The sequence below is a fragment of the Pseudomonas sp. RGB genome (assembly GCF_007713445.1).
Lineage (GTDB): Bacteria > Pseudomonadota > Gammaproteobacteria > Pseudomonadales > Pseudomonadaceae > Aquipseudomonas.
This window is the reverse complement of the sequence record NZ_VMSH01000003.1, coordinates 230,279-287,949: the sequence shown is the minus strand read 5'-3', so window position 1 is coordinate 287,949 and position 57,671 is coordinate 230,279. Positions and strand designations below refer to the sequence as shown.

The 57,671-nt window shown below is 61.0% G+C and carries 50 protein-coding genes and 2 pseudogenes (2 of these 52 running past the window's edge); 19 read left to right on the top strand and 33 right to left on the bottom strand.

What is annotated here, in order from left to right:
- The 3 genes from FPT15_RS08390 to FPT15_RS08380 form a co-directional block, all read right to left on the bottom strand.
- Positions 1-191, bottom strand: the start of a protein-coding gene (locus FPT15_RS08390; RefSeq protein ID WP_145159965.1) for a phasin family protein. 793 nt of this gene lie to the left of the window's left edge; only the first 191 of its 984 coding nucleotides appear in the window; its start codon is at positions 189-191; the stop codon falls past the left edge of the window.
- A 12-nt stretch (positions 192-203) separates the two neighbouring features.
- Positions 204-626, bottom strand: a complete 423-nt coding sequence (locus FPT15_RS08385; protein ID WP_145159963.1) for a phasin family protein — start codon at positions 624-626, stop codon at positions 204-206.
- A 105-nt stretch (positions 627-731) separates the two neighbouring features.
- On the bottom strand, positions 732-1,007 hold the full coding sequence (locus FPT15_RS08380) for a polyhydroxyalkanoic acid system family protein (RefSeq protein WP_145159961.1): 276 nt from the start codon (positions 1,005-1,007) through the stop codon (positions 732-734).
- A 145-nt stretch (positions 1,008-1,152) separates the two neighbouring features.
- On the opposite strand from FPT15_RS08380, the gene ubiE reads away from it, so the two are divergent.
- The 11 genes and pseudogenes from ubiE (at position 1,153) to FPT15_RS30310 (ending at position 9,359) form a co-directional block, all read left to right on the top strand.
- Positions 1,153-1,923, top strand: a complete 771-nt coding sequence (gene ubiE / locus FPT15_RS08375; protein WP_106577513.1) for a bifunctional demethylmenaquinone methyltransferase/2-methoxy-6-polyprenyl-1,4-benzoquinol methylase UbiE — start codon at positions 1,153-1,155, stop codon at positions 1,921-1,923.
- Complete coding sequence (locus FPT15_RS08370; protein ID WP_145159959.1) at positions 1,923-2,546, top strand: SCP2 domain-containing protein; 624 nt, start codon at positions 1,923-1,925, stop codon at positions 2,544-2,546. Before ubiE ends, FPT15_RS08370 begins: the two co-directional genes overlap by 1 nt.
- Complete coding sequence (gene ubiB, locus FPT15_RS08365; RefSeq protein ID WP_145159957.1) at positions 2,543-4,147, top strand: ubiquinone biosynthesis regulatory protein kinase UbiB; 1,605 nt, start codon at positions 2,543-2,545, stop codon at positions 4,145-4,147. The genes FPT15_RS08370 and ubiB overlap by 4 nt, the downstream gene beginning before the upstream one ends.
- Before the next feature lie 41 nt (positions 4,148-4,188).
- Complete coding sequence (hisI, locus tag FPT15_RS08360; RefSeq protein ID WP_012721796.1) at positions 4,189-4,581, top strand: phosphoribosyl-AMP cyclohydrolase; 393 nt, start codon at positions 4,189-4,191, stop codon at positions 4,579-4,581.
- Between the two features lie 2 nt (positions 4,582-4,583).
- A complete protein-coding gene (locus FPT15_RS08355; protein ID WP_099602007.1) occupies positions 4,584-4,916 on the top strand; it encodes a phosphoribosyl-ATP diphosphatase in 333 nt (110 codons plus the stop codon).
- A gap of 25 nt (positions 4,917-4,941) precedes the next feature.
- Positions 4,942-5,232 (top strand): twin-arginine translocase TatA/TatE family subunit, encoded by a 291-nt coding sequence (locus FPT15_RS08350; RefSeq protein WP_106577509.1) that lies wholly within the window; start codon positions 4,942-4,944, stop codon positions 5,230-5,232.
- A gap of 10 nt (positions 5,233-5,242) precedes the next feature.
- Positions 5,243-5,674, top strand: a complete 432-nt coding sequence (gene tatB / locus FPT15_RS08345) for a Sec-independent protein translocase protein TatB (RefSeq protein WP_145159955.1) — start codon at positions 5,243-5,245, stop codon at positions 5,672-5,674.
- Complete coding sequence (gene tatC / locus FPT15_RS08340) at positions 5,671-6,462, top strand: twin-arginine translocase subunit TatC (RefSeq protein WP_106577507.1); 792 nt, start codon at positions 5,671-5,673, stop codon at positions 6,460-6,462. Before tatB ends, tatC begins: the two co-directional genes overlap by 4 nt.
- Entirely contained in the window at positions 6,459-7,166 is a 708-nt protein-coding gene (locus FPT15_RS08335; protein WP_145159953.1) for a 16S rRNA (uracil(1498)-N(3))-methyltransferase, read from the top strand. Before tatC ends, FPT15_RS08335 begins: the two co-directional genes overlap by 4 nt.
- Positions 7,167-7,442: 276 nt before the next feature.
- Positions 7,443-8,474, top strand: a pseudogene (locus tag FPT15_RS30315) (methyl-accepting chemotaxis protein); the annotation flags it as partial.
- Positions 8,475-8,495: 21 nt separating this feature from the next.
- Positions 8,496-9,359, top strand: a complete 864-nt coding sequence (locus FPT15_RS30310) for a methyl-accepting chemotaxis protein (protein ID WP_370004708.1) — start codon at positions 8,496-8,498, stop codon at positions 9,357-9,359.
- Positions 9,360-9,552: 193 nt separating this feature from the next.
- On the opposite strand, the gene FPT15_RS08325 is transcribed toward FPT15_RS30310, so the two are convergent.
- From FPT15_RS08325 to hutC, 22 genes and pseudogenes are all read right to left on the bottom strand, one after another.
- Complete coding sequence (locus tag FPT15_RS08325; protein ID WP_145159949.1) at positions 9,553-10,287, bottom strand: amino acid ABC transporter ATP-binding protein; 735 nt, start codon at positions 10,285-10,287, stop codon at positions 9,553-9,555.
- Positions 10,280-11,239: an amino acid ABC transporter permease gene (locus FPT15_RS08320; protein ID WP_145159947.1), complete on the bottom strand. Its 960-nt coding sequence runs from the start codon at positions 11,237-11,239 to the stop codon at positions 10,280-10,282. Before FPT15_RS08320 ends, FPT15_RS08325 begins: the two co-directional genes overlap by 8 nt.
- 123 nt (positions 11,240-11,362) lie before the next feature.
- A complete protein-coding gene (locus tag FPT15_RS08315) occupies positions 11,363-12,160 on the bottom strand; it encodes a transporter substrate-binding domain-containing protein (RefSeq protein WP_145159945.1) in 798 nt (265 codons plus the stop codon).
- Positions 12,161-12,381: 221 nt separating this feature from the next.
- Positions 12,382-13,182 (bottom strand): transporter substrate-binding domain-containing protein, encoded by an 801-nt coding sequence (locus tag FPT15_RS08310; RefSeq protein WP_145159943.1) that lies wholly within the window; start codon positions 13,180-13,182, stop codon positions 12,382-12,384.
- Between the two features lie 149 nt (positions 13,183-13,331).
- Positions 13,332-15,940 (bottom strand): annotated as a pseudogene (gene mdoH, locus FPT15_RS08305) (glucans biosynthesis glucosyltransferase MdoH).
- Complete coding sequence (locus tag FPT15_RS08300; RefSeq protein ID WP_145159939.1) at positions 15,933-17,708, bottom strand: glucan biosynthesis protein; 1,776 nt, start codon at positions 17,706-17,708, stop codon at positions 15,933-15,935. The pseudogene mdoH and the gene FPT15_RS08300 overlap by 8 nt, the downstream one beginning before the upstream one ends.
- 267 nt (positions 17,709-17,975) lie before the next feature.
- Positions 17,976-18,413, bottom strand: a complete 438-nt coding sequence (gene dtd, locus FPT15_RS08295) for a D-aminoacyl-tRNA deacylase (RefSeq protein WP_145159937.1) — start codon at positions 18,411-18,413, stop codon at positions 17,976-17,978.
- The gene (gene pip / locus FPT15_RS08290) at positions 18,410-19,381 is read right to left on the bottom strand and encodes a prolyl aminopeptidase (protein WP_119738084.1); all 972 of its coding nucleotides are present in this window, start codon (positions 19,379-19,381) and stop codon (positions 18,410-18,412) included. The genes dtd and pip overlap by 4 nt, the downstream gene beginning before the upstream one ends.
- A gap of 104 nt (positions 19,382-19,485) precedes the next feature.
- On the bottom strand, positions 19,486-20,427 hold the full coding sequence (locus FPT15_RS08285) for an alpha/beta hydrolase (RefSeq protein WP_145159935.1): 942 nt from the start codon (positions 20,425-20,427) through the stop codon (positions 19,486-19,488).
- A 155-nt stretch (positions 20,428-20,582) separates the two neighbouring features.
- On the bottom strand, positions 20,583-21,518 hold the full coding sequence (gene choX / locus FPT15_RS08280; RefSeq protein ID WP_145159933.1) for a choline ABC transporter substrate-binding protein: 936 nt from the start codon (positions 21,516-21,518) through the stop codon (positions 20,583-20,585).
- A 241-nt stretch (positions 21,519-21,759) separates the two neighbouring features.
- Positions 21,760-22,560 carry an N-formylglutamate deformylase gene (gene hutG, locus FPT15_RS08275; protein ID WP_145159931.1) on the bottom strand — a complete coding sequence of 267 codons (801 nt, stop codon included), beginning with the start codon at positions 22,558-22,560 and terminating at the stop codon, positions 21,760-21,762.
- An 11-nt stretch (positions 22,561-22,571) separates the two neighbouring features.
- On the bottom strand, positions 22,572-23,777 hold the full coding sequence (hutI, locus tag FPT15_RS08270; protein ID WP_145159929.1) for an imidazolonepropionase: 1,206 nt from the start codon (positions 23,775-23,777) through the stop codon (positions 22,572-22,574).
- 15 nt (positions 23,778-23,792) lie between these two features.
- On the bottom strand, positions 23,793-25,202 hold the full coding sequence (locus FPT15_RS08265; RefSeq protein WP_145159927.1) for an amino acid permease: 1,410 nt from the start codon (positions 25,200-25,202) through the stop codon (positions 23,793-23,795).
- A gap of 161 nt (positions 25,203-25,363) precedes the next feature.
- Positions 25,364-26,902, bottom strand: a complete 1,539-nt coding sequence (gene hutH, locus FPT15_RS08260; protein WP_145159925.1) for a histidine ammonia-lyase — start codon at positions 26,900-26,902, stop codon at positions 25,364-25,366.
- Between the two features lie 40 nt (positions 26,903-26,942).
- Positions 26,943-28,466 (bottom strand): histidine ammonia-lyase, encoded by a 1,524-nt coding sequence (gene hutH / locus FPT15_RS08255; RefSeq protein WP_145159923.1) that lies wholly within the window; start codon positions 28,464-28,466, stop codon positions 26,943-26,945.
- 143 nt (positions 28,467-28,609) lie between these two features.
- On the bottom strand, positions 28,610-29,434 hold the full coding sequence (locus tag FPT15_RS08250) for a glycine betaine/L-proline ABC transporter ATP-binding protein (protein ID WP_106577492.1): 825 nt from the start codon (positions 29,432-29,434) through the stop codon (positions 28,610-28,612).
- Positions 29,431-30,282 (bottom strand): proline/glycine betaine ABC transporter permease, encoded by an 852-nt coding sequence (locus FPT15_RS08245; RefSeq protein ID WP_145159921.1) that lies wholly within the window; start codon positions 30,280-30,282, stop codon positions 29,431-29,433. Before FPT15_RS08245 ends, FPT15_RS08250 begins: the two co-directional genes overlap by 4 nt.
- A gap of 72 nt (positions 30,283-30,354) precedes the next feature.
- Positions 30,355-31,320 carry an ABC transporter substrate-binding protein gene (locus FPT15_RS08240; RefSeq protein ID WP_145159920.1) on the bottom strand — a complete coding sequence of 322 codons (966 nt, stop codon included), beginning with the start codon at positions 31,318-31,320 and terminating at the stop codon, positions 30,355-30,357.
- A 69-nt stretch (positions 31,321-31,389) separates the two neighbouring features.
- Positions 31,390-32,847: a cytosine permease gene (locus FPT15_RS08235; RefSeq protein WP_145159918.1), complete on the bottom strand. Its 1,458-nt coding sequence runs from the start codon at positions 32,845-32,847 to the stop codon at positions 31,390-31,392.
- Positions 32,848-32,990: 143 nt separating this feature from the next.
- On the bottom strand, positions 32,991-34,661 hold the full coding sequence (hutU, locus tag FPT15_RS08230) for a urocanate hydratase (protein ID WP_094949334.1): 1,671 nt from the start codon (positions 34,659-34,661) through the stop codon (positions 32,991-32,993).
- A gap of 403 nt (positions 34,662-35,064) precedes the next feature.
- Positions 35,065-35,625, bottom strand: a complete 561-nt coding sequence (locus FPT15_RS08225; protein WP_145159916.1) for a HutD family protein — start codon at positions 35,623-35,625, stop codon at positions 35,065-35,067.
- Positions 35,622-36,332, bottom strand: coding sequence for a histidine utilization repressor (gene hutC, locus FPT15_RS08220; protein WP_232000148.1), 711 nt, complete (start codon positions 36,330-36,332; stop codon positions 35,622-35,624). Before hutC ends, FPT15_RS08225 begins: the two co-directional genes overlap by 4 nt.
- 147 nt (positions 36,333-36,479) lie before the next feature.
- On the opposite strand from hutC, the gene FPT15_RS08215 reads away from it, so the two are divergent.
- Complete coding sequence (locus FPT15_RS08215) at positions 36,480-37,844, top strand: formimidoylglutamate deiminase (protein ID WP_145159914.1); 1,365 nt, start codon at positions 36,480-36,482, stop codon at positions 37,842-37,844.
- 127 nt (positions 37,845-37,971) lie between these two features.
- Here the strand turns inward: FPT15_RS08215 and FPT15_RS08210 are convergent, their stop codons facing one another.
- From FPT15_RS08210 to FPT15_RS08185, 6 genes are all read right to left on the bottom strand, one after another.
- On the bottom strand, positions 37,972-38,541 hold the full coding sequence (locus FPT15_RS08210; RefSeq protein ID WP_145159912.1) for a lipocalin family protein: 570 nt from the start codon (positions 38,539-38,541) through the stop codon (positions 37,972-37,974).
- A gap of 30 nt (positions 38,542-38,571) precedes the next feature.
- Positions 38,572-38,826, bottom strand: a complete 255-nt coding sequence (locus FPT15_RS08205; RefSeq protein ID WP_017849914.1) for a hypothetical protein — start codon at positions 38,824-38,826, stop codon at positions 38,572-38,574.
- A gap of 176 nt (positions 38,827-39,002) precedes the next feature.
- Complete coding sequence (locus tag FPT15_RS08200; RefSeq protein WP_053253909.1) at positions 39,003-40,013, bottom strand: class 1 fructose-bisphosphatase; 1,011 nt, start codon at positions 40,011-40,013, stop codon at positions 39,003-39,005.
- Between the two features lie 96 nt (positions 40,014-40,109).
- A complete protein-coding gene (locus tag FPT15_RS08195) occupies positions 40,110-41,453 on the bottom strand; it encodes a DUF3999 domain-containing protein (RefSeq protein WP_145160399.1) in 1,344 nt (447 codons plus the stop codon).
- Positions 41,453-44,971 (bottom strand): DUF2339 domain-containing protein, encoded by a 3,519-nt coding sequence (locus FPT15_RS08190; RefSeq protein WP_145159910.1) that lies wholly within the window; start codon positions 44,969-44,971, stop codon positions 41,453-41,455. Before FPT15_RS08190 ends, FPT15_RS08195 begins: the two co-directional genes overlap by 1 nt.
- A 170-nt stretch (positions 44,972-45,141) precedes the next feature.
- Complete coding sequence (locus FPT15_RS08185) at positions 45,142-47,592, bottom strand: glycogen/starch/alpha-glucan phosphorylase (protein WP_145159908.1); 2,451 nt, start codon at positions 47,590-47,592, stop codon at positions 45,142-45,144.
- Positions 47,593-47,828: 236 nt separating this feature from the next.
- On the opposite strand from FPT15_RS08185, the gene FPT15_RS08180 reads away from it, so the two are divergent.
- Positions 47,829-48,263, top strand: coding sequence for a YkgJ family cysteine cluster protein (locus FPT15_RS08180; protein ID WP_017529542.1), 435 nt, complete (start codon positions 47,829-47,831; stop codon positions 48,261-48,263).
- 186 nt (positions 48,264-48,449) lie between these two features.
- Here the strand turns inward: FPT15_RS08180 and typA are convergent, their stop codons facing one another.
- Positions 48,450-50,270 (bottom strand): translational GTPase TypA, encoded by a 1,821-nt coding sequence (typA, locus tag FPT15_RS08175; RefSeq protein WP_032890153.1) that lies wholly within the window; start codon positions 50,268-50,270, stop codon positions 48,450-48,452.
- A gap of 139 nt (positions 50,271-50,409) precedes the next feature.
- Positions 50,410-51,864 carry a tRNA uracil 4-sulfurtransferase ThiI gene (gene thiI, locus FPT15_RS08170; protein WP_145159906.1) on the bottom strand — a complete coding sequence of 485 codons (1,455 nt, stop codon included), beginning with the start codon at positions 51,862-51,864 and terminating at the stop codon, positions 50,410-50,412.
- Between the two features lie 334 nt (positions 51,865-52,198).
- Between thiI and glnA the strand changes: the two genes are divergently transcribed.
- From glnA to ntrC, 6 genes are all read left to right on the top strand, one after another.
- A complete protein-coding gene (gene glnA, locus FPT15_RS08160; protein ID WP_034117297.1) occupies positions 52,199-53,605 on the top strand; it encodes a glutamate--ammonia ligase in 1,407 nt (468 codons plus the stop codon).
- A 275-nt stretch (positions 53,606-53,880) separates the two neighbouring features.
- Positions 53,881-54,300: a cupin domain-containing protein gene (locus FPT15_RS08155; RefSeq protein ID WP_145159904.1), complete on the top strand. Its 420-nt coding sequence runs from the start codon at positions 53,881-53,883 to the stop codon at positions 54,298-54,300.
- Positions 54,301-54,429: 129 nt separating this feature from the next.
- A complete protein-coding gene (locus tag FPT15_RS08150; RefSeq protein WP_145159903.1) occupies positions 54,430-54,966 on the top strand; it encodes a chorismate mutase in 537 nt (178 codons plus the stop codon).
- A 129-nt stretch (positions 54,967-55,095) separates the two neighbouring features.
- Positions 55,096-55,722, top strand: coding sequence for a hypothetical protein (locus FPT15_RS08145; RefSeq protein WP_145159901.1), 627 nt, complete (start codon positions 55,096-55,098; stop codon positions 55,720-55,722).
- A gap of 232 nt (positions 55,723-55,954) precedes the next feature.
- Positions 55,955-57,040 (top strand): nitrogen regulation protein NR(II), encoded by a 1,086-nt coding sequence (gene glnL, locus FPT15_RS08140; RefSeq protein WP_016979130.1) that lies wholly within the window; start codon positions 55,955-55,957, stop codon positions 57,038-57,040.
- Positions 57,037-57,671, top strand: the start of a protein-coding gene (gene ntrC / locus FPT15_RS08135) for a nitrogen regulation protein NR(I) (RefSeq protein WP_003218003.1). It continues 802 nt past the right edge of the window; the window shows 635 of its 1,437 coding nt (coding positions 1-635); its start codon is at positions 57,037-57,039; the stop codon falls past the right edge of the window. The genes glnL and ntrC overlap by 4 nt, the downstream gene beginning before the upstream one ends.

Sequence of the window (57,671 nt, the reverse complement as noted above, 5' to 3'; positions counted from 1 at the left end):
TTACCGACTGTAGTCTTGGTCAACTTCTCGGCCTTTTCGCCGTCCTTGACCAAAGTCTCGAAGTACTTACCGCCGTCACTGCTAACCTTCGAGTACACGCCTAAACCAGCAAGCCAGATCTTACGGGAATATTTTTCAACTTCCCCGATCCACGAGCTGCCTTCTTTCTGAGTAGTCTTTTTAACAGCCATCCCGATGTCTCCTTAGTGTTTACGCGCGACACGTTCTAGCAATGCCGTCAGCTCTTCGAGCTTAGCAGAGAGTGTCTCAACGTCATGTTTAGACGCAATGCCGATCCGATTCAAGGCACTTGCAACACGCGTGTCAAAAGCTTTTTCAACTTTATCCAGTTGAACTTCAACCAAACCTTTGACGCTTGAGACATTACTCTTTACTTGATCAATCTGACTGTTGGCAGCATCAAGTTGTTCAACGACAACTTTTTTGCCTTTACTTTCAACATGTTGACCAGTCTTAACCAGCTCTTTGAAATAGTCGCTGCCTTCACTGCCGACCTTGGCGTAGGCACCAAGACCTGCCAGCCAGATCTTGCGGGCGTAGCTTTTAACGTCACTCAGGGCGGTGGTCTGAATGTCGATTTTTTTCTTCAAAATAACTTTGGCCATGGTGCACCTCACGCAAATCAGGGTCGAGGAACGGCCCACAGGAGTTGGGGGCTTGGGCACAAAGTAGGGTGAAAAATTAGAATCGGCACCCTAAGCGCACTCGAATCAGGCCAACGCCTTATCCACGGCTTTCTCGATTTCGGATTTGATAGTGCCACTCATGGCCGACATCAACAGGCCGAGTTCCACATCAATGCGCAGCGAATCATCCGCCACAAGTACCGTGCCTTTAACCCCCGACCGTTTGAGCATCAGGGTGTCGCCGGACCACGTGGGCTCAAGGCCATATTGCTCTTTGAGTTTGTGCGCCAACTTCTCGGCCTTCGCCCGCGCGCCTTCTTTACCCAGGGAATGTGCGCGCTCGATGGTAATACGGGCCATTGCAATGACTCCTCTTTATAACGACTCAGAACACCTGCCATGCGGCAAAAGGTCTCGGTGACCGTCTATCTTACCTTCAGCCTTGCCAAGACAAAGCAAGCCTTGGGGATTATCATGTCCCGCATTCTCTTTTGGTGACAGCGATATGACTGATCAGCGCAAAGGCAGCGATGCCGAACCCACCACTCACTTCGGCTTCAAGAACGTTCCGGAAAGCCAGAAAGCGGAAAAAGTCGCTGAGGTGTTCCACTCCGTAGCCGCCAAGTACGACCTGATGAACGACGTGCTGTCGGGCGGCATGCACCGCCTGTGGAAGCGCTTCACTATTGAGTTGTCGGGTGTACGCACCGGCAACCGCGTGCTGGACATCGCCGGCGGCACGGGCGACCTGGCCGCCAAGTTCTCCAAGCTCGTCGGCCCGACCGGCCAGGTGGTGCTGGCGGATATCAACGGTTCGATGCTCAAGGTTGGCCGCGATCGCCTGCTGGATAAAGGCGTGGCCGGCAACATCGAATTCGTCCAGGCCGACGCTGAAAAGCTGCCGTTCCCGGACAACCATTTCGACTGCGTGACCATCGCTTTCGGCCTGCGCAACGTGACCCACAAAGAAGACGCCATCCGCTCGATGCTGCGTGTGCTCAAGCCAGGTGGCCGCCTGCTGGTGCTGGAGTTCTCCAAGCCGACCAACGCGCTGATGTCCAAGGTCTACGACACCTACTCGTTCGCCTTCATGCCGTTGATGGGCAAGCTGATCACCAATGACGCCGAGAGCTACCGCTACCTGGCCGAATCGATCCGCATGCACCCCGACCAGGAAACGCTGAAGTCGATGATGGTAGACGCCGGTTTCGACCGCGTGACCTACCACAATATGACCTCGGGCATCGTCGCCCTGCACCGCGGCATCAAACCCTGATGCTGTTCGCAGGCCTTCTCGCCAGCGTTGAACACGGCCTCAACCGTGTGCTGCGCCTGGACAGTACCGCCCTGGCGCGGCTCGCGCACTTGAACGGCAAAATCATTGCCGTCGACTGCACGAGCCCCGCCTTGCAGCTGTTTATCCTGCCCAGCGATGAAGGCGTGCTGCTCGCGACCCAATGGGCCGCCGAAGCCGACTGCACCCTGCGTGCGCCCGCCTCGAGCCTGTTGCACCTGGCGCTGAGCCGCAACAAAACCGCCATCCTCCACGGCCCCGACGTGGAACTGGAAGGCGACAGCGCGGTGCTGATGGACCTGGCCGCCGTGCTGCAAGACCTGGAACTGGATTGGGAATACGAGCTGTCACGCTGGATCGGCCCCGTGGCCACTCAGTTGATCAGCGGGCACCTGCGCAGCCGCTCGCGCTGGTACCAGCAAGGGTTCGCCGCCCTCAACCAGAACCTTGCCGAATACCTGAGCGAAGAATCGCGCACCCTGGTCGGAGAACGGGAAGCGCAAGCGCGCTTTCGCGAACTCGACAAGGCCAAAATCGACCTGGAACGCCTCGAAGCGCGCGTTGAGCGCCTGAGCCGTTCCCTTGATCCAAGCGATAACGCATGAAGCTGCTCGCCGTCCGCCGTCTGTTTCGTATCCAGCGCGTCGTAATCCGCTACCGCCTCGATGACCTGCTGTTCGCCCTGCCCTTGCCGTGGTTTCTGCTGGCGGTGCGCTATGTGCTGCCGTGGCGCTGGTTCCCGCGCAGACCGCTGGAGCTGAGTCGTGGCGCGCGCCTGCGCCTGGCGTTGCAGGATTTGGGGCCGATTTTTATCAAGTTCGGGCAGATCCTCTCCACCCGCCGCGACCTGTTGCCCGAAGACATCGCCGACGAGTTGATGCTGCTGCAGGACCGCGTGCCGCCGTTTGATTCCCAACAGTCGATGAAGCTGATCGAAGAGCAGTTGGGCAAAAAGATCAGCGAAGTATTCAGCCGTTTCGACGTCGACCCGCTGGCCTCGGCCTCGGTCGCACAAGTGCACGCCGCGCAGCTCAAGACTGGCGAAGAAGTGGTGGTGAAGGTGATTCGCCCCGGCCTCAAGCCGATCATTGGCCAGGACCTGGCGTGGCTGTTCATTCTTGCGCGCGCCGCCGAGCGCTTCTCCGCCGACGCACGCCTGCTGCACCCGGTGGACGTGGTCGCCGACTACGAAAAAACCATCTACGACGAACTCGACCTGCTGCGCGAGGCCGCCAACGCCAGCCAGCTCAAGCGCAACTTCGAAGGCTCGCAGCTGCTGTACGTGCCGCAAGTGTATTGGGACTGGTGCCGCCCCAAAGTGCTGGTGATGGAGCGCATCTACGGCGTGCAAGTCACCGACCTCGCCACCCTGGCCGACCAGCGCACCGACATGAAAATGCTCGCCGAGCGCGGCGTGGAGATCTTCTTCACCCAGGTGTTCCGCGACAGTTTCTTCCACGCCGACATGCACCCGGGCAACATCTTCGTCAGCACCGTCAACCCGTGGAGCCCGCAGTACATTGCGATCGACTGCGGCATCGTCGGCAGCCTGACCCCGGAAGACCAGGATTACCTGGCGCGCAACCTGTTCGCCTTCTTCAAGCGTGACTACCGCCGCGTGGCGCAACTGCACATCGATTCGGGCTGGGTGCCGGCAGAAACCAAGCTCAACGAATTCGAAGCGGCCATCCGCACCGTGTGCGAACCGATCTTTGAAAAACCGTTAAAAGATATTTCATTCGGCCAGGTACTGATGCGCCTGTTCCAGACCGCGCGGCGCTTCAATATGGAAGTGCAGCCGCAACTGGTGCTGCTGCAGAAAACCCTGCTCAACATCGAAGGCCTGGGCCGTCAGCTGTACCCGGACCTCGACCTGTGGAACACCGCGCAGCCGTTCCTGGAGCGCTGGATGCGTGAGCGGGTCAGCCCGAAAACCTTGCTGGGCAACCTGCAAAGCCAGGTCGAGCAACTGCCGCACCTGGCCAACATGACGCGCGACCTGCTCGAGCGCATGTCCCAGCCCCACGCCAAAGACCCCGCGCCGCCCTGGCAGAAGCGCAAGGACGATTGGTTCCTGCGCCTGCTGGGCGCCGCGCACCTGGTCGGCGGTGTGATGCTGGCCATCGGTGGGCCGCTGAACCAACTGGGCCACTGGCCGGCCGGCATCATGGTCGCCGTGGGTGTTTATCTGATCGTGCGTCGATAGCCGATCCGGTTATACACTGTCGCAAATTGCCGGAGCGGAACATGAAAGACTGGCTGGACGAGATCAAATGGGACAGTGACGGCCTGGTGCCGGCCATTGCCCAGGACTACAAGACCGGGCGCGTGCTGATGATGGCCTGGATGAACCGTGAGGCCCTGAGCCTCACTGCCACTGAGCAGCGCGCCATTTACTGGTCACGTTCGCGTGGCAAACTGTGGCGCAAGGGCGAAGAGTCCGGGCACGTGCAAACCCTGCACGAGATGCGCATCGACTGCGACGCCGACGTGGTAATCCTCAAAGTCGAGCAGATCGGCGACATCGCCTGCCACACCGGCCGTCACAGCTGCTTCTATCGCGTGTTCGAGAATGGCGAATGGAAGGTGGTCGAACCGGTGCTCAAAGACCCGCACGCCATTTACTCGGCAGGACACTAGACATGAGCGATACCCTCAACCGCGTGGCCCAGGTGCTGGAAGACCGCAAAGGCGCGGACGCCGACAGCTCCTATGTCGCCAGCCTGTACCACAAGGGTTTGAACAAGATTCTGGAAAAACTCGGCGAGGAATCCGTCGAAACCATCATTGCTGCCAAAGACGCACAGATCAGCGGCGACTGCAGCGATGTCATCTACGAAACCGCTGACCTATGGTTCCATAGCATGGTCATGCTCGCCCAACTGGGGCAGCATCCGCAGGCAGTGCTGGATGAACTGGACCGTCGCTTCGGCTTGTCCGGGCATGCCGAAAAGGCCTCGCGCCCGTCCGCCTGAATAACTTTTACAGAGGAATTGCAGCATGGGCATTTTTGACTGGAAACACTGGATCGTCATTCTGGTGGTGGTGGTACTGGTGTTCGGCACCAAGAAACTCAAAAACCTGGGCACTGACGTGGGCGAGTCGATCAAGGGCTTTCGCAAAGCCATGAACGATGACGAAAAGCCAGCCGACCCAGTGGTCAACCCTGTCGTTAACCCAGCGCCGCCGGTCCAGCCTGTGCACCCGCAGGCCACCCAGCCCATCACCGAGCGTCGTACCTTCGACGTGCAGGCTGAAAAAGTCCAAGAGCCGACCCGCAAAGACTCGTGAGCACTGACTAATGTTTGGTATCAGCTTCTCTGAACTGCTCCTCGTCGGCCTCGTCGCCCTGCTGGTATTGGGGCCGGAACGCCTGCCCGGTGCCGCGCGCACGGCCGGCCTATGGATCGGGCGCCTGAAACGCAGTTTCAACGCCATCAAACAGGAAGTTGAACGGGAAATCGGCGCCGACGAGATTCGCCGCCAGCTGCACAACGAACATATCCTGTCGTTGGAGCAGGAAGCGCGCAAGATTCTGTCGCCGGTCAATGAGCCGAGCAAACCGACAGAGCCCGTGGCCGAGCACAGCATCGCGCCGCCGGCTGCGGCTGATGCTGCCCCCGTGGTGGAACACACCCCGGCACCCACCGCACCTGCCCCGACAGCGCCAGCGCCGACGCCCGTTGCGTCGCCCGCTCCCCATGACCCTACATTGCCGCCGCGAGCCCCATGAGCGCTGATAAACCGGAAAACGACCAGCACATGCCGCTGGTCTCGCACCTCACCGAGCTGCGTACCCGCCTGCTGCGTTGCGTAGCGGCGATCTTCATCATCTTTGCCGGGCTGTTCGCCTTCACCCAGCAGATCTACACCTTCGTTTCGACACCGCTGCGCCAGTACCTGCCGGCCGGCGCGACGATGATCGCCACCGACGTGTCGTCACCGTTCCTGACGCCGTTGAAGCTGACCATGATGGTTTCGCTGTTCCTGGCGATCCCGGTGATCCTGCACCAGATCTGGGGCTTTATCGCGCCGGGCCTGTACAAGCATGAGAAACGCATCGCGGTGCCATTGCTGGTGTCGAGCATCCTGCTGTTCTACACCGGCATGGCCTTCGCCTATTTCCTGGTGTTCCCGCTGATCTTCAAGTTCTTCGCCGCCGCCACCCCGGCCGGTGTGGAAATGATGACCGACATCACCAGTTACCTCGACTTCGTTATGACGCTGTTCTTCGCCTTTGGCGTGGCCTTTGAAATCCCGGTGGCCGTGGTGCTGCTGGTATGGATCGGCGTGGTTGACGTCAAGTACCTGAAGAAAGTGCGCCCGTACGTGATCATCGGTTGCTTTGTGGTCGGCATGATCCTGACGCCACCGGACATCTTCTCGCAGACCCTGTTGGCTGTGCCGATGTGGATGCTGTTCGAGATCGGCATCCTGTTTGGCAGTTTGATCAGCAAACGTGGCGAGCACCCGGATGACCAACCCGCCGACGACGATCAGCCGCCAGCGACCCAGCCGTGAACCTGCTGCTGCTTGAGGAGGCCGACTTTATCGCGGCCGACCGGGTGATCCTGCGTGATCGGCGCCTGGTGCATATGCAGGACGTCCACCGCGCAGTGGTGGGTGACAACCTGCGTGTGGGCCGCATTGGCGGGCTGATGGGCAACGCCCAACTGCTGCGCCTGGAGCCCGGCGAAGCCGAGTTGCAAGTCAGCTTCGACCTGCAGCCGCCGGCCAAACTGCCGCTGACCCTGCTGCTGGCCCTGCCGCGCCCGAAGATGCTGCGCCGAGTGCTGCAAACCGTCGCAGCCATGGGCGTGCCCAAGGTGGTGCTGGTCAACAGCTACCGCGTGGAGAAGAGCTTTTGGCAAACCCCGTTCCTTGAGCCCGAGGCGATTCGCGAGCAGTTGGTTCTGGGTCTGGAGCAGGCGCGCGATACGGTGCTGCCCGAGATCGTAATCGAAAAGCGCTTTAAGCCGTTCGTCGAAGATCGCCTGCCAGCCATGACCGCAGGCACCCTCGGCCTGATCGGCCACCCCGGCGACTACCCAGCCTGCCCGCGTGCGCTGGATGAACCGGTAACGCTGGCCATCGGCCCGGAAGGTGGCTGGATACCCTACGAAGTGGACCTGCTGACCAAAGCCGGCTTGCAACCCGTGCAGCTCGGCGCACGAATCCTGCGCGTAGAAACCGCCGTGACCGCCCTGCTCGCCCGCCTGTTCTAAACCTCGCCGTTTGCTGCCCAGCGGGCTTTTTGTGGCGAGCGGGCGTGCCCCGCGTTGGGGCGCGAAGCAGCCCAAAAACGGTCAACTGGGTATGCCTGACATACGGCGTTGCTCTGACTGGGGCTGCTGCGCAGCCCAACGCGGGGCAAGCCCGCTCGCCACAAAAAACCTGCCCACCTCAAAACGCGCAACATGATCCGTCGCGCCTACAGAATAATCCTGCGCAGCCGATAGCCTCTGAATAAGTCCAAGCCTTGTTCAAAGGGAGTTCGCAGTATGTATCGTTGGTTAGCCGAAAAACTGGGGAATGTGAGCGTCAACCGCAAGCTGAGCATTGGCTTTGGCTTGGTGTTAGTCCTGACGTTGTTGACCACCTTCACCGGCTGGACCGGCCTGGGCGATGTGATCAGTCGCGGTGACAAACTGGGCTTTATCTCCAGCCTCAACGGCCTGACCAAAGACCTGCGCCTGGCACGCCTGGACTTCGAAATGCGTCGCGGCGAACAAGGCACGGATGCGGTCAACAGCCTACTTACCCAGCTGGACAACGGCCTTAAAACCGCACAAACCCTGATCGAGCAACCCGACGACAAGGCCCTGGTGGAGCAACAACAGGAGGCCTTGAACCAATACAGAAAAGCCTTCGCCACCATGGTCCAGGCCGGTTTGAAGCGCGAAGGCGCGCGCAGCAAGCTCGGCGACACCGCCGACAACGCCGTGGCCAAGACCAATGAGGTCGAGAAGGCGCTGCTGCAAGGTGACAGCGTCACCCAGTTCAACAGCGTGGTCGACTTGAGCAAGCTGATCCAGCAATCGCGCTTCCAGGTGCGCGGCTACACCTACAGCGCCAAGACAGAGGCCGAGCAGCCGGCCCTGGATGCCATCGACAACGCCCTGAAGAAAATCACCGAGCTGGAAGGCCAATTGCCTGCCCAGTACCAGGCCAACCTGCAAGAAGCCGGCGTGTCGCTGCAAGCCTATCGCACCGCCGTCAGCCAGTACCGCGACTCCCAGGTCGCCAGCGCTGCGGCCCTGAAAATCATGACCGAGCAAGGCGATATCCTGCTGGGCCACAGCGAAAAACTCACCGTCTCGCAAACCGCAGTACGCGATGCCGACGCGGCGCATGCCAAGCAGCTGTTGCTGCTGGCCACCGTACTGGCGCTGATCTTCGGCGTGGTCGCCGCCTGGGCCATCACGCGTCAAATCGTCATTCCGCTGAACCAGACGCTCAAAGTCGCTGAGCACGTCGCCTCCGGCGACCTGAGCCACAACCTCAACTCTGCGCGCCAGGATGAGTTGGGGCAGCTGCAACGCGCCACGCAAAGCATGACCGTCGGCCTGCGCGAGCTGATCGGCGGCATCAGCGATGGCGTCACTCAGATCGCCAGCGCCGCCGAGCAACTGTCGGCCGTCACCGAGCAGACCAGCGCGGGGGTCAATAGCCAAAAGGTCGAGACCGACCAGGTGGCCACTGCCATGAATGAAATGGCGGCCACCGTGCAGGAAGTGGCGCGTAACGCCGAAGAAGCCTCTGAAGCCGCCGTGGCCGCTGACCAGCAAGCCCGCGAAGGCGACAAGGTCGTGGGTGAGGCCATCGCCCAGATCGAGCGCCTGGCCACTGAGGTGGGCAATTCCACCGAAGCCATGGGCCATCTGAAGCGCGAAAGCGACAAGATCGGCAGCGTGCTCGACGTGATCAAGTCGGTCGCCCAGCAAACCAACCTGCTGGCGCTTAACGCCGCGATCGAGGCCGCGCGTGCCGGTGAAGCCGGACGTGGCTTTGCCGTGGTCGCCGATGAGGTGCGCAGCCTGGCCCAGCGTACGCAGAAGTCCACTGAAGAGATCGAAGAGCTGATCGTCGGCCTGCAAAGCGGCACCCAGCAGGTGGCCACCATCCTGGACAACAGCCGTGGCCTCACCGACAGCAGCGTCGAGCTGACCCGTCGGGCCGGCAATGCGCTGGGCAATATCACCCGCACGGTCTCGACCATTCAGGCGATGAACTCGCAGATCGCCACCGCCGCAGAGCAGCAGAGTGCCGTGGCCGAAGAGATCAACCGCAGTGTGCTGAATGTGCGCGATGTATCTGAACAGACCTCTTCGGCCAGTGAGGAAACCGCCGCCTCCAGTGCCGAACTGGCGCGCCTGGGGATTTACTTGCAAACCCTGGTAGGCCGCTTTCGCATCTGAGCTGCCTTGCACGGCGGCCGACCCGAGCCGCCGAATCCATTGAGCGTTTGAGCCTGTTTCGGCTCACCCGCTTGCAGGCACCGCACAATGCAGTGCCGGAGAAGATTAATCGCGGTGTGATGAGGGGGCGGTGTGTCGCCACACACCGCGGCCGCCGGTGCTCAATTGACCCAGTCGAGCCTGGCGTTGAGGTTTACAGGACCTGGCGCAGGAAGGCCTGGGCCCGCGGGTCTTTCGGCGCGTCAAAGAACGCGGCAGGGGAAGCGTCTTCCAGCAATTTGCCATGGTCAAAAAACAGCACCCGGTCGGCCACTTCGCGGGCAAAACCCATCTCGTGGGTGACGCAGACCATGGTCATGCCTTCCAGGGCGAGGGTCTTCATCACGTCCAGCACTTCACCGACCATTTCCGGGTCCAGCGCCGAAGTGGGCTCGTCAAACAGCATGACCTTGGGTTCCATTGCCAACGCGCGGGCGATGGCCACGCGCTGTTGCTGTCCACCGGACAAACGTGACGGAAACTCGTTGGCCTTTTGCGCAATACCGACCTTTTCGAGCAGCGCCAGGGCCTTGGCCTCGCGCTCTTGTTTGCCGCGCTTGCGCACGACTTTTTGCGCCAGGCACAGGTTTTCCAGCACCGTCATGTGCGGGAACAGGTTGAAATGCTGGAACACCATGCCGACTTCGCGGCGGTAGGCGTTCACGTCGGTTTTCGGGTCAGCCAGTTGCAGGCCGTCGATGCTGACGGAGCCCGAGTCGAATACTTCCAAACCATTCAGGCAACGCAGGAAGGTGGATTTGCCGGAACCCGACGGGCCGATCACCACCAGCACTTCGCCCTTGGCGACTTGCGTGGTGACGTGGTCCACCGCGCGCACCACGTGACCACGGGTGTCGAAGACTTTTACCAGATCGCGGACTTCAATCACTTTGCGCGAGCCTCCGCTCAAGCCGGCTGGCCATTTTCGACAGCGGCAGGTTGATCAGCAGGTACAGGCCTGCCACACAGAACAGAATTTCAAACGGCGAGAACGAGGTGGTGATCACCTCGCGGCCACTTTTGAGCAGCTCGGTAATCGCGATTACCGACACCAGCGACGTGTCCTTGACCAGGCTGATAAATTGCCCGGCCAAAGGCGGCAGCACGCGCTTGAACGCTTGCGGCAATACCACATGGCGCATCGACTGGCTGGCACTCAGGCCCAGGGAACGCGCGGCTTCATTCTGGCCGCGGGTGATCGACTGCACACCGGCGCGCACGATTTCCGCCACATAAGCGCCAGTGAACAGCGACAGCGCCGCGATCCCGGCAAACTCCCGCGACAGATTGAGCACCGTGCCGATGAAGAAATAGAAAATGAAGATCTGCACCAACAGCGGCGTACCGCGTACCAGCTCGACGTAGATCGTCGACAGGTCGCGCAGGGTCGGGTTACTGGACAGACGGCACAGGCCGGTTGCCAAACCGATCGCCAGGCCGAGAATGCCGGACACCACCGAGAGCCACAATGTGGTCCACAAGCCCCACATCAACGGCCCCAGCGCCCAATGCCGGGTGACGCCCACCACGTCGCCCTCGGCGACATCGTCGCCACGCGACACTTGCAGGCTGTTGTCGGCCACGGTGAGCTTTTGCTCGGTGCCGGCGTCGTTGCGCAGGGTCACTTCAGCGACGTCGCCTTTGTGCACCAGTTCCACCACGGTGGAGATGTCGGCGGCGCGCTGGGACGTTTCGGCCTGATAGGCGAAGTACTGCGGCACGCGGTTCCAGCGCCACTCGTAAGACATCAGCGAGGTGGCGTAGTACAACGCGCCAGCCAGGCCAACCAGCACGACCACGGTCAGCAGGTGCCAGGGCCATTGGGCTTTTTTCTGTTTCATTTCACTTTCCGAAGATGTATCGCCTGGCATGCCGTCATCGCGGGCAGGCCCGCTCCCACAAGGGAACGCATTTCAACTGTGGGGGCTGGCTTGCCTGCGATGAAGTCGACTGGGTGTCAGCCTTTATTCCATGTCCTTGAGCCACTCGGCGCTCTTGAACCACTTGTCATGGATGCGATCGTAGGTGCCGTCGTTGCGGATCTGGTGCAGGAAGTTATTGATGTAGTTGAGGCTGTCGTAATCGCCTTTTTTCAGGCCAAACGCCAACGGCTCGAAGGTGAAGGGTTCTTCCAGGAATACCAGTTTGCCGTTGCCGACCTTTTTCTCGGCAACCACGTTGTACGGTGCGTCATACACAAAGGCATCAGCCTTGCCATTGACCACGTCGAGCACGCCTTCCTGCTCGTTGTCATAGCCGTGGTACTTGGCTTTGGAGATCAGCTTTTTGGCGACCATCTCACCGGTGGTGCCCAGCTTGGAGGTCAGGCGGTATTTCTCATCGTTGAGGTCTTTGTAGGACTTGATGGTGCCTTCCAGGTCCTTGCGAATCAGCAACGTCTGGCCGACCACGATGAAGGGTTCGCTGAAATTGAGTCGCAGGTTGCGTTCCTGAGTCAGGGTCATGCCGCTGCCGATCATGTCGAACTTGCCGGTCAGGAAGGCCGGGATGATGCCGTCGTAACCGGTGGACACCAGCTCCAGTTTGACGCCCATCGATTTGGCCATGGCCTTGAGGATGTCGACTTCAAAGCCGATGATGTCACCGCGCTTGTCTGTCATTTCGAACGGCATATAAGTCGGGTCCATGCCGACTTTCAGCGTGCCGCGCTTGACCGCATCATCGATGGCGCCAGCGTGGGCCGCAGTGGCCGCGACCAGCGCGGTGACGCCGAGCATCAGCATCGAAAGATACTTTTTCATCATCAAGTCCCCTGAACGGTTCTTATAAAGTCGGCGCGCAAAAGGGCTGCACCAATTCGGGGTGCGATCCTACCCCACTCGCTGCCCGTCACAAAGGTTTCACGGGTAAATGTTCCCTGCGTATGTCGGAAAAGCCCCACAACGGTGCAGCAACACGCAGGGTCAGACAGGTTCAGCGGGGAGAGCGCGGCAACGTCTTGATAGATAAGTGGTTATGACGATCAATCAATCTCGGCCATCCAGGCGGTGTCCTTGAACCACTTGTCGTGCAGGCGATCGTAGGTCCCGTCCTGGGCCACCTGGCTGAGGAAGTGGTTGATCCAGTTGAGGCTGTCGTAATCACCTTTTTTCAACCCGAACGCCAGAGGCTCGAAGGTAAATGGCTGCTCAAGCGCCAACAGTGTGCGGTTTTCCGGCCGGGCCATTGCGATCAGGTTGTAGGGTGCGTCATGAATGAAGGCATCGGCATTGCCCTCCACCACCTGCCGCACGCCCTCTTCCGCGGTGGCGAAACTGCTTAACCGGGCTGCCCCGAGAAAGCGTCGCGCCGCTGTCTCTGCGGTGGTACCTGCCGTGGCGGCGATCCGATAACCCGCTTCGTCCAAGTCTTCGATACTGGAAATTTTGCCGGCCAGGCTCGGATGCAGCAGCGCGGTTTGGCCAACCACGATGAAGGAGTCGCTGAAATTGAGCTTCAGATTGCGCTCTTGAGTGACCGTCATGCCGCTGCCGATCAGATCGAACTTGTTCGCCATCAGCCCCGGTACCAGGTCGGTATAGGGCATGGTGACCAATTCGAGTTGGACGCCCAGGGCGTGGCTCATGGCCTTGAGCAAATCGATCTCGAAGCCGACGATGCGTCCCTGCTTGTCCGTCATCTCGAAGGGCACATAGGCGGGCGTGGTGCCGACCTTAAGCACGCCACGGCGCACGGCGTCATCCAGGGCGCCGGCACTCAGCAGACCCGCGTACACCCATGCGACAGCGCCTGTCAGCCACGCCCAACAATAGCTTTTGCTCATGATTCCCCCTGTGACCTCGTCAATTCGAGGGGGCGATGCTAACCCAGCCACAGGCACGGCAATACGTCGCGAACAAAGGACTTTTGTTTCGAAATAACAAGGCATTAGTGCGTAGAGGAAGAAGCGCGAAACGCTGTAGGACCAGCGCTTCAAACGCCCCCGAGGTGAGCCCTCGGGGGCGTATGAATCAGGCCGGTTGAGCCTGGGACGACAGCGGTTGCAGCGGCAGCAAAGGCGCGTGCGGGTCCGCCTTGATCGAAGCACGCCAGGCGCCGAGCCACTCGGCGTGACCTTCGCTCCAGACTTGCTGGTGCAGGCGAGCCAGGGCGACCGGATCGCTGAGCAGCGCCACGCGCTCGCCGTTGTTGAGGCCGGCAGGGCCGACTTTCAATGCGTGGCGGACACGCTCCTGACGCAGATGCTCGATCGGCTCCGCTTCACGGTGACGCGAGGTCGCCAGGGCGCAGGCCAGCGCATTCTGCTGCGGGTCGACGACCGAACGCACAAACCCGTCGTTCAGCGCGTGCCAACGGTTTTCGTGGGTGTACTTCTCGGTCGACAGCAAGGCCTGCGGCGGATTGTATTCCTCAGGGATCAGGAACAGGCTCTCGTCGCGGGACTTGAGACCCAGCTTCACGCGGCTGGAAATCACCGACACCGGAATCGACAGCATCAGCGAACCGACAATCGGGATCAGCCACCACAGGAAGCTTGGGTTCAGCCACACCACCAACAACGCCCAGAGGAAGCCGAGCAATGTTTGCGGGCCGTGACGCTTGACCGCCTCGCTCCACGGCGTGGAGTCGTCGTCACGCTGCGGCGAGTTCCAGGTCGCAGCCCAGCCGAGGAACGCGGCGAGCACGAAACGGGTGTGGAAGATCATCCGCACCGGCGCCAGCAGCATCGAGAACAGCATCTCCAGCAGCATCGACAAGGTCACCTTGAACTTGCCGCCGAACTCTTTCGCGCCCTTGGCCCAGATCAGGATGATGCTCAGCAACTTAGGCAGGAACAACAGCACGATGGTGGTGGAGAACAACGCCACCGCCTTGTCCGGATGCCATTGCGGCCACAGCGGGTACAACTGGCGTGGCGCCATGAAGTACTGCGGCTCCATCAGGGTGTTCACCGCCAGCAACGCCGTCGACAGCACCAGGAAGAAGAACCACAACGGCGCCGACAGGTACGACATCACGCCGGTCAGGAACACCGCGCGGTGCACCGGGTGCATGCCTTTTACCAGGAACAGGCGGAAGTTCATCAGGTTACCGTGGCACCAGCGACGGTCACGCTTGAGTTCGTCCAGCAGGTTCGGCGGCAGTTCTTCGTAGCTGCCCGGCAAGTCGTAGGCAATCCACACGCCCCAGCCGGCACGGCGCATCAGCGCTGCTTCAACGAAGTCGTGGGAGAGGATCGCACCGGCAAACGCGCCTTTACCCGGCAACGGCGCCAGGGCGCAGTGCTCGATAAACGGCTTCATGCGGATGATCGCGTTGTGGCCCCAGTAGTGGGATTCACCCAGCTGCCAGAAGTGCAGGCCAGCGGTAAACAGCGGGCCGTACACACGGGTGGCGAACTGCTGCATGCGCGCATACAGGGTGTCCATGCCCGACGCACGCGGCGCGGTCTGGATGATCCCGGCATCCGGCGTGGCTTCCATCAGGCGCACCAGGCTGGTCAGGCATTCGCCGCTCATCACGCTGTCGGCGTCGAGGACCACCATGTACTTGTAGTCACCGCCCCAGCGACGGCAGAAGTCGTCGAGGTTGCCGCTTTTGCGTTTGACGCGACGGCGACGGCGGCGATAGAAGATCTTGCCGAACCCCCCGGCTTCGCGGCACACGTCAAGCCAGGCTTGCTGTTCGGCGATGCAGATATCGGCTTCGTTACTGTCACTGAGGACGAAGAAATCGAAACGGTCCAGATCGCCCGTGGCGGCCACCGACTCGAAAGTGGCGCGCAGACCGGCAAATACCCGGGGCACGTCTTCGTTGCAAATCGGCATTACCAGCGCGGTGCGGGCGTCTTTCGGAATCGGCTCGTCACCGGCACTTTTACCGGAAATCCGGTATTTATCGTGACCGGTGAGCAGTTCCAGAAAGCCCATCAGCGCGGTCCAGAAACCGGCCGAGACCCAGCAGAACAAGATCCCGAACATGATCAGGATGCTGGTTTGCAGGGCGTAAGGCAGGACTTGGGTCGCGGTTTGCAGCAAGGTCTGGTTGCGCACTTCGTCGAAGTCGACCAGTGACCAGCCCTGGTACGGCATGATGCCTTTCATGTACCAGCCGGCAACGATGGTCTGACCGAGCATCAAAATCAGCAGGATGTAGCGGCGGATCGAACCGACGGTACGCCAGCGCGCGGCCGGCAGTACACGATCGTCCTTGGGCGGCTTCGGCGGGTTGGTGCGACCGGTCATCCGGCGCCAACCGCGCACCAGAATGTTGGTGCGCCAAGGCTCAGGCACCACTTTGGTCCGACGGATCGGCGGTGTGGCCTTCAGGCAAACCCGGCCGCTGGCGTCGAGCGCAAGCATTTCCGCGTCTTGCAGCTCTTCGGCGGTGTTGAGGGTCAGCCGACGGCCGACCGACGCTTGGGCAGCGTCGGTTGGTGCGTCGAAGGTCGCGGACGAAAGCCGCTCATGCAGCTCGCTGAAGGACGTGCAGCCCGCCAGCTCGGCGCGCTGCTCGGCGGTCATCGGGAGGTGCGCCAGGTACTCGGACAGAGTCTCGGGCGTGGCTTGAGAATTACTCATCGGCAGGCAACTGATAGCTCCAGGTTTCGGTCAGGACGTGTTCTGTCTTGGCCGGCTCCGGATTAGAGAGTGGCGTGGCCGGGGCAGCTTCTGGCTGCTTGGCTTCCTTGTCTTTGGCTTCTTTCGCGTCTTTAGCTTCTTTAGCTTCTTTCTTGGCCTGTTTCTCGTGTTGCTTGGCCAAGAGCTTGTCGGCCTTGATCACTTGGGTCGACGCTTTTTCAGGCTCCGGCTGCGGGATGTCCTGGACCAGGGCCGCACGCATTTCAGTCGGTTTGCCTGCGTCCTTGATCTTCATCCGCAGGGTCAGGCGCCAGCCTTTGGTGTGTTCGTTGTAACGCACGCTGTTTTCAACGATTTCGGCGTTGTCGCCGACACTCACTTGGCTGCGCACCGCGGCGTCTGCCGGCAGGGCTTTGAGGGACGGGCCCTCGAAGTCAACCAGGTAGGCCACGCTGCCGTCCGGCTGACGGATCAGGTTGGATTGCTTCACGTCACCGGTCGAACGCAGGGTCTGCTTGACCCAGGCGCTGTCGGCCGGGTGCAGGGCTTTCTCGTCCATGGTCCAGTGCAGGCGGTAGCTGATGTCCAGCGGCTCGCCGACTTTTGGCAGCTCGGCCGGGCTCCAGAACGCAACGATGTTGTCGTTGGTTTCATCGGCGGTCGGAATCTCTACCAAATCGACCGAACCCTTGCCCCATTCGCCTTCAGGCTCGATCCAGGCGCTTGGGCGCTTGTCGTAGTTGTCGTCCAGGTCTTCGTAGTGGCTGAAGTCGCGGCCGCGTTGCAGCAGGCCGAAACCACGCGGGTTTTCGATGGCAAAGTTGCTGACCGACAGGTGTTTAGGGTTGTTCAGAGGGCGCCAGATCCACTCGCCATTGCCGGCATGGATCGACAGACCGCTGGAATCGTGCAGTTCACGACGGTAGTTGAGCACCTTGGACGGCTGGTTCGCACCGAACAGGAACATGCTGGTCAGCGGGGCAACGCCCAGTTTGCTGACCTTGTCGCGCAGGAACATCTGCGACTTGACGTCGACAACGGTGTCGGTGCCAGGGCGCAGGGTCAGGCGATAGGCGCCGGTGGCGCGTGGGGAGTCCAGCAAGGCGAAGATCACTAACTGCTTTTCACCCGGTTTTGGACGCTCGATCCAGAATTCGGTGAAACGCGGGAACTCTTCACCGGACGGCAATGCAGTGTCGATCGCCATGCCACGGGCAGACAGGCCATACGACTGGCCTTTGCCGACGACGCGGAAGTAGCTGGCGCCAAGCATGGTCATGATTTCGTCTTGCTTGTCGGGCGTGTTGATCGGGTACAGCACACGGAAACCGGCATAACCCAGCTGTTCAGTGGACTTGGGATCGTATTTCACGTCGCCGAAATCGAAACGCGTCGGGTCGTATTTGATTTCCTGGACGGTGTCGGCGGTGACTTCGTTGATTTTCACCGGCGTGTCGAAGTGCATGCCCTGGTGATAGAAGGACAGCTTGAACGGCGTGTTCTGATCGGCCCACTCGGCCTTTTCGTTACGGAAACGAATCTTCTGATAGTCGGCGAATTTCATTTCGCGAAATTCGTTCGGCAGATTGCTGCGCGGAGCTTCGTATTTCTGCCCGGCCAGCTCTTTTGCCTTGGCCGACACATCATCCAGACTGAATGCCCACAGTTGACCCGCGCCGAACAGGCAAAACAGGGCAGAGCCCGTTACCAGTGCGTTTCGTAACCGTTTGGCAGACAATTTTGGTGCATTACAGGGACTAACAATCACGAGCAACCCTCGCCGAAAACAGATCAAAAAACCAACGGCCAGCTATCTATATGCCAGGTTGGCGAGCATTGTTCCGACTCCCTTGGGTCAAAATGATTCCCCATTGGTTTGTCGGACAAGTCTCTACCTAAGTCAAAAATGGACCAAACAACGCTGATCCCCGTAGCGCGCGATTATCTAGTAGCCCGCGAAACAACGCATCAGGGACAACGAAGTATTTGTAGCGAAACCCTGCGTTTTTAGGCATTAACGTCGTTTTTAATACATTCATGTCTGTAAGAGGAAGGTCACAGGGCCATCATTGACCAAATGCACCTGCATATCCGCCCCAAAACGCCCTGACGCCACCTTGCCATGCAATTGTTGCGCTTGTAACAGCAAGTGATCAAAAAGCGCTGCTCCCAGCGCCGGAGGGGCCGCCGTGGAGAAGCTTGGCCGCAGGCCACTTTTGGTATCGGCCGCCAGGGTGAACTGCGACACCAGCAGCAAACCGCCGCCAATGTCTTTCAAGGACAGGTTCATCTTGCCCTCGTCATCACTGAATACCCGGTAGTTAAGCAGCTTGTGTAACAGTTTGTCGGCGCTCTCTGGGGTATCTGAAGGCTCAACGGCGACCAGCACCAGCAAACCCTGGTCAACAGCGCCTACGACCTCGCCCGCCACTTCGACGCGGGCGCCACGCACCCGTTGTAACAGGCCCTTCATGCTTCTTCTGGCGGCAGATCAAGCAGGCGCCGTGCCATTTCGCCGGTTGCACGCACCAAGGCATCGGTAATGCCGGGCTCGGACGCGGCATGGCCGGCCTCGCGAATCACCTGCAGCTCACTGTTGGGCCACGCCTGATGCAGCTCCCAGGCATTGTCCAGCGGGCAGATCATATCGTAGCGCCCGTGAATGATTACGCCAGGCAAGTGGGCGATCTTGTGCATGTCGCGAATCAGCTGGTTGGGCTCAAGGAAGGAGTTGTTGGTGAAGTAGTGGCATTCGATACGTGCGATCGACAGCGCGCGCTGCGGCTCGGAAAACCGCTCGACATGCTGCGGGCTCGGGCACAGGCCCAGCATGCGGCCTTCCCAGCCGGACCACGCCTTGGCGGCGTGCATCTGGGCGATCTGGTCGTTGCCGGTCAGGCGTTTGTGGTAGGCGGCGACCAGGTCGTGGCGCTCATCCGCCGGGATCGGTGCCAGGTAGTCCTGCCAGTAATCCGGGAACATGCGGCTCGCGCCTTCCTGGTAAAACCAGTGAATGTCCTGGTCACGCGCCAGGAAGATCCCGCGCAGGATCAGGCCATGCACGCGCTCGGGATGGGTTTGCGCGTAAGCCAGCGACAGGGTCGAGCCCCAGGAGCCGCCAAACAGCACCCACTTTTCGATGCCCAGGTGTTCGCGAATGCGCTCAAGGTCGGCGACCAGGTCCCAGGTGGTGTTGTTTTCCAGGCTGGCGCGAGGCGTGGAGCGTCCGCAGCCGCGCTGGTCGAAGGTGACAATGCGGTACAGGTTCGGATCAAAGTAGCAGCGGCTCTGGGCGTCGCAGCCGGAGCCCGGGCCACCGTGGATAAAGACGACGGGCAAGCCTTCGGGGGAGCCGCTTTCATCGACGTACAGGGTGTGGGTGTCATCGACGGCCAGATCGTGCCGGGCGTAGGGTTTGATCTGCGGGTACCAAGTCTGCATTGCGCGCTCCGTAGGGTGTCGGGTTCATCCCTGAGGGGACGTCTATTATTTTTGCCGTCTGGCATCATAAACCCGAATTGTGCAATGAGCATGTCCTTGAGCACTTAGACCTGTGTCAGCCCTTCGCTCCCCAGGCAGCGCCGCACGTAGCCCAATAGATAGTCGTAGAGCTGATCCACCTGCGCCACTTGGCCGCGCGCGCGCAAACAGCCGTGGACCAGACCTTTGCCGGGATACAACACCGCCTCCACAGTTGCCGCCCGCAGGCGTTCGGCATACAGCATGCCGTCATCGCGCAGCGGGTCGAACTGGGCCACGGCGATCAGCGCCTTGGGTAAACCGCTGAAGTCCTTGGCCAGCAGTGGCATGGCATAGGCCGATGGCGTGTCCGCGCCCGGCAGGTAGAGCGCCAGGTAGCAGTCGGTGTCGGCGGTACTGAGCAAGGGCGCATCCATGCAATCACGGCGCGACGGCAGGTCCGCCGCGCCGCCCAAACCTGGGTAAATCAGCACCTGGGCGCGGGGCAGCGGCTGGCCGTCATCGCGCAAACCCAGGCACAACGCCGCAGCCAGATTGCCGCCCGCGCTGTCGCCCATCACCACCAGGCGCTGCAGGTTGAGCGCGTGCGGCCCCTGCCCGGCCTGGATGGCCTGCCACACTGCGCGGCAATCCTGGTATGCCGCCGGGAACGGGTGTTCCGGCGCCAGGCGGTAGTCGATGGCGATCACCAGTACTTCAAGCGTGCTGGCCAGTTCGAAGCAGATGAAGTCATGGGAATCCAGCCCGCCGACCACCCAGCCGCCGCCGTGCATATAAAGCAGGCATGGCCAGCCTTCGGTTGGCGTGGGCGCCGAAGGGAGATAGCTGCGCACGCCGACTGCACCGAGGGCAAAGTCAGAGACTTGCAGCCCTGCTGGCTTCGGCGGGGTGAATGCCTGGCACATGCGGTCGTAGTTGCGGCGCAAACCTGCGAGCGACGAGTCGTCGCTGCTGAAGGATTCGGTTTTAGTGACGAAGGCCGCAAGCTGCGGAGAAATCGGATACATGCGCAAATATCCCTAATCGCTGTAGATCAAGTGTGGGAGCTGGCTTGCCTGCGATAGCGGTGTGTCAGCCACTTGTGAATGACCTGATATGCCGCCATCGCGGGCAAGCCCGCTCCCACATTTGCCCTGTGTTGTTTGAGCTACCGTGCGTTGGCTTAGGGTTTGAGGCTGGACTGGACGGCCGCGACGCCATCGCCGCCATCAAACGCTGTCACCCCAGCCAGCCAGCGCTGCAAATCCTCGGGGTGCTCGCGCAGCCATTGCTTGGCGACGTCCTGCGGCGATTGGCGCTCCATGATCGGCACCATCAACTGGCTTTCCTGCGCGGCGGTGAAGGTCAGGTTTGTCAGCAGCCGGTTGGCGTTGGGGCAACGCTCGGCGAAATCCGGCGCGGTCACGGTGGACACCGTGGCCCGACCTTCGTCAGCGCCAAACACATCTTCGCTGCCGGTGAGGTAAGCCATTTTCATGTTGATGTTCATCGGGTGCGGGGTCCAACCGACAAACACGACAAACTCCTTGCGGTTCACCGCACGCTGCACGGCCGCGAGCATGCCCGCTTCACCGGAGGCAACCAGCTTGAAGCCGCCCAGGCCAAAGTGGTTGGTGTCGATCATTTTCTGGATATCGGTATTCGCGCCACTGCCAGGCTCGATGCCGTAGATCTTGGCGCCCAGCTTGTCCTTGAAGCGCGCAATGTCGGCAAAGGTTTTCAGCCCGGCGTCGGCCACGTATTGCGGCACCGCCAGAGTGGCCTGGGCGTCAGACAGGCTGGGCGTGTCGAAGACCTTGACCTGCTTGGCGGCCAGGAACGGCGCGATGTTGTTGTCCATCGCCGGTTTCCAGTAGCCGAGGAAGATATCCAGGCGCTTGTCGCGGATGCCGGCAAAGATGATCTGTTGCACGGCGCTGGTCTGTTTGCTGTCGTAGCCCAAGCCATTGAGCAGCACGTCAGCCATGCCGGAGGTGGCGACCACGTCGGTCCAGCTGACCACGCCCATGCGTATGGCTTTGCAGGATGCAGGTTCTGCGGCCATGGCGTTGGCGCTGATCAAAGCGGCGGCGGTGAGGATCAACAACAGTCTTTTCATGGATGAGGTCTCACTCGGCAGCTTTATTGTGGGAGTGGCGTCTGGCGCGCCCTACCCACAACCTTACCCAGCGGGACCTCTGTTAACACGACCTGTGGCGACCGGCAGTTGCACTGGGGCGACTGTGAGGGCCTCTTCGCGAGCAAGCCCGCTCCCACATTGGGACCGCGTTCTCATGTTGGAACTCGGCCAAATGTGGGAGCGGGCTTGCTCGCGAAAGCTATTTCAGCAGTACCAAAAATTACCGGTAGTGCTTCTGCCCCCAGGCCAACAACCCTTCCAGCAACTGCTTCAACACCACCCGTGTCGGCTCGGCCAAATCCGGCCGATAACGAAACGGCTCAAACTCCTCCATATAAGCGCTCTGGCACAACTCCAACTGCACCGCGTGAATATCCTGCGCCGGGTCGCCGTAATGGCGAGTGATATGCCCGCCCTTGAAGCGCCCGTTAAGCACATGGGTGTACTGCGAATGCTGAGCGCAGATGCTTTCCAACTGGCTGGCCAGTTCCGGGTCACACGCCGCGCCGTTGAAAGTGCCGAGGTTGAAGTCCGGCAGCTTGCCTTCAAACAGGTGCGGGATCACCGAGCGGATCGAGTGCGCATCAAACAGCAGCGCGTAGCCGAACTCGGCCTTGAGCCGCACCAGTTCCTCTTGCAGGGCGCGGTGGTACGGCCCCCAAATCTTCTGCAGGTAAGTGGCGCGCTCCTCGGCGGAAGGCTCCAGGCCTTCGCGAAATAACGGCACGCCGTCGAACAATGTCGCCGGGTACAGCCCCGTAGTGGCGCCGACATACAGCGGCTTGTCGTCCGATGGCCGGTTCAGGTCGATCACAAACCGCGAGTACTCTGCCGACAAGGTGCTGGCGCCCAGGTCTTCGGCAAAGTCATACAGCGTGGGAATGTGCCAGTCGGTGTCCGGCAGGCTGTGTGCCTCGGGGATCAGCCCGGCTTGCACCGCAGGCGTCAGGCGCAGGCCCGCGTGGGGCATGCTGATCAGCAGCGGCACTCGGCCTTGTTTGAAGTTCAGAACCTTATCCACAGCAGTGCTCCTTAAACAGTGACATCGACGCCGTGGCGCACCACGCGTTTATCCAGTTCGCCGCCCAGCCAGTAGGCCAGGTCGGCGGGGCGATCAATCTGCCAGGCGACAAAGTCGGCGACCTTGCCCACTTCCAGCGAGCCGTGGGTGTCGCCCATACCCAGCGCGGTAGCCGCGTGTTGCGTGGCGCCGGCCAGGGCTTCTTCCGGGGTCATGCGGAACAGCGTGCAGGCCATGTTCAGCATCAGGCGCACCGACAGCGCCGGCGAGGTGCCGGGGTTGAGGTCGCTGGCGATGGCAATCTTCACGCCGTGCTTGCGCAGCGCATCCATCGGCGGCAGCTGGGTTTCACGCAGAAAGTAGAACGCGCCCGGCAGCAACACGGCGACAGTGCCCGACGCGGCCATGGCGATGGCGTCGTCCTCGGTCATGAATTCCAGATGGTCCGCCGACAGCGCGTGGTAACGCGCGGCCAGGCTTGAGCCATGCAACGAAGAGAGTTGCTCGGCGTGCAGCTTCACCGGCAGGCCAAGTTGCTGGGCGACCTTGAACACGCGCTCAACCTGTTCCGGGGAAAACGCCAGGTATTCGCAGAAGGCGTCCACCGCGTCCACCAGCCCTTCGGCCGCCAGGGCCGGCAGCATCTCGTGGCAGATGTGGTCGATGTAATCGTCGGCACGGTCCTTGTACTCCGGCGGCAATGCGTGCGCTGCCAGGCACGTGGCGCGCACGCTGACCGGCAGCGCTTCGCCGAGGCGACGGATGACCCGCAGCAGTTTGCGCTCGCTGGCCAGGTCCAGGCCGTAGCCGGACTTGATCTCCACCGTGGTCACGCCGTCACGCAGCAAACTGCGCAGGCGCTTGTGCGCGCTGGCAAACAGCTCATCTTCAGTGGCCGCGCGGGTGGCGCGCACGGTGCTGGCAATACCGCCTCCCTTGGCCGCGATGTCGGCGTAGCTCACGCCTTCAAGGCGCTGCTCGAATTCGCCGCTGCGATTGCCGCCGAACACCGTGTGGGTGTGGCAGTCGATCAGCCCGGGGGTGACCCACGCGCCTTGCAGGTCATGCACCTGGGCGTAATCCGCCGTCGGCGCCTGGCTGCGGGGGCCAATCCACTCGATGAGCGAATTGGCAGTGACCATGGCGGCATCCTCGATGATCGAGTATTTGCCGTCTGCCATGGTTGCGACGTGGCAGTGTTGCCAAAGCGTTTTCATCAACGCCTCCCTAAGTTAACGATGAGACAAAGCCGGGTCGTAATGAACCTTGGCCGCTTGCCCGGCAGCGGGTTTGACCCACAGCAGGTAAGCGACGACGAGCAGCACAATCCACACGGCGCCGACCAGCAAAGCGGCCTGGGTGTCCGGGAAGTAACCCAGCACGCCAAACACGAACAGCATGAACACGATCGCCGCTGCGGGCGCATAGGGCCAGAACGGCACCGGGAATTTCAGCGCGGCGACCTGCTCCCTGGTCATCGAGCGGCGCATCGCGACCTGAGTGAACAGAATCATCAGCCACACCCACACAGTGGCGAAGGTGGCAATCGAGGCGATCACCAGGAACACGTTCTCCGGGATCAGGTAATTGAGCACCACGCCGCCGAGCAACGCCGCGCCCATCACCACCACGGTCATCCACGGCACGCCCTGTTTGGACAACTGCGCAAAGCCCTTGGGCGCCTGCCCTTGCTGGGCCAGGCCGTACATCATGCGGCCGGCGCCAAAGATGTCGCTGTTGATGGCCGAGACGGCCGCCGAGATCACCACGATGTTAAGAATGGTCGCCGCCGAGCCGATGCCGAGGTTGCTGAAGATCTGCACGAACGGGCTGCCCTGGCTGCCGATCTGCGGCCACGGGTAGATCGCCATCAACACGAACAGCGTCAGCACGTAGAACAACAGGATGCGCAACGGCACTGCGTTGATCGCCTTGGGGATCACGCGTTGCGGGTCCTTGGCTTCACCGGCGGTGATGCCGATGATTTCGATGCCGCCGAACGCAAACATCACCACCGCGAACGAGGCGATCAGGCCGCCAACGCCGTTGGGCATGAAGCCGCCATGGGCCCACAGGTTGCTGATGCCGCTGGCCTGGGTATCGCCGGCCGAATGAATGCCGAACAGCATGATGCCGAAACCGCCGAGAATCATCGCCACAATGGCGCCGACCTTGAGCAGCGACAGCCAGAACTCCATCTCGCCAAACACTTTGACGTTGCACAGGTTCAGGCCGCCGATCAAAAACACAATGCCGAGCACCCACACCCAGCGCGCGACCTCGGGAAACCAAAAGCCCATGTAGATGCCGAACGCGGTGACGTCGGCGAGGCAGACGATGATCATTTCAAACGCATAGGTCCAGCCGAGGATAAACCCGGCCATCGGGCCCAGGTAGGTGCTGGCGTACTGGCCGAAGGAGCCTGCAACCGGATTGTGCACAGCCATCTCGCCGAGGGCGCGCATCACCATGAATACGGCGGCGCCGCCGATCAGGTAGGCGAGCAGCACGGCGGGGCCGGCCATCTGAATGGCGGAGGCAGAGCCATAGAAGAGCCCGGTGCCGATCGCGGAACCGAGTGCCATGAAGCGAATATGTCGGGCATTCAGCCCGCGTTTCAAACCCTTTTCTTGCTGGTGCATTTCTCTTCCCTAGTTATTGTTATCCCGAGAAAATTCAAATCGGCGAATGCTCAACCTGTGGGCGCTGGCTTGCTGCGATGGCGGTATGTCAGTCACACATGTTTCAACTGACAGATAGCTATCGCAGGCAAGCCAGCGCCCACAGTTGGACAGCGGCGAGCTTAGAGGCTCGGCAGCAACTTGGCCGGCACCAGCTCATTCAGGCAGCGGCTGGCGAGCAGTTCGCTGGCGGCATTGATGTCCGGGGCGAAGAAGCGGTCCTTGTCGTAGAAGCCGACCTTGGCGCGCAGGATGCCACGGGCTTTTTCCAGCTTCGGCGAGGTTTTCAAACCGTCGCGCAGGTCCAGGCCCTGGCACGCCGCCAGCCATTCCACCGCCAGGATGCCACGGGTGTTCTCGGCCATTTCCCACAGGCGTTTGCCCGCAGCCGGGGCCATGGACACGTGGTCTTCCTGGTTCGCCGAAGTCGGCAGGCTATCCACGCTGTGCGGATGGGACAGCGCCTTGTTCTCGCTGGCGAGTGCAGCAGCAGTCACCTGGGCGATCATGAAGCCGGAGTTGACCCCGCCATTGCCCACCAGGAACGGCGGCAATTGCGACATGTGTTTGTCCATCATCAACGAGATACGGCGCTCGCTCAGGGAGCCGATTTCGGCGATGGCCAACGCCATGTTGTCAGCCGCCATGGCCACCGGTTCGGCGTGGAAGTTGCCGCCGGAAATCACGTCGCCTTCGGCAGCAAACACCAGCGGGTTATCCGACACGGCGTTGGCCTCTACCACCAGCACGTCGGCGGCCTGGCGGAACTGGGTCAGGCAGGCGCCCATGACTTGTGGCTGGCAGCGCAGGGAGTACGGGTCTTGCACCTTGTCGCAGTTCTGGTGCGACTGGGAGACCTGGCTGCTTTCACCGAGCAGGTCGCGATAGGCCGCAGCCGAATCGATCTGCCCACGTTGGCCACGTGCGGCGTGAATACGCGCGTCGAACGGCGAGCGCGAGCCGAGCACGGCTTCCACGGTCAGGCCGCCGCACGCGAGTGCAGCGGCGAACAAGTCTTCACCCTCGAACAGGCCGCGCAGCGCATAGGCGGTGGACACCTGGGTGCCATTGAGCAGGGCCAGGCCTTCTTTGGCGGCAAGGGTCAGCGGCGTCAGGCCTGCGACTTTCAGTGCCTCGGTGGCTTCCAGCCATTCGCCGTTGTAGCGCGCCTTGCCTTCGCCCAGCAGCACCAGCGACATGTGCGCCAACGGCGCCAGGTCGCCCGAAGCGCCGACCGAACCTTTGAGTGGGATGTGCGGGTACACCTCGGCGTTGACCAGTGCGATCAGTGCGTCGATCACCTGGCGGCGAATCCCGGAGAAACCACGGCTCAGGCTGTTGACCTTGAGCACCATGACCAACCGCACCAGCGCGTCGCTGATCGGCTCACCAACGCCGGCGGCGTGGGACAGCACCAGCGAACGCTGGAGGTTTTCCAGGTCTTCGCTGGCGATGCGGGTCGAGGCCAGCAGGCCGAAACCGGTGTTGATGCCATAGGCGGTGCGATTCTCGGCGAGAATCTGCTCCACGCAGGCAACACTGGCTTCGATCTGCGCCGTGGCGCTGTCATCCAGACTGAGGGTTACCGGCTGCTGGTAGATGGCCCGCAGTTGGGCAAGACTCAGTTGGCCTGGAATCAGATTTAGCGCAGTCACATTCATGCTCCTTTGAATTGTTCTTCTGAAATTTTTGAATAAGTAATCAGTGCAAATGGGGTAATACGTGGTGCAGCAAAGCGGTGTCCTTGAGCAACGCGGCGGCGCTGGCGATGTCCGGCGCCAGCCAGCGGTCTTGCTCGTAAGGTGGGACTTTTTCACGTAGCAGACGCCAGGCGCTGTCGGTGCCCGCGCCGAAACGCTGGTCCTTGAGAAACTCGAAAGCCTGGGCCGCCAGCAGGTACTCGATGGCGAGAATCTGGGTGACGTTGGCCAGCAACTGGTGCAGCTTGAGCGCGGCGTTGGTGCCCATGCTCAGGTGGTCTTCCTGCAGGCCGGAGGTGACGAAGTTGTCGAGCACCGCCGGTTGCGCCAGCTGGCGGTTTTGCCCGCACAGCGAAGCGGCGACGTATTGCACGATCATCATCCCGGAGTTGACGCCGGGGTTGCTGACCAGGAACGCCGGCAAGCCGCTGACGTGCGGGTTGATCAGGCGGTCCAGGCGGCGCTCGGCCACTGAGCCGATTTCGGCCATGGCGATGGCGAGCATGTCGGCCGCCAAGGCCACGGACTGCCCGTGCGGGTTGGCCTGGGACACTACGCGGTAGGCGTCTGGCGTGCCGAGCACCAGCGGGTTGTCGGTGGCGCTGTTGAGTTCGGTCTCGATCTGGCGCGTGGCGTGTTCAACCTGGTCGCGGGCGGCGCCGTGGATCTGCGGGATCGAGCGGATGCTCAAGGCGTCCTGGGTGCGAATGCCTTGGCTGCTGGCGATCACTTCACTGCCATCGAGCAGCGCGCGCAGGTTGATGCCGACGTGCTGCATGCCCGGGTGCGGCTTGAGGGCGATGATGGCTTCATCAAAGGCGTCGATCTGGCCGCGCTGGGCCTCGAAACTCATGGCGCCGATCACGTCGGCCCATTGCAGCAAATGATGTGCGTCGGCCAGGGCCAGGCAGCTAAGGCCGGTCATGCACGGCGTGCCATTGACCAGGCACAGGCCGTCTTTGGCGCCGAGTACCACAGGCTGCAAACCTTCTGCCTGTAACGCTTCTTGCGCTGTCACGATCTGACCGCGATAGCTCACCGTGCCGACACCGAGCAACGCCACGCCGACGTGGGCCATGTGAGTCAAGTAACCCACCGAACCCTGGGACGGCACTTGCGGCGTGATGCCGTGGTTGAGCAGCGCCAGCAGCGAATGCACCACCTGTGGGTGCAGGCCGGATTTGCCGTGGCTGTAGTTGATAATTGCCGCGCAAATAATCGCGCGGGTTTGCTCGTCACTCAGCACCGGGCCGACGCCGCAGGCGTGGCTCAGCAAGGTATTGCGCGACAGCTGGCTGAGTTGCTCGCCCTTGAGCGACACATTGCACAGCGCGCCCAGGCCGGTGTTCACGCCATAGGCGCGCTCGCCGCTGGTGACGATGCGCTGCACGATGGCCTGGGCATTGTCGATGCGCGCCCAGGCGTGGCCCGAGAGTTCGAGCTGCGCCCCAAAGCGGGCGACGGCGACCACGTCCTGCCAACGCAGGGGGGCGTCGGCGATGATGATTTTTGCTGCCTGGGACATCTTCATACCTTCTTCAATTCTTGTGCAGCCTTACCGGCCTCTTCGGGGGCAAGCCCCCTTCCACCTTTGAAGGTGTTCACAGTTCAACCTGTGGGAGGCGGCTTGCCCCCGATAGGGCCCGCAGCCTCACCACACAATCGGGCTCAGACCACCGCCGCCCGCCGCTGAACAAACCGGTCCACATACTCATCCGCCGGCGAATGCAGAATCTCGCGCGGCGTGCCGACCTGGATCAGCTTGCCGTCCTTGAGAATCGCAATGCGGTTGCCGATGCGCACGGCTTCGTCGAGGTCGTGGGTGATGAACACGATGGTTTTGTGCAGGGTCTTTTGCAGCTCGAGCAACTGGTCCTGCATCTCGGCGCGGATCAGCGGGTCGAGGGCGCTGAAGGCTTCGTCCATCAGGATGATGTCGGTGTCGGCTGCCAAGGCGCGGGCCAGGCCCACACGCTGGCGCATGCCGCCGGACAGCTGGTGCGGGTATTTGTTTTCGTAGCCTTTGAGGCCCACGGTTTCGATCCAGTGCAGCGCGCGCTCGGCGCACACCTGCTTGGTTTCGCCACGCACTTTCAGGCCGTAGGCGACGTTGTCGAGCACGCTCTTGTGGGGCAGCAGGCCGAAGCTCTGGAACACCATGCTGATCTTGTGCCGACGGAATTGGCGCAGGGCTTCCATGTCCAGTTGCAGGATGTCTTCGCCGTCCACCAGGATCGCGCCGCTGGTAGGGTCGATCAGGCGGTTGAAGTGGCGCACCAGCGTGGATTTGCCCGAGCCCGACAGGCCCATGATCACGAAGATCTCGCCGGTGCCGATGCTCAGGGACAAGTCGTTGACGCCGACCACGCAACCGGTCTCGGCCAGTACCTGATCCTTGGTCTTGCCCTGGCCCACCATGGCCAGGGCGTCCTTGGAACGGTTGCCGAAAATCTTGAAGACGTTTTTAACTTCAATTTTGCTGACAGTAGTCATTTGCTCGCCTCATGCCGTGGACGACCATAGGCCTGGGTAATGCGGTCGATGACCACTGCAAGAATCACAATCGCCAGCCCGGCTTCGAGGCCACGGCCGACGTTGAGGGTCTGGATGCCGACGAGCACGTCTTCACCCAAGCCACGCGCGCCGATCATCGAGGCGATGACCACCATCGACAACGCCATCATGGTGGTCTGGTTGATACCGGCCATGATGCTTGGCAGCGCCAGCGGCAGTTGCACGCCGAACAGTTGCTGCCAGCGGTTGGCACCGAAGGCGTTGATGGCTTCCATGACTTCGCCGTCGACTTGACGAATGCCCAGGTCGGTCAGGCGAATCAGCGGTGGCGCGGCGTAGATCACTGTGGCGAAAATCGCCGGCACCTTGCCCAGGCCGAACAGCATCAGCACCGGGATCAGGTACACGAAGCTCGGCATGGTTTGCATGATGTCCAGCAACGGCATCAGCACCGAGCGCAGGCGATTGCTGCGCGCCGACAAGATGCCCAGCGGAATGCCGATCAGCACCGAGATCACCGTGGCGACCATCATCAGCGCCAGCGTCTGCATCAGCTTGTCCCACAGGCCAACCGCGCCCACCAGGAACAGCAGGCCGACGATCACCGCCGTGGTCACCACCTTGCGGGTGGCATGCCAGGCGATGCCGCCGACGATGACCAGCATCAGCCACCAGGGCGCCGCGCGCAGCAACCCTTCCAGGTTGACGATGGCCCACAGCAGGGTGTCGGAGATGTGCCGGAACACATCGCCGTAGTTGGTGACCAGTGAGTCCACCCAACCGTTGACCCAGTCGGCGATGGAAAACGTAAAACTCTCAGGAAACATAGCGTGCTCTCGATCCAGTGGGTTGTGGCCGGGTGTCCGACGAGCCCCTCAGGGTAGTCGGACACGCTTGACCTACAAGGCCGCGTCGATTTTCTTGGCTGCGTCGTCGCTCACCCATGCGTGCCAGACTTCAGGATGTTCCTTGAGGAAAATTTTCGCCAGTTTTGGCGACTCAATTCGCTCTTTGGCCATGCGACCCAGGTTCTGGTTGAGCAAATCGATCGGCAGGTTGACCTTCTCCAGCACAGCCACCAGCTCTGGCGCTTGCTCGTGGAAGGTCTTGGACAAGCCGACCTTGATGCTCACGCTTTTATCCACACCGGGCTTTTCTTCGAGCTTGACCAGGTCGACCTGGCCCATCAGCGGCGTCGGCGACCAGTAGTAGAACAGGATCGGCTCGCCACGCTTGTAGCTCGACAGCACCGCCGCATCCAGCGCCGGGCCGGTGCCTGGGCGGAAGTTGGTGTAGGTGCTTTCCAGGCCGTAGCTTTTGAGCATTTCGCTGTTGTCCAGCTCACAGGTCCAGCCGGCCGGGCAGTTGTAGAAACGGCCTTTGGAAGGCTCTTCCGGGTCCTTGAACACCGAGGCGTATTTGGCCAGGTCAGCGATGTTTTTCAGGTCTGGCGCCTTGGGTTCCAACTTGCGCTTGGCGTCGCCTTCAATCACGTAGCGCGGCACGTACCAGCCTTCGACGGCACCGACAACGGGCGCGCCGACGCCGACGACTTTGCCGGCCTTCTCGGCCTTGTTCCAGACTTCGCTGCGGCCGACCCACTCTTCGGCAAACACTTGGATGTCGTTGCTGCTCAGGGCGTTTTCCATGGTGATGGAGTTACCCGGCAGGCTGTCGGTTTTGCAGTCGTAGCCTTTTTCCAGCACGGTTTGCAGGATGTCGGTGAGCAACATGCCGCTTTCCCAGTTCAGGCCTGCGAACTTCACCGGCTTACCGGATTCGCACCAACCGGCCGCCTGTGCGCCAGCGGAGGCGAGCAAGCCTGCAGAGAGCAGCGTGGCCAGCAGGGTCTTATTCATTTTCATTGTTGTGACGCTCCCAATCTTGAAATGGATTACGGCAGTCAGTAGGCATCCTGCCCTGTCCACGTCCCATCAGGCTTGTGCGGCCAGCCCGTTTGTCGTTGGTATAGCGCCCTGCTCTACCGGCAGGATCAGGTGTTCAGGAATTGCGCTGTGCCACTTTTTCGCGGCCCAGTAATACAGCGCGGCGGGCACCACCAGGCCGATGATCCAGGAGATATCGGTGTCGCCGAGGCTGGCGACCAGTGGGCCGGTGTAGAAATGCGTGGAGATGAACGGCATCTGGATCAGCACGCCCAGCACGTAGATGCTGATGCCCATCCAGTTCCAGCGGCCGTAGCGACCATTGGGGTTGGACAGCGCCGGAATGTCGTAGCGCTCTTTGGTGATGCAGTAGAAGTCCACCAGGTTGATCGCGCTCCACGGCGTGAAAAACGCCAGCAGAAACAGGATGAACGCGGAGAAATCCTTGAGGAACGAGTCCTTGCCCAGCAACGCCAGCGCGGCGGCAATCGACACCATCAGGAAGATGTACAGCAGGCGTACCGCACTCGAAATGTGCCGGCTGCCACGAAAGCCGCTGATGATGGTGGCGATGGACATGAAGCTGCCGTAGGCATTGAGCGTGGTCACCGTGACCTTGCCGAAGGCGATGCTGAAATACAGCAGCGCCGCGACAATGCCGGTGCCGCCCAGGCCGACGATAAACGACACTTCGTGGTGGGCGAATTGCGCACCGGCCAGGGCCGCCGCGAACACTCCGAACACCATCGACGCCTGCGCCCCGATCACCGAACCCAGGCCAACCGCCCAGAAGGTTTTCGACGCCTGCGTGCTGCGCGGCAAGTAGCGGGAGTAGTCCGCCACATACGGGCCGAACGCGATCTGCCAGGACGCCGACAACGAAATCGCCAACAGAAAACTGCTCAGCGAAAAATGCTTGTTGCCCAGCAGCGCACCGACATCGTTACCGGCGAGCAATTTGTAGAACAGGTAGATGAAGGCAACCACGCCAAGCACGCTGGCGACGCGACCAATACCGTGGATCACGCGGTAACCGAAGACGGTGAACACCATGATCAGCCCGGCGAACAGCACGATGCCGACCCAGTCTTCCACGTGCAGCAGCTGCGCCACCGCCTGCCCCGCCAGCAGCGAGCCGCTGGCCGAAAAACCGATGTACATCAGGCACACCAGCACCAGCGGGATCACCGCGCCATACACGCCAAACTGCACGCGGCTGGAAATCATCTGCGGCAAGCCCAGTTGCGGGCCTTGCGCCGCATGCAGCGCCATCACGCCGCCGCCCAGCAGTTGGCCGATCAACAGACCGATCAACGACCAGAACACATCACCGCCCAGCACAACGGCCAAGGCCCCGGTGACAATCGCAGTGATCTGCAGGTTGGCACCCAGCCACAGGGTGAACTGACTCAATAGACGACCGTGTCTTTCCGCTTCCGGGATGTAGTCGATCGAACGCCTTTCGATCAACGGGGTGGTGCTTGCACGTGCGTCATTTGCAGCCATGTGTGTTCAACCTCTGATGGATTGTTTTTACTTGCAACGCAGATCAAATGTGGGAGCGGGCTTGCTCGCGAAAGCGGTGGGTCAGCTAACGATTACGGTGACTGGCACACCGCATTCGCGAGCAAGCCCGCTCCCACATTGAGTTACTTGATCATCGGCAGATTGAGGCCCTGTTCCTTGGCGCAGTCGATGGCGATCTGGTAACCGGCATCGGCGTGACGCATCACCCCGGTGGCCGGGTCGTTGTGCAGCACGCGGGCAATGCGCTCCGCCGCTTCGTCGGTGCCGTCGCAGACGATCACCATGCCCGAATGCTGCGAGAAGCCCATGCCCACGCCGCCGCCGTGGTGCAGCGACACCCAGGTTGCGCCGCTGGCGGTGTTGAGCAAGGCGTTGAGCAGTGGCCAGTCGGACACGGCGTCGGAACCGTCCTGCATGGCTTCGGTTTCGCGGTTCGGGCTGGCAACCGAGCCAGAGTCGAGGTGGTCACGGCCGATCACCACCGGCGCAGACAGCTCGCCGCTGCGCACCATTTCGTTGAACGCCAGGCCCAGCTTGGCGCGCTGGCCCAGGCCAACCCAGCAGATACGTGCCGGCAGGCCCTGGAAGCTGATGCGCTCGCGGGCCATGTCCAGCCAGTTGTGCAGGTGGGCGTCGTCGGGGATCAGCTCTTTGACTTTGGCGTCGGTCTTGTAGATGTCCTGCGGGTCGCCGGACAGTGCAGCCCAACGGAACGGGCCAATGCCACGGCAGAACAGTGGGCGGATGTAGGCCGGCACGAAGCCTGGGAAAGCGAAGGCATCTTCCACGCCTTCTTCCTGAGCCATCTGGCGGATGTTGTTGCCGTAGTCGAAGGTCGGGATGCCTTGCTTCTGGAACTCGAGCATGGCTTTGACGTGCACGGCCATCGACTGCTTGGCGGCCTTGATTACAGCAGCTGGTTCGGTCTTGGCGCGGGCGCGGTATTCGTCCCAGGTCCAGCCGGCCGGCAGGTAGCCGTTGAGCGGGTCGTGGGCGCTGGTCTGGTCGGTGACCATGTCCGGGCGCACGCCGCGCTTGACCAGTTCCGGCAGGATTTCCGCCGCGTTACCCAGCAAGGCGATGGAGATGGCCTTGCCTTCCTTGGTGTATTTGGCGATGCGGGCCAGGGCGTCGTCGAGGTCGGTGGCTTGCTCGTCGACATAGCGGCTGCTCAGGCGGAAGTCGATGCTGACCTGCTGGCACTCGATGTTCAGCGAGCAGGCGCCAGCCAGGGTTGCCGCCAACGGCTGCGCGCCGCCCATGCCGCCGAGGCCGGCGGTGAGGACCCAGCGGCCGGTCAGGTCGCTGTTGTAATGCTGACGACCGGCTTCGACGAAGGTTTCGTAAGTGCCTTGGACGATGCCCTGGCTGCCGATGTAGATCCAGCTGCCGGCGGTCATCTGGCCGTACATGGCCAGGCCCTTGGCATCCAGCTCGTTAAAGTGTTCCCAACTGGCCCAGTGCGGCACCAGGTTGGAGTTGGCGATCAGCACGCGCGGCGCGTTGCTGTGGGTCTTGAACACGCCGACCGGCTTGCCGGATTGCACCAGCAGGGTCTCGTCGTCATTCAGGTTGGTGAGGCTTTCGACGATCTGGTCGTAGCACTCCCAGTTGCGCGCTGCACGGCCGATACCGCCGTACACCACCAATTCTTTCGGGTTCTCGGCCACTTGCGGGTCGAGGTTGTTCATCAGCATGCGCAGCGGCGCTTCAGTCAGCCAGCTTTTGGCGGTGAGCTTGTTACCGCGAGCGGCACGGATTTCGACGTCACGGTACTTTGTAGGCTTGGTCACAACAGACTCCTCGGCGATCGATGCGCGAACATTGATGGTGCGAAGGAGAGTCTTACGCACACATCTTTACTTGTACATACAAGCATATGCAATCAAGCGGCCAACTTTGCGGGTGAGTTGTTGGGAATTTTTTGGAAGGCGCGTGTAAGCCTTGAAAATTAAGGCTTGGAGGTTTGGTGAAATTTCTTACAGAGGCGTTTTTTTGCGAGGGAGATTGCTCACAACAACGCGGTATTGCGCCACGTTGGGGCGTTCGGTAACAAATTGGTGCGGGACTGGAAACAGATTCTGTGAGCGCCACAGAAGCAAATGTGGGAGGGGGCTTGCCCCCGATTGCGGTGTATCAGCCAGCCCATCGGGTACTGATACACCCTAATCGGAGGCAAGCCCCCTCCCACATTTTTTAACCGCGTGCGGTCAGTTCGATAATGCAGCAGCGGCCACTGACCGAGAGGTCCAACAGACCAGTGTTACCGTCCACCTGCAGACAATCGTGATGCCCCAGCTTCTGGTCCAGCACCTTCACTTCATCCGCCACGCTGAACACCAGTACCGTCTGCGCCGTCGTGAAAAACCGCTGCACGCCATCAATCCACTGAAAGCGCGCCTGATAACGCTGCGGCGAATAAATCAGGTTGAAATCGCGGATCGGCCCGGTGATCAAGCGGCACGAAACCTCGCTTTCACCGCTGAACGCAAAGGGCTGCAGCGGCAACAAACCACGCTGCTCTTCGCCATCCACGGTCAGGACCATGCCTGCACCCTTGATCACAGTGATCACGCGCTGGTAGCCGGCGAAGGTGGAAAACCCACCCGACTCGGCGATATCGGCGATCGACAGACGCCAGCCGAAGCCATCCAGGCCGGTGCCGGCGTCACGGGTAATTTCTTCGGTGCTGCCGCCGCCGTTTTTCCACGGCATGCGGATGTAATCGGTGGCGCGCCAGACTTTCACTGCACTCATTTACTGAAACGTCCTTCCAGGCTATGACGGGAACCGGGGTGGATCAAACGCGCGGCGGTCACCGGCTGGCGACCGGACCAGGTACGCCGGCGAATCAACAGGCACGGCTCGCTCGGCTCGATCTGCAGCAGCTTGCACTCCTCGGCATCGGCGAGGATCGCTTCAACCACGTGCTCGCCTTCGGTCAGCGGTGCAACCTGGTTGAGGTAGGCATATGGCGTTTGCTGGGTGAAGTCCTGCTGCAAGTAATCCGGCGCGACCAGGGCATTGACGAAACGGTCTTCGATTTGCACCGGAATGTCGTTTTCGAAGTGCACGATCAGCGAGTGGAACACCCGCCCGCCTTCGCGCATTTCCAGGGCGACGGCGCGCTCGGAGCCTGCGGCCTCTTCGCACAAATGGATGACCTGGCAGGTATGCCGATGGCCGCGTGAGGCGATCTCATCGGCGATGTTGTGCACTTCAAACAGCGCCGACTGGCTCTTGGGCTCGGCGACAAACGTGCCGACGCCTTGCATGCGCACCAGCAACCCTTCGGCGGTGAGTTCGCGCAGGGCGCGGTTGATGGTCATGCGGCTGAAGCCCAGCTGGCTGACCAGCTCGCTCTCGGACGGCACGCGGTAATGCGGCGGCCAGTTGCCGTTGAGGATCTGCTGGCTGATCATCTGTTTGACGCGGGCATACAAGGGCGCCGGACTTTCGTCCATGTGGGCAGCCAGCGAAGACTTGGCAGGCGGAGTCGGCACAGGGAATCCTTGCAGGGGGAAAAGATGCATAGATTGCCGGAGTTTACCGAGCAGGCAAACGTCTGTATATGTATATACAAATAAACACACGACCGGGGTGCCTTGATCATGTCCGCTTTCTTTGCCGAACGCGCGCTGCTGCCTAATGGATGGGCCAACGATGTACGCTTTGAAGTCAGCGCCGATGGCGTGCTGACCCACGTTGAGCCCAACGCCAGTGCAGACGGCGCCGAACGGTTAAGAGGCCCGGTGTTGGCGGGCATGCCGAACCTGCATTCGCATGCATTCCAGCGCGCCATGGCGGGCCTGGCGGAAGTGGCCGGCAACCCGAATGACAGCTTCTGGACCTGGCGCGATCTGATGTACCGCATGGTCGGCAAGATCAACCCGGACCAACTCCAGATCATCGCGCGCCAGCTGTATATCGAGATGCTCAAGGCTGGTTACACCTCGGTGGCCGAATTTCACTACGTGCATCACGACGTCAGCGGCCAGCCGTATGCCGACCGCACGGAGCTGTCGCGGCAGATCAGCCAGGCGGCCGCCAGCAGCGGGATTGGCCTGACGCTGGTGCCGGTGCTCTACAGCCATTCCGGGTTTGGCGGCCAGGCGCCGAATGAAGGCCAGCGGCGGTTTATCAACAGCACCGAGAACTACCTGGACCTGCAAGCGCGCTTGAAGCCAATCCTCGCCGCGCAACCGGCGCAGCAGTTGGGCCTGTGCTTCCACTCTCTGCGCGCCGTCACGCCGCAACAAATCAATGACGTCCTGGCTGCCAGCGACAAGACGTGCCCGGTGCATATCCACATCGCCGAGCAGCAAAAAGAAGTCGATGACTGCCTGGCCTGGAGCGGCAAGCGCCCGTTGCAATGGCTGTATGACAACGTTGAGGTGGATGAACGCTGGTGCCTGGTGCACGCCACGCATGCTGATGCCGACGAAGTGGCGCGCATGGCCAAGAGCCGCGCGATTGCCGGTCTGTGCCTGACCACCGAAGCCAACCTGGGCGACGGGATTTTCCCCGCAGTCGATTTCCTCGCTCAAGGCGGGCGCATGGGAATCGGTTCCGACAGCCATGTGTCGTTGAGCGTGGTGGAAGAATTACGTTGGCTGGAATACGGCCAGCGCCTGCGCGATCAACGGCGCAACCGCTTGTACCGCAGTGATCAACCGATGGTCGGCCGCACGCTGTTTGATGCCGCGCTGGACGGCGGCGCCCAGGCGCTGGGCCAGCCGATTGGTCGGTTGGAAGTGGGTAAACGCGCGGATTGGATAGTGCTGGACGGCAGCGATCCGTACCTGGCAACGGCAACCGAGGACGGGATTCTCAATCGCTGGCTGTTCGCCGGCGGTGATCGGCAAGTGCGCGATGTGCTGGTCAACGGCAAGTGGGTGGTGCGCGATGGCCGCCATGCCGGTGAAGAAGAGAGCAGCCGGGCATTCACGCAGGTATTGAGGGACTTGCTCGGCTAACCAACAACCCATAACAAATGTGAGAGCTGGCTTGCCTGCGATGCAGACACCTCGGTGTATCAGTTACACCGGGGTGATGCTATCGCAGGCAAACCAGCTCCCACATTAGATTGAGGGTGACCTCAGATTACTGCGAGGTTTTGGCCATCTGCTTGTCCGACGTACGCCAGATCAATCGCGTGGTGTCATACCCTTGCTGGCGCGCCCTGCTCAGCAGGTCTTCGCGGGTGTCGGCATTCACCGTCGGCGTACGTGACAATATCCACATGTAACGCCGGCTTGGGCTGCCGACGATGGCGGTCTTGTAGTCATCGCTGACATACAGCACCCAGTAATCGCCCTTGGCGACGCCCGGCAGCAGCGCCGTGAACCAGTTATTGAATTCCACCCAAAGCTTGTCGGTCTTGCCTGGCACTTGCGGCGTGGCCGTGCCCTTGGCTTCTTCCCACTTCCATTCAGGCGTCAGGCAGCGGTTGAACACCGACATGTCGCCATCGGGCAGCAGCGTGTAGCGGGCTTCGGACTGCGCGCAGTTGCGCTGGAAGTACATGGGCAATCGGGCCAACTCATACCAGGTGCCCTGGTAACGCTTGAGGTTGACGTTGCTTGCTGTCTTGGGTTGCAGATCATCGCCAGAATGGCTGGCGCAGCCTGCCAAAAACAGGCTGGCACAAAGGCAAAAAACAAAACGCATCATTCTTCTTCTCCCGCAGGCTCGCGCCCCGGTTTACTTCAGGCCTTGCCCGGAAAACATCAAAACTTTGTCACCGGCATATTGAACGCTGATAAAGCTGTTTTTATCGCCCCAGGTGCAACTGGACATGCCCAGTGCGCCAGAACAATCGGTCGGTTTGCCCAGCAGCGACTCCACCTCAGCCTTGGCCATGCCAGCCGACAACTTCGCGTAATTTTCTTGGTTGACCTTGCTGCAAGCGGCCAATAGCACGCAAAAAGCCAGCAGGGCGAGACGGCGTAACGACATGGAAAAACTCCTGGAGGGACGAAGCAGCTTGGGTATCTGCCAGAAGCTTAGAAGGGAAAAGAGGTGTCTGGTTCCCGATGAGCAAAAACAAAAAAGCCCCGAAAACGCTGAAACGTTTCGGGGCTTTTTCAACAGTGAACAGCCTCACAACATCGCGGATAAGTTATCGCCGCGTCTTACTTCTTGTGGTAACCGGTCACGCGCTCAACTTCTTCTTTGGAGCCCAGGAACACCGCCACGCGCTGGTGCAGGCCTTCGGGCTGGATGTCGAGGATGCGCTGGTGGCCGTCGGTGGACGCGCCGCCCGCTTGCTCAACCAGGAAGGACATCGGGTTGGCTTCGTACATCAAACGCAGCTTGCCAGGCTTGGACGGCTCACGGCTGTCACGCGGGTACATGAACAAGCCACCACGGGTCAGGATACGGTGCACGTCAGCCACCATCGCGGCGACCCAGCGCATGTTGAAGTTCTTCTTCAGCGGGCCTTCCTCACCTGCCATCAACTCGCCGACGTAGCGAGTCACCGGCTCTTCCCAGTGACGCTGGTTGGACATGTTGATCGCGAATTCCTGGGTAGAGGCAGGAATAGTGATGTCTTCGTGAGTCAGCACGAAGCTGCCCATTTCGCGGTCCAGCGTGAAGCCTTTGACGCCGTCGCCCAGGGTCAGCACCAGCATGGTCTGTGGGCCGTAGATCGCGTAGCCGGCAGCCACTTGCTCAGTGCCTGGCTGCAGGAAGGCCTTTTCGTTCAGGGCTTCGTTCTGGCTCAGGTATTCGTTCGGGCAACGCAGTACCGAGAAGATGGTGCCGACCGGCGCGTTGATGTCGATGTTGGACGAACCGTCCAGTGGGTCGAACACCAGCAGGTAGGCGCCTTTCGGGTATTTGCCCGGGATCTGGTAGGCATTGTCCATTTCTTCGGACGCCATGCCGGCCAGGTGACCACCCCATTCGTTGGCTTCGAGCAGGATCTCGTTGGAGATCACGTCGAGCTTCTTCTGCACTTCGCCTTGGACGTTTTCAGTGCCCATGCTGCCCAGAACACCACCCAGTGCGCCTTTGGACACGGCGTGGCTGATTTCCTTGCAAGCACGCGCCACCACTTCGATAAGGAAGCGCAGATCGGCAGGCGTGTTGTTGCTGCGGGTCTGCTCGATCAAATAGCGACTCAGGGTAACGCGGGACATGTAAGGCTCCGGAGAATGGGGGGCTTAAAAACCCGCGCAGTTTAACGCGAGTCGAGGGTTATTTCCTCTAATCAGAGGATTTAACGCCAATAGAGTTCACGGTTTGGCCGCAGGCGCACGCAACAAACTGTAGGCCATCGCCCCCAGCGCCGCCACACCCAACAGGAGCACGGCCCACAGGCCGAGTTTCTTCCAGTCGGTGCCCACTTCGGGCAATGCGGCAACGCTGGCGCTTTTAACCACAGCGTCACCGCTGACCCTGGCCTGGCCCAGCGTCTTGAGGCGCTCGGCGCTGTAGTCGGGAATCAAGGTCGACAAGGGCAGGTTTGCCGCCTTGACCGCGCCATTGCCCAACGCCAGGGTAAACGGCGGCTCACCCCGCGCCAGAAATACCAACTGCGTGGCGCGCACGGCAAAACGCAGGGCTGGCGCCTCAACGCCCAGGCCACCGCCGCGCTCATCCACCTGCAATTTAAGCTCGCCGACAGCCACTCCCGGCAGTTGCAACTCATCCTGCACCACGTCCTGGCCATTCTGGGTCAAGCGGTACAACACGCCATTGCTCAGCGGCTGCCAGGCTTGATTGGCGTCACGGCGCCCCGCCAAGGTGACGGGCGCCAGGGTGTTCGGCTGCTTGAGCTCGATGCGCAGACGCTCGACATGCAGCCCCGTCGGCAACTGCCAGCTGTACTCCCCCGCCTTGAGCCGCGCACCCGACAATGGCTGCGACCACACCAATGGCATCGGCAGGCTGCTGCTGGTGGCGCTCACCAGCTTGGCCGAGGTCAGCGTGGGGGCGACCTGGCCCTGCCATACCAGGCGCAGGTAACGCGCCGGTTGCCCCGGCAAACTCACCTCGTGTTGCTCGACACGCTCGTCGGCAAACGACAGGCGTGCCACCTGGCCATCGCCCCACGACTCCCAGTGCTGCAAGTCGTCGCTGGCCTCAATGCTGAAACGCTGGAAGCCGTCCTGTTCGTGGCTCCAGTCCAGGCTCAGTTGCTGCAACGGCGCCTTGATCGCACTGGCGTCCAGCACCCAGCCGCGCAGCACTTGCTTGCCCGCCTTGGACGGGCGCACTTCGAGCAGCGTGCCTTCGGCCGTGGATTTCATCACCACATCCGGCACGCTTTCGCGCGTGTCGGCGGCGTACAGCGGGAACCACTTCACGTCGGTCACAGTGCGGCTTTCGGTGCGTTGCGCAGATTGGCGTGACAGCGCGTAGGCCTGAGGCTCACCGGCAGCGTTGAACACGCGCACATCGCCGAGATCCGCCTGACGCGCGCTCAGTTGCACAGACAGCGGCAACTCCAGGCGATACCAAGGGCCGCTGCCACTCACCGCCAGCGGCACTTGCGTGGTGAAGTCGGCAGGCGTTTCCTGCGCCCACACCGACGACGTCATACACACGCCCACCGCGATCACGCTCAACTTACCGATCAAGAGGATGCTCCTTCAGTTTCCAACACAGGTTCGGCACGCTTGGGCGGCAGCGGCGCAAAGTAACCCACCACCAGCAGCAACCCACCCACGCCGATAAACGACACGATCCGCGCCAGCCCGCCACGGTTGCTCAGCTCGACGAAGAACAGCTTGGCGACCACCACCGCAATCAGCGCCGCGCCGATCAACCACACTTCGCGGCGATGGCGCAGATGGCCGCCGATCATCAGCCCGAGGGCGATCAGGGTCCAGACAATCGACAGGCCGGCCTGAACCAGCATCGACTCCAGCAAAGCCTCCGGATGGAACGGCACGCCTGCCCAATGGTGGGCAGCGCGCATCACCAGGGCCGTGAAAAAGGCAAACAGCGAAACACCCGCGACACCTTGGGCGATCAGCTCGGCACGTGGACCGCGCTGCGGCGCTACGCTGCGCGACCACAGGTAAATACCCAGCAACGCGAACAGCAGGCCCAGGTCCAGGGGGCTGAGCAGCGGCACATACGGCAGCGGTTTGGCCGTACCGTCGCTGAAGATATTGGCCAACCAGAACCAGCCGAGCATCAACCCCGCCAGCGGCAACGCGGCGAGCACACGGTATTCACGCGGATACGCCGACACCGGCCACGGCCAGCGGCGTGGCGCAGCCGCCAACACCAAGTACAGACTTGGCAGGATCGCCCAACCCAGCCAGCGCCAGGCGTTGTATTCGCTCGACAGCAGCAACAGGCCGTAACGCAGTTCCAGCGCCAGCACGCCGATCAGCATCCAGCAGCCGAGTACGTGAGCGATGCTCAGCACGTTGCTCGGCACCACCGCCGCCAAACGCCGTAGGGCGATGAAGTGCACAACGAACACCGCCAACCATGCCAGCCAGCCGTACTGCGCCGCCGGGTGGTAATAATCATCGGCGGAGGCCAGCAACACCACACCCGCCGCCGGCATCAGCAAGGTGCAAAGCATGCCCAGCGACGCCCAGCGCAAACGTTCGGCCAGCAGCGCCCAGATCGCCACGCTCACCGCCGCGATGCCGAGCAAAAATGGCCCTTGCAGCGCCTGCGGGATAAACCGCAACACTTCACCGATCAGCGCCAGCGTCCACCAGGCTGCGCCCCACACCAGCAGCAGGTCAGACAGGCGTTGCAGTTTCAACACGGCAAACACCGGCGCATGCGGCTCACGCTGCAAGCGCCAGGCGCCGACCAAGGCAGCCAGGCCCAACACCATTGGCGTCCAGAAACCGCTGTGCGCCAAGGGGTGCAAGCCTTCGCTGCTCAACGGCCCAAGCAGCTGTGGCACCGCCAACAGGAACGAAGCGCCGCCGATCAGTTGCAGCAGCAACCCAAACACAAAACTCACGCGTTGTTGCAGGTACAGGCTCAGCCAGATAATCAGCAAACCGCTGGCTGCCCACACGCCGCTGGCGCTTTCCCACGGCAGCACGAACAGCACCGCGAGGTTGATCAGGACCAGACCGGCTAGCAGCACCACTGACAGACCGCGCAGCAGGCCTACGTCGCTGCGCACCTTGTCGTCGCGCGCGGCCAGCAGCATGCCGCCAATCAACGCCAGACCGATCAGCGAGGCGGTCAACAAACCGCTCCAGCCCGCACTGAATACCGCCGCGCCGTCACCGCCCTGCAAGCGCAACAGGAACAACGCGCCACCGAGCAATTGCACGCCAAACGCGGTGAACAGGAAGGTGCGCGAGCCGATGCGCAGGCCGACAAACAACGTCACAAGACCCGCGATTGCCCAACTGATGGCGGTGCCTTGGGTCAGCAGCAGCAACGGTGCAAGCAGGTACAAAAAGCTCAGGCCCAGGCTCGCCAGCACGGGCAGGCCTTTGCGCTCCCAGTGCGCCGCCTGCTCGGTCGACGCCTTGCGCAACTGATCGAAGCTAAACAGCAGCGCAGCACCCAGCAACAGCGCGCCCAATGGCGCACCGTCGAGCAAGGTCAGTTCGCCTACGCGCAGTTCGCTGAGGAACGCCAGCGCCGAGCCCAATTGCAGCAACAGGCCGAACGCGCGCGCCAGTGGCCGCTGCTGACGCAAGCCGAGCCAGAAAATCCCCGCGCCCTCCACCGCCCACGCCGCAGCCGTCCAGCGTGCGTCGAGGCCCAGCGGAATCGCCAAACTGGCAAAGATCACGCCCAGTGCCAGGCAGGTTTCCGCCAGCAACAACGCCCGCCCGCCACGCAGCCATTGCGCCAGCCCCATGTAGAGAATGCCAAGGCCCAGCGCACTGAATGCGGCGGCAAATTCCAGGTGCTGCACCAGCGCGAACTGCAAACCAAAGCCCACCAACGGTGGGCCGAACAGCATGCTGCCGTCGACGTAATCACCCTTGGCCGCCGACCAGCGCAGCAGCGCACCCCGACTGTCGTCTTCGGGTGCGTCGCTCATCTCAAGCAGTTTGCGCCGGGCGAACAACAGGCCGATGACCAGGTACATCAGGAAAAACACAATCAGAAACGGCTCGGTGCTCCACAGCAGCTCCGGTGTGTAGGAACGCATGCCCCAAGCGAAACCAATACCGAAGGTGCCGACAAAACCGATCAGGTTAAGCAAGCGCCAGGCCTTGAACCAGGCGATGGCGAGGATGCCGGCGTTGAGCAATGCGAAGTAGCTGAACAACGCCACGTGGTTGCCGGCGCCGGTTGACGTGAGAATCGGCGCGGCAAAGCCACCCAACGCCGCTGCGCACGCGAGGCCGAGGGCATCCTGAGTGATCGCCAGGATTGCCGAGAACACCGTGACCGCCACCAGCAGGCCCAGCGCGGCGCCCGGGTCGATCAACGGGTGCAAACGCATCGCGGCGAACACCGTCAGGTACAACACGGCGATGCCGGTGCCTTGCAGCATCAGCCCGTAATTGCTGTTACGCAGCCGCAACCACCACCCCAGGCCCAACAGGCCGATGGCGGCAGCGGCAACCCCGGCGTAACGCAACTCGATCGGCACCACCACGCCTTCGGTGGCATAGCGCAGCAAAAAGGCCAGGCCCAGGAACAACAGCACCACGCCGACGCGCAGCACGGTGTTACCGCCAAACAGCCAATTGCGTGCGCCACTGATGGCGCGCTCGATCAGGTTGGGGCCGCGGGCAATAGCAGGCTCTTTAGGTTCTGGCGTCGGCGCTGGGGCCCAGACGTGATCCGGCAGCGGCTGGCTCGCCTCGGCAACCACGGCGACAGGCGCCAGTTCGGCGGGCAGCTCCCAGACAAGTTCGGGCTTTGCAACGACAGCAGGAGGTTCAGGCACGGAGGGTTCGACAATCACGCTGTTCGTCGGCGCGGGCACCTCCAGTTGCCGCAGGCGCTCACCCAGCGCAATCAGCGCCTTTTGCGTGGTTTCCAACTGACGCGCCTGCTGGTCCGCTTGCGCCGACAGCTTCGCCAGGCGAATGGCCTGACCAATGCCCAAGCCCAGCAGCGCACCGATACCCGCATCACTGAACGACTCATCGAGTGTCCAGCCGAGCACCAGGCCAATCAGCATGAAAATCCATTGCATGGTTGATATCCCTAAGCAGCCCGAGGCGGGCAAACCGGGGCCTAGTATATCGACGCGGGGCCAATGTGGGAGGGGGCTTGCCCCCGATAGCGGTGTGCCAGTCGACATATCTGCAAACTGGCAATTCGCTATCGGGGGCAAGCCCCCTCCCACATTTTGTATTGCGGTGGTTAGTCGAGCGCTTTCCAGATTTCGGTCGCGTACTCCCTGATGGTGCGGTCCGAAGAGAACCAACCCATGCGCGCCGTATTCAGCACCGCTGAACGCCACCATGCCTTGGAGTCATGCCAATGCGCTTCGACCCGCGCCTGGGCGTCCCAGTAGGAATCGAAGTCGGCACACACCAGGAAGCGGTCGTAATCGATCAGCCCGTCGATCAGGCCCACATAGCGGCCGGGATCATCCGGCGAGAACACCCCGCCCCGAATCGCTTGCAACACGTCGTTGAGACGATGGGAAACAGCAATTTCCGGCCCCGCGTTGAATTCGCCAGCGTGCTTGCGGGCTTCCACCTGCTGAGCACTGAGGCCAAAAATGAACATGTGATCGGCGCCCACGCGCTCGTGCATCTCCACGTTGGCGCCGTCCATGGTGCCGATGGTCAGCGCGCCGTTGAGGCCGAACTTCATGTTGCTGGTGCCCGAGGCTTCAAAGCCGGCCGTGGAGATCTGCTCCGACAAATCCGCCGCCGGAATGATGCTTTCCGCCAGGCTGACGTTGTAGTTGGGCAGGAACACCACCTTGAGCAAACCGCGCACGGTCGGGTCGTTGTTCACGGTGCGGGCGATGTCGTTGGTCAACTTGATGATCAACTTGGCCTGGTGGTAACTCGCCGCAGCCTTGCCGGCGAAGATCTTCACCCGTGGCACCCAGTCGGTGCCCGGCTCGGCGCGGATCGCCTGGTACAACGCCACGGTGTGCAGCAGGTTGAGCAGTTGGCGTTTGTATTCGTGGATGCGTTTGACCTGCACGTCGAACATCGCCGCCGGGTTCACTGAAATACCCAGGCGCTCATGGATGATCTCGGCCAGTGCACGCTTGCTGTGCAATCGCTGATCGGCAAAGGCTTTACGGAAGGATTGCTTCTCGGCGAAGGTTTCCAGCTCCGTCAGGCGCGTTTCCATGGTGTCGAGAATGTCCGGCCCCAGCGCGTCCACCAGCATATCGGTGAGCTTGGGGTTGGCCTGGTACAGCCAGCGGCGGAAGGTAATGCCGTTGGTTTTATTGTTGATGCGCTCCGGGTACAGCTTGTGCAGCTCGGAGAACACCGTGCTGCGCATCAGCTGGGTGTGCAGGCCCGACACGCCGTTGACGCTATGCGAGCCGAGGAACGCCAGGTTACCCATGCGCACGCGGCGGCCGTTGTCTTCTTCGATCAGCGACACGGCGCGCAGCACGTCGAAGTCGTGAATGCCCTTGGCCCGCAGCGAGTCGATGTGCTGGGCGTTGATCAGGTAGATGATCTGCATGTGCCGCGGCAGCATGCGTTCCATCAAACCTACAGGCCAGGTTTCCAGCGCTTCGGGCAGCAAGGTGTGGTTGGTGTAGGAAAGGGTTTCAACCGTCACGTCCCACGCCGCTTCCCACGGAATGTCATGCAGGTCGACCAGTTGGCGCATCAGCTCGGCGACGGCAATCGAGGGGTGCGTGTCGTTGAGCTGGATGGCGGCGTGTTCGCCCAGGCTCAATACCGAGCCGTGCATGTTTTTGTGGCGGCGCAGCAGATCCTGCAGCGAGGCAGAGACGAAGAAGTATTCCTGGCGCAGACGCAGTTCCTGCCCTGCTTCGGTGCTGTCGGCCGGGTAAAGCACACGGGAGATGCTTTCGGCGCGGGCGACTTCGGCGACGGCGCCCAAGTGGTCACCCGCGTTGAAACGCTCCAGGTGCAAGTCTTCCACGGCGCGTGCACGCCACAGGCGCAGGGTGTTGACGCTGGCACCGCGCCAGCCGACGACGGGGGTGTCATAAGCCACCGCGCGCACGGTTTCATTCGGCGACCACACTTGGATCATCTTGCCGGAAGCGTCCGCCAGGGTTTCGACGCTGCCGCCAAAACCGATGGGGTAAATCACCTCGGCCCGTTCGAATTCCCACGGGTTGCCAAAGTCCAGCCAGCGCTCGGTCTGCTCCTGTTGCCAGCCATCGACGATCGCCTGGCGAAACAAACCGTGCTCGTAACGAATGCCATAACCGTGGCCGGCAATGCCCAAGGTCGACATGCTTTCCATAAAGCATGCGGCCAGGCGGCCCAGGCCACCGTTGCCAAGCGCCGCGTCGGGCTCCAGCAGGCGGATGCGCTCCAGGTCCACACCGAGTTCGGACAGCGCTTCGCGCGCGATCTCCAGCACGCCGAGGTTGCTCAGGCTGTCGTAGAGCAAACGGCCAATAAGAAATTCCAGGGAAAGGTAATAAACCCGCTTCTGGCCTTTGCGGTAAATGCGCCGCGTGTGGTCCATCCAGTGATCGACCATCTGGTCGCGGGCGGCCAGGGCAATGGCTTCGAACCAGTCGTGGTCGAAGGCGTGGTCGGGGTCCTTGCCCACCGCGTAGGTGAGTTTGGTCAAGACAGCATCGCGGAATGCGGCTACCTCTGCTTCTCGTGCAAGCGGTTCCTGAGACATCGGTGCGACCTCGGGCGAGATTGAAGGAGTTGCTAGAGCCTAGTCGGTCTGACAGACGGTAGACGCTCTGGTTCGGCAGTATTTTTACTCATTCACCTTTGCGGGAAATTGATGCAGGGGTCGTGCCCAATTGGTGCTTGAGCAGCCTTCGGGCTGAAAACCACAAAATATTGTTCAAAAAACCATCAATCCCGGTATGATCGCGCGCCCGGATACAGCCCCACCTTGGAACCCTGATGAAGCCTCAACTGATCGCCGCCGCGGAACTCGACCGTCTCGAGACCTGGCAGAAATATTCCGCCCACATGTGCGGTGGCTGCGTGTCCAGCTGCTGCACGCTGCCGGTTGAGGTGAAGATCAAGGACCTGATCCGCATTGGCATCGTCGATGAATTCGAGCGCGGCGACCCGCCCAAGAACATCGCCAAGCGCTTGCAGAAAGAAGGCATCGTCGAGCGTTTCAATTCCAAATCCGAGATTTTTACCTTGCAGCGCATGAGCAACAACGATTGCCTGTACCTGGATCGTAAGACGCGCTTCTGCACTATTTATGACAAGCGTCCGGATACGTGCCGCAACCACCCCAAAATCGGGCCGCGGCCGGGGTACTGCGCGTATAAGCCCAAGGAAGTGGTGCGCGAGACCAAGTTCAAGACGCTCGATAAGTTCTGATCCGATTTTTGTGGGGCTTTCTAAGGCCCCATCGGGGGCAAGCCCCCTCCCACATTGGAACGCATTTCAAAGGTGGGAGGGGGCTTGCCCCCGATAGGGCCGGTACAGCCACCACAAAAATTGCAGGCACAAAAAAACGCCCCCGGCCTTTCGACCGGGGGCGTTTTTCATTCAGCCTGAGTTAACTCAGTTCTTGGCTTTCTTGGCAGCGCGGGTACGCTCGCCTTCGTCCAGGATCTTCTTACGCAGGCGGATCGACTTAGGCGTGACTTCGCACAGCTCGTCGTCCTGGATGAATTCCAGGGCCTGTTCCAGGGTGAAGCGAACAGGTGGAACCAGAGCGATGGTTTCGTCTTTACCCGAAGCACGCATGTTGTCGAGCTTCTTGCCTTTGGTTGGGTTGACGCCCATGTCGTTGTCACGGCTGTTCAGACCAACGATCTGACCGTTGTAGATCTCTTGACCGTGTTCAACGAACAGCTTGCCACGCGCCTGCAGAGTTTCCAGGGAGTAGGTCAGTGCCTTGCCGGTTTCTACCGATACCAGAACACCGTTCTGACGGCCGGACATGTCGCCGGACTTCATGGTGTCGTAGCGATCGAAGATCGAGGTCAGGATGCCAGCACCGTTGGTCAGGGTCAGGAACTGGTTACGGAAACCGATCAGACCACGAGCAGGGATGTTGTATTCCAGACGCACACGGCCTTTGCCATCCGGCACCATGTTGGTCAGGTCGCCCTTACGCAGGCCCATCTCTTCCATGACCTTGCCCTGGGATTCTTCAGGGGTGTCGATGGTGACGTTTTCGAACGGTTCCTGCTTCACGCCGTCAACCTGACGGATGATCACTTCTGGACGACCAACGCCCATTTCGAAGCCTTCGCGACGCATGGTTTCGATCAGTACCGAGAGGTGCAGCTCACCACGGCCGGAAACCTTGAACTTGTCAGCCGAGTCGCCTTCTTCAACGCGCAGTGCAACGTTGTACAGCAGCTCTTTGTCCAGACGTTCCTTGATGTTACGGGACGTCACGAACTTGCCTTCTTTACCGCAGAAAGGCGAGTCGTTTACCTGGAAGGTCATGGAAACGGTTGGCTCGTCAACGGTCAGAGGCTTCATCGCCTCGACGTTGTCCGGCTGGCACAGGGTGTCGGAGATGAACAGCGAGTCCATACCGCTCACGCACACGATGTCACCGGCAAACGCTTCTTCAACGTCGATACGGTGCAGACCGTGGTGACCCATCAGCTTCAGGATACGGCCGTTGCGTTTCTTGCCGTCGGCGCCGATGGCGACAACCGGTGTGTTCGGCTTGACGCTACCACGAGCGATACGGCCAACACCGATAACACCCAGGAAGCTGTTGTAGTCCAGTGCCGAGATTTGCATCTGGAACGGACCGTCACGGTCAACTTTTGGCGCCGGTACGTTGTCGACGATCGACTGGTACAGCGGGGTCATGTCTTCAGCCATGTCGGTGTGTTCCAGACCGGCAATGCCGTTCAGGGCCGAGGCGTAGACGACTTTGAAGTCCAGCTGTTCTTCGGTGGCACCCAGGTTGTCGAACAGGTCGAAGATCTGGTCCAGAACCCAGTCCGGACGCGCGCCTGGACGGTCAACCTTGTTGATGCACACGATCGGACGCAGGCCGGCTTCAAACGCCTTCTTGGTCACGAAACGGGTTTGCGGCATAGGGCCGTCTTGAGCGTCAACCAGCAGCAGAACGGAGTCAACCATCGACATTACACGTTCAACTTCGCCGCCGAAGTCGGCGTGGCCCGGGGTGTCCACGATGTTGATGTGGTAGCCGTTCCAGTTGATAGCGGTGTTTTTAGCCAGGATGGTAATACCGCGCTCTTTTTCCTGGTCGTTGGAGTCCATCACGCGCTCGTCGTTGAGCTCGTTGCGCTCCAGGGTGCCGGATTGACGCAGGAGTTTGTCTACCAGGGTGGTTTTACCATGGTCAACGTGAGCAATGATGGCGATGTTACGTAGATTTTCGATCACTTGTGTATCTCGATCAGAGGATTCGGTGTGCTGACAGGTCGTGGCAGCGATTAACAGTAGAGTCAGGCCTTGCCGTTACAGCTTGACGGCAGAGTCGGGGGGCCGGTGACGCAGGCCACAGGCAAACAGCCCCGGGCTCTTAGCTCGGTCGATAAACGCGCACATTGGCATGCCCCTCACTGAGCAAATGGTGGGCATGCAGGCGACTCATCACGCCTTTGTCGCAATACAGCAGGTACTGACGGCTGTTATCCAGTTCCTTGAAACGCGCGTTCAATGCGTAGAACGGCAGCGTTTGCACGTCGATGCCAGCGATTTCCAGCGGCTCATCTTCGGCGGCATCCGGATGACGGATGTCGACGACAATCTGGCCGGCCAGGACTTCGCTGACTTCTTCGATTTGCACATCCTGGCCCAGTTCGTCGATGACGCGATCGATCGGGACCATTTTGGCGTTCTCGAGCGCACGCTCCAGAATCGCCATGTCGAACTGTTGTTCTTCGTACTCCACGCGGTTGCGCTTGGCGTGGGTCTTGGGGTTCACCGAGATGACCCCGCAATATTCAGGCATGTGTTTGGCAAACGCCGCCGTGCCGATTTCTTCGGCCTGGTCGATGATGTCCTGCTTGTGACTGGCGATGAGCGGGCGCAGCACCAGCTTCTCGGTCACGCAGTCGATCAGCGACAGGTTCGGCAGCGTCTGGCTGGAGACCTGGGAAATCGCTTCACCGGTCACCAGCGCGTCGATCTGCAGTTGATCGGCAATCCGCGACGCAGCGCGCAACATCATACGCTTCAATACTACGCCCATATGACTGTTATCGACTTTGCCGAGAATTTCGCCCAGCACTTCCTCGAACGGCACGCTTACGAATAGCACGCGCTGGGAGCTGCCGTACTTCTTCCAGATAAAGTGCGCGACTTCCATCACGCCCAATTCGTGTGCACGCCCGCCCAGATTAAAGAAGCAGAAGTGGCTCATCAGGCCGCGGCGCATGATCTGGTAGGCCGCCACCGTGGAATCGAAACCGCCGGACATCAGTACCAGGGTCTGTTCCAGGGCACCCAGCGGGTAGCCGCCGATGCTGTTGTGCTGGCTGTGGATCACAAACAACCGTTGGTCGCGAATTTCCATGCGCACTTCAATTTGCGGCGCTTTCAGGGAAATTCCGGCAGCGCCGCACTCGCGACGCAGCTTGCTGCCGACGTATTTCTCGACGTCCATGGAGCTGAAGGTGTGCTTGCCGGCGCGCTTGCAGCGCACCGAAAAGATCTTGCCTTCAAGCTCGCTACCGTAGTGCTGTTTGCACTTTTCGGTGATGTCGTTGAAGTCGCCCAGCGGGTACTCATCCACCTGCAGGAAATGCGCGATGCCCGGCATGCAGCTCAGGCGCTCAGTCATGTCCTTCAAGGCTTTGGCGTCGGTGACACGGGTTTCCAGCTCGAGGTTGTCCCACACGCCGTTCACCACCACAGCCGGGTCCAGGTCACGGAGCACGGCACGGATGTTCTTGGCCAACTGACGGATGAAACGCGTCCGTACCGGTCGGCTTTTGATGGTGATCTCGGGGAACACTTTAACGATTAATTTCATGGAAACAGCGCGCGCCGGGCCTGCTGAAAAAGGGGGGCGCGGATTATAGCGGAAATCGCTCAAGGTTTAACCAGTTAATATGCATCAGACACAACGCGCACCAAAACGGGTCATTTGCGCAAATTAGCGCTACATTGCAGTGCGTTATTTATTGCGCTTCAGCGGATTGCACCTTTATAGGGGCCATTTTGAGGCAAAAAGGCCATGTTGGCGCACTGGCATGCAATTTGCTCTCTTGTGAGGCAGGTTGCCTTGGTCGAGTATTCGCGCCGGCATCACCCACATTCTAAGGGCTAACTCCACTACCCCAGCCCGAAGCCACCCGGAGGACACCATGTCGAAGTCGGTTCAACTCATCAAAGATCATGACGTTAAATGGATTGATCTGCGCTTCACGGACACTAAAGGTACTCAGCACCACGTGACCATGCCGGCTCGCGACGCGCTGGATGATGCTTTCTTCGAAGAAGGCAAAATGTTCGACGGTTCCTCCATTGCTGGCTGGAAAGGCATCGAAGCCTCCGACATGATCCTGATGCCGGACGACAGCACTGCCGTTCTCGACCCGTTCACCGAAGACCCAACCCTGATCATCGTCTGCGACGTGATCGAGCCTTCGACCATGCAAGGCTACGACCGCGACCCACGTGCGATCGCCAAGCGTGCCGAGGAATACCTGAAGTCGACCGGTATCGGCGACACCGTATTCGTAGGCCCAGAGCCAGAATTCTTCATCTTTGATTCGGTCAAGTTCAAGTCCGACATCTCCGGTTCCATGTTCAAGATCTTCTCTGAACAAGGTTCGTGGATGTCCGATCAGGACATCGAAGGCGGCAACAAAGGCCACCGTCCAGGCATCAAAGGTGGCTACTTCCCGGTTCCGCCATTCGACCACGACCACGAAATCCGTACTTCCATGTGCAACGCCATGGAAGAAATGGGCCTGGTCATCGAAGTTCACCACCACGAAGTGGCGACTGCCGGCCAGAACGAAATCGGCGTGAAGTTCAACACCCTGGTGGCCAAGGCTGACGAAGTTCAGACCCTGAAATACTGCGTACACAACGTGGCTGATGCCTACGGCCGTACCGCTACTTTCATGCCTAAGCCGCTGTACGGCGATAACGGCTCGGGTATGCACGTTCACCTGTCCATCGCCAAAGAAGGCAAAAACACCTTCGCTGGCGAAGGTTATGCCGGCCTGTCCGACACCGCCCTGTACTTCATCGGCGGTATCATCAAGCACGGTAAGGCCCTGAACGGCTTCACCAACCCGTCGACCAACTCCTACAAGCGTCTGGTCCCAGGTTTCGAAGCACCTGTAATGCTGGCTTACTCGGCGCGTAACCGTTCCGCTTCGATCCGTATTCCTTACGTGTCCAGCCCTCGCGCTCGCCGTATCGAAGCACGCTTCCCGGATCCAGCAGCCAACCCGTACCTGGCCTTCGCTGCCCTGGTCATGGCCGGCCTGGACGGTATCCAGAACAAGATCCACCCAGGCGACGCCGCCGACAAAAACTTGTACGACCTGCCGCCTGAAGAGGCCAAAGAGATCCCACAAGTGTGCGGCAGCCTGAAAGAAGCCCTGGAAGAGCTGGACAAGGGCCGTGCGTTCCTGACCAAAGGCGGCGTATTCAGCGACGACTTCATCGATGCCTACATCGAGCTGAAAAGCGAAGAAGAAATCAAAGTACGCACCTTCGTACACCCACTGGAATATGAGCTGTACTACAGCTGCTGATCCGGTAGCGCCGCTTAAAGCGGCGTGACAAAAAAGGCCTCCTTCGGGAGGCCTTTTTTATGCCTGAAAATATCGAAGCTACCCGCGCGGCGTAGGAGACGGCCGCCGTCGGTACCCGTCAAAGCCATCGTGTTTCTGGCGGCGTTGCGGCACCTGCCACGCCCACCTCTTACACCGCACCGGCAGATAACTGCGCAGACTCACCGCCTCGCCCGACATCCATCCCGATCTAACGCCCGTAGCCTGAGGCACTACTCTGCTCAACGGATCAAATCATGTACAACCGCTCGCTCGCGCTCATCGCCTGCCTGTTTCTGCACGGCTGTGGCACCCCACCCAAAGCCCCTGCGCCGATCGAAAGGCAAATCCTGCTGCAAAGCAGCGCATCCTGGGACGGTACGCCTTATACCGGCTACCCCCAAAGCGCCCCGGAGCTGACACTGTTGAAGCTCAAGATTGCGCCACACACCACCCTCGCCTGGCACACACACCCGATGCCCAATGCGGCTTACATACTCAGCGGCGAACTCACGGTGCAAAGCCGCGACAGCGGGCACGCCCGGGTTTTCAGACAAGGGCAGACACTCGCCGAGATGGTCAACATCGTCCATCGAGGCGTCACAGGGGATACGCCGGTGGAGTTACTGGTGTTTTATGCCGGCAGCCCCGGCATGCCGCTCTCCCACACCGATTGATGCTGGCCTGCGCCACTAACTGCCGGGCGCAGGCGCGCGCAAAAAACCTCAAGCGTGCCGCGCGCCTTCAATAATTACGCGTTATCGTTGGCGACCTTCGAATACGCTCGCGCCTACAGGGGACCGCCTTTGAAACATCGACTCGTACTTGCCTTGCTGTTCGCCAGCGCCACCGCCACTGCCGCGCCGCCGACACTCGAACCGCTGCTCAACAGCATCGCCGAGCGTCTGACCATCGCCGACCAGGTCGCACTGAGCAAATGGGACAGCCACAAAGCCGTGGAAGATCGCCCTCGCGAACAGGCTGTGATCGCCAGCGCGAGAGCCCAGGCCCCCGACTACAAAGTCTCGCCCGAGGCGGCGGAGCAGTTTTTCTCCGCGCAGATAGAGGCGAATAAACTGGTGCAATACACCCGACTGTCCGACTGGCAGTTTAAAGGCAAGGCGCCCGATACGCCGCGCCCGGACCTGACCGGCAAGATTCGCCCTCAACTGGACCAGCTGCAAAAGCGCATGCTGCAACAATTAGCCGACTTCGGCCCCGAGCGCAGCAACCCGCAGTGCCCGCACTGGGTAGCCCTGGCCGTGCACGAACCGCTTAACGATCCCTTGGTGCAGATCGCAATGACCCGCGCCACGGCCGAGTTGTGCGTCTACACGCCTTGAAGGATAAGGGCCTGCTTCATTGAAGGCCTTTTCCCGCACCTTGGTTAAATCGCGGAAATGTCTGATACATCCCAGGCCATCGGCCCCCTACGATGCAGCGTCCTGCCGCCACTCGCCGATGTCTTTGCGATGAACCTTATCTGTAAGACCCTGTGTTCACTGACGCTCGTGCTCAGCCCGATCGCCGCAGCGCAAAAAACCACGCCGCCTACGACCCTCGACCTTGAGCCCACGGCCTGGACGGTAGAAGCGCCTTACCCGCAAAGCACGATTATCAATGCCCGCATCAATGGCACCGCTGCCCACGACGGCAATTCCAGCATGGCGATCCTGCATGTGGCGTGCTACAGCGCGCCCTTGCGCCCAATGATCTCGCTGCTCACCCACACCGACCAGTTGCATTTCAAACCCGGTATTTATGAAGGCCCGGACGCTCGCTCCACCGGCCCGCTCAGCCTCACCACCGGCGTGCTTCCAGCCCGCACTTACCGCGTAAACGGCTATTACAGCGCCGAGCCCACGCAGCAGCACGGCGTGCTGTTCAAACTCACCATGCCCGCCAACCGCCAAGAACTGCGCGAGTGGATCACCGATGACATGGGTGGCCAGCGCATCAGGATGACCATTCCCTCCGCCATTCCCGGTGATTCGCCACTGAGCGCCGAGTTCATCCTGCCCAAAGACAGCACAGGCTTGCGCGAGGTCATCAAGCCTTGCCTGAACAATCGAAAAAGCACGCCTAAAAAACCTTCCTGAACAAACCTCGCAAAACTGCACTATATTGGTGCGTAGCGCCGCACCCTTCCCACCCAGACAGCCCATTTTGGTTCGAATCTTCCCGAGTGAGCTGGCAGAACGCCACAGTTTCGCGCCTTAAACCCCTATTTCAGGGCTTTAACGCTTCTTTTCGGAGCCTTGGTTTGGTTTTTGCATTTTCCTTGTATCAGCGTGTGCCTCAAGCCCGCGCCTTGCTCCAAAAGAGGTCCTGATGACCATCAGCGATGCACTGCACCGTTTATTACTCGACAACCTGACCACCGCGACCATTCTGCTCAATGACGACCTGCGTCTTGAGTACATGAACCCGGCGGCGGAGATGCTCCTGGCCATCAGCGGCCAGCGCAGCCATGGGCAGTTCATCAGCGAATTGTTCACCGAGTCGGCCGAAGCCTTGAGCTCGTTGCGCCAGGCGGTGGAGCAGGCACACCCGTTCACCAAGCGCGAAGCGATGCTCACCGCCCTCACCGGCCAGACCCTGACCGTCGACTACGCAGTAACCCCGATCCTGAGCAACGGCGCCACCTTGCTGCTGCTCGAAGTGCACCCGCGCGACCGCTTGCTGCGTATTACTAAAGAAGAAGCGCAGCTGTCCAAGCAGGAAACCAGCAAGATGCTGGTGCGCGGCCTGGCCCATGAGATCAAGAACCCGCTGGGCGGCATTCGCGGCGCCGCGCAATTGCTCGCCCGCGAGCTGCCGGACGAGAACCTCAAGGACTACACCAACGTCATCATCGAAGAAGCCGACCGCCTTCGTAACCTGGTGGACCGCATGCTCGGCTCCAACAAATTGCCGTCGCTGGCGATGACCAACGTGCACGAAGTGCTGGAACGCGTTTGCCAGTTGGTCGAGGCCGAAAGCCAAGGCTGCATCACCCTGGTACGCGACTACGACCCAAGCATTCCGGACGTGTTGATCGATCGCGAACAGATGATCCAGGCGGTGCTCAATATCGTGCGCAACGCCATGCAGGCCATCAGCAGCCAGAACGAGCTGCGCCTGGGCCGCATCAGCCTGCGCACCCGTGCCCTGCGCCAATTCACCATCGGCCATGTGCGCCACCGCCTGGTAACCAAGGTCGAGATCATCGACAACGGCCCGGGCATTCCTGCAGAACTGCAGGAAACCATCTTCTTTCCCATGGTCAGCGGCCGCCCGGACGGTACCGGGCTGGGCCTGGCCATTACCCAGAACATCATCAGCCAGCACCAGGGATTGATCGAGTGTGAGAGCCATCCCGGTCACACCACCTTCTCGATCTTTCTGCCTCTGGAACAAGGAGCCCCATCGACATGAGCCGTAGTGAAACTGTCTGGATCGTCGATGACGACCGTTCTATCCGCTGGGTCCTCGAGAAAGCCTTGCAACAGGAAGGCATGACCACCCAGAGCTTCGACAGCGCCGACGGGGTGATGAGCCGCCTGGCGCGCCAGCAGCCGGACGTGATCATCTCCGACATCCGCATGCCCGGTGCCAGTGGCCTGGATTTGCTCGCGCGCATCCGCGAGCAGCACCCGCGCCTGCCGGTGATCATCATGACCGCGCACTCGGACCTGGACAGCGCTGTCGCGTCCTATCAGGGCGGTGCCTTTGAATACCTGCCCAAGCCGTTCGACGTGGACGAGGCCGTGGCGCTGGTCAAGCGCGCCAACCAACACGCCCAGGAACAACAGAACCAGGAAGCCCCACCGGCCCTGACCCGTACCCCGGAGATCATCGGCGAAGCGCCGGCGATGCAGGAAGTGTTTCGCGCCATCGGGCGCTTGAGCCACTCCAACATCACCGTGCTGATCAACGGCGAATCGGGCACCGGCAAAGAGCTTGTGGCTCATGCCTTGCACCGCCACAGCCCGCGGGCGGCTTCGCCGTTCATCGCGCTGAACATGGCGGCGATTCCCAAGGACTTGATGGAATCCGAGCTGTTCGG

Bases quoted from the DNA above. Each gene is read 5' to 3' on its own strand.
- FPT15_RS08185 (WP_145159908.1), bottom strand. From the start codon at position 47,592: ATGTCTCAGGAACCGCTTGCACGAGAAGCAGAGGTAGCCGCATTCCGC.
- ubiB (WP_145159957.1), top strand. From the start codon at position 2,543: ATGAAGCTGCTCGCCGTCCGCCGTCTGTTTCGTATCCAGCGCGTCGTA.
- FPT15_RS08155 (WP_145159904.1), top strand. From the start codon at position 53,881: ATGTACAACCGCTCGCTCGCGCTCATCGCCTGCCTGTTTCTGCACGGC.
- FPT15_RS08205 (WP_017849914.1), bottom strand. From the start codon at position 38,826: ATGTCGTTACGCCGTCTCGCCCTGCTGGCTTTTTGCGTGCTATTGGCC.
- FPT15_RS08320 (WP_145159947.1), bottom strand. From the start codon at position 11,239: ATGAAACAGAAAAAAGCCCAATGGCCCTGGCACCTGCTGACCGTGGTC.
- FPT15_RS08245 (WP_145159921.1), bottom strand. From the start codon at position 30,282: ATGTTTCCTGAGAGTTTTACGTTTTCCATCGCCGACTGGGTCAACGGT.
- FPT15_RS08200 (WP_053253909.1), bottom strand. From the start codon at position 40,013: ATGTCCCGCGTTACCCTGAGTCGCTATTTGATCGAGCAGACCCGCAGC.
- FPT15_RS30310 (WP_370004708.1), top strand. From the start codon at position 8,496: ATGACCGTCGGCCTGCGCGAGCTGATCGGCGGCATCAGCGATGGCGTC.
- FPT15_RS08315 (WP_145159945.1), bottom strand. From the start codon at position 12,160: ATGAAAAAGTATCTTTCGATGCTGATGCTCGGCGTCACCGCGCTGGTC.
- hutH (WP_145159923.1), bottom strand. From the start codon at position 28,466: ATGTCCCAGGCAGCAAAAATCATCATCGCCGACGCCCCCCTGCGTTGG.
- choX (WP_145159933.1), bottom strand. From the start codon at position 21,518: ATGAAAAGACTGTTGTTGATCCTCACCGCCGCCGCTTTGATCAGCGCC.
- hutH (WP_145159925.1), bottom strand. From the start codon at position 26,902: ATGAATGTGACTGCGCTAAATCTGATTCCAGGCCAACTGAGTCTTGCC.
- FPT15_RS08310 (WP_145159943.1), bottom strand. From the start codon at position 13,182: ATGAGCAAAAGCTATTGTTGGGCGTGGCTGACAGGCGCTGTCGCATGG.
- dtd (WP_145159937.1), bottom strand. From the start codon at position 18,413: ATGAAGGGCCTGTTACAACGGGTGCGTGGCGCCCGCGTCGAAGTGGCG.
- FPT15_RS08240 (WP_145159920.1), bottom strand. From the start codon at position 31,320: ATGAAAATGAATAAGACCCTGCTGGCCACGCTGCTCTCTGCAGGCTTG.
- FPT15_RS08355 (WP_099602007.1), top strand. From the start codon at position 4,584: ATGAGCGATACCCTCAACCGCGTGGCCCAGGTGCTGGAAGACCGCAAA.
- ubiE (WP_106577513.1), top strand. From the start codon at position 1,153: ATGACTGATCAGCGCAAAGGCAGCGATGCCGAACCCACCACTCACTTC.
- FPT15_RS08250 (WP_106577492.1), bottom strand. From the start codon at position 29,434: ATGACTACTGTCAGCAAAATTGAAGTTAAAAACGTCTTCAAGATTTTC.
- FPT15_RS08215 (WP_145159914.1), top strand. From the start codon at position 36,480: ATGTCCGCTTTCTTTGCCGAACGCGCGCTGCTGCCTAATGGATGGGCC.
- FPT15_RS08265 (WP_145159927.1), bottom strand. From the start codon at position 25,202: ATGCACCAGCAAGAAAAGGGTTTGAAACGCGGGCTGAATGCCCGACAT.
- hutI (WP_145159929.1), bottom strand. From the start codon at position 23,777: ATGAAAACGCTTTGGCAACACTGCCACGTCGCAACCATGGCAGACGGC.
- hisI (WP_012721796.1), top strand. From the start codon at position 4,189: ATGAAAGACTGGCTGGACGAGATCAAATGGGACAGTGACGGCCTGGTG.
- tatB (WP_145159955.1), top strand. From the start codon at position 5,243: ATGTTTGGTATCAGCTTCTCTGAACTGCTCCTCGTCGGCCTCGTCGCC.
- FPT15_RS08285 (WP_145159935.1), bottom strand. From the start codon at position 20,427: ATGTATCCGATTTCTCCGCAGCTTGCGGCCTTCGTCACTAAAACCGAA.
- thiI (WP_145159906.1), bottom strand. From the start codon at position 51,864: ATGAAATTAATCGTTAAAGTGTTCCCCGAGATCACCATCAAAAGCCGA.
- FPT15_RS08385 (WP_145159963.1), bottom strand. From the start codon at position 626: ATGGCCAAAGTTATTTTGAAGAAAAAAATCGACATTCAGACCACCGCC.
- FPT15_RS08210 (WP_145159912.1), bottom strand. From the start codon at position 38,541: ATGATGCGTTTTGTTTTTTGCCTTTGTGCCAGCCTGTTTTTGGCAGGC.
- FPT15_RS08350 (WP_106577509.1), top strand. From the start codon at position 4,942: ATGGGCATTTTTGACTGGAAACACTGGATCGTCATTCTGGTGGTGGTG.
- FPT15_RS08190 (WP_145159910.1), bottom strand. From the start codon at position 44,971: ATGCAATGGATTTTCATGCTGATTGGCCTGGTGCTCGGCTGGACACTC.
- tatC (WP_106577507.1), top strand. From the start codon at position 5,671: ATGAGCGCTGATAAACCGGAAAACGACCAGCACATGCCGCTGGTCTCG.
- glnL (WP_016979130.1), top strand. From the start codon at position 55,955: ATGACCATCAGCGATGCACTGCACCGTTTATTACTCGACAACCTGACC.
- FPT15_RS08235 (WP_145159918.1), bottom strand. From the start codon at position 32,847: ATGGCTGCAAATGACGCACGTGCAAGCACCACCCCGTTGATCGAAAGG.
- FPT15_RS08225 (WP_145159916.1), bottom strand. From the start codon at position 35,625: ATGAGTGCAGTGAAAGTCTGGCGCGCCACCGATTACATCCGCATGCCG.
- FPT15_RS08370 (WP_145159959.1), top strand. From the start codon at position 1,923: ATGCTGTTCGCAGGCCTTCTCGCCAGCGTTGAACACGGCCTCAACCGT.
- hutC (WP_232000148.1), bottom strand. From the start codon at position 36,332: ATGGACGAAAGTCCGGCGCCCTTGTATGCCCGCGTCAAACAGATGATC.
- FPT15_RS08180 (WP_017529542.1), top strand. From the start codon at position 47,829: ATGAAGCCTCAACTGATCGCCGCCGCGGAACTCGACCGTCTCGAGACC.
- FPT15_RS08145 (WP_145159901.1), top strand. From the start codon at position 55,096: ATGAACCTTATCTGTAAGACCCTGTGTTCACTGACGCTCGTGCTCAGC.
- FPT15_RS08380 (WP_145159961.1), bottom strand. From the start codon at position 1,007: ATGGCCCGTATTACCATCGAGCGCGCACATTCCCTGGGTAAAGAAGGC.
- pip (WP_119738084.1), bottom strand. From the start codon at position 19,381: ATGCAGACTTGGTACCCGCAGATCAAACCCTACGCCCGGCACGATCTG.
- glnA (WP_034117297.1), top strand. From the start codon at position 52,199: ATGTCGAAGTCGGTTCAACTCATCAAAGATCATGACGTTAAATGGATT.